Below are 55004 nucleotides of genomic sequence, written 5' to 3'. Positions count from 1 at the left end.
CACCCTGGAGTCGACCACCTACGCCGACCGGTATCCGCGGTTCCGGGACCTGGGGGTGCGGGTGTACGGCGTCAGCACCCAACGACCGGACCAGCTCGCCGACTTCACCGCGTACGCCGGGTTGCCGTTTCCGCTGCTGTCCGACGAGGACGGCCGGCTCGCCGCCGGTCTGCTGCTGCCCACCTTCCGGGCCGGCGGCGTGACCCGGTTCAAGCGACTGACGATGCTTGTCGATCCGACGTCGGTGGTGCGGGCGGTGCAGTTCCCGGTCACCGATCCGGCCGGGTCGGTCGACGAGATGCTGGCCCTGGCCCGCGACCACGCGACGATCCCCGGCTGACGCGGGGGCGTCAACCGGGGATCGAGGCGTACGGGTCGGGTCAGGCCGGGAGCGTCCAGCGCTGGTTGGCGCCGGCGAAGCACTCCCAGATCTGCAGGCGGGTGCCGTCGGCCGAGGTGTTGTCGGTGACGTCGAGGCACTTGTTCGACTGCGGGTTGCGCAGCGTGCCGTTGGACTGCGCCTGCCACACCTGCGCGCCGCTGCCGTTGCAGTCGTACATCTGCACCTTCGCGCCGTTGGCGGTGGAGCCGCTGGTGATGTCGGCGCACTTGCCGAGGGCCCGCAGCGTGCCGTCGGTGGCCACGGTCCAGGTCTGCGCGTTGGTGCCGTTGCAGGTGTAGAGCTGAACGGCGGCGCCGTTGGCGGTGCTCGCGGCCGCCACGTCGACGCACTTGCCGCCGAGCCCGGTGATCCGGCCGGTACGACCCGACGGCGGCGGGGTGGTGCCGCCCATGATGGTGTCGTACATGGCGCTCACCAGCGAGGTGGAGCCGGTGGTGTCCTGCGACAGCTCCCAGTTCATCACGCCGCCGGCATTGGCCAGGGCCCACTGCGTCTTGCGCTTGACGGTGGGGATGCCGTTGTAGCACTGCTGCGCGCCGCCGGCCGTGGTGCAGTCCCGGTTGGCGTTGGCCGGGTCCAGGGCGACGAGCGCCGAGTACGTGTAGTAGCCGGGACGGCTGTAGAAGGGGATGCCGAGGACGGCCTTGCTGGCCGGCAGTCCACGGGACTTCCACAGGTTGATGCTGTTGATCGACCAGTCGTAGTTGGAGTGCGGGCTACCGCCGTCGTACGCCATGATGTTCAGCCAGTCGACCTGGCTGAACACGGCGGTCGGCACACCGTCGAGGTAGTAGCCCTCGGAGACGACGGCCGCGGTGAGCAGCTTGCCGCGGCTGTGCATCGCGCTGCCGAGCTGGGTCATGAGCTGGGTGTAGTTGTTGGCCGAGGCGCCCGGGTCGGGGTACTCCCAGTCCATGTCGACGCCGTCGAGGTTGTACTGGTTGACGAAGTTGACCAGGTTGTTGACGAACGCCGTGCGGCTGCCGGAGTTGGCCGCGAGGGCTTCGAAGGCCGAGTCGTTGCCGTCGTTCCAGCCGCCGACGGCGATGGAGACCTTGACGTTGTTGGCGTGCGCCTGGGAGACGAGCGAGGAGAGTTTGCTCGGGTTCTCCACGGCGCGCAGGCTGCCGTCGTTGTTGGGCAGCACGAAGGCGTAGTTGATGTGGGTCAGCTTGTTGTACTGGATCGTGTTGACGTTGCCCGCCCACGAGGGCATGTAGCCCACGCTCTTGAAACCGTTCGGCAGCACCACGGCCTGCGCGGCGGTGGGCACGAGGGTGACAGTGGCGGCGGCGGTGGCCAGGGCGAGCAGACCGGCGCTGAGGGCGCGGCGCAGTGGTGAGGACATGGGGGCCTTCCCGTGGGCGGGGGACGACACCCGCCCACGCAGGGTTTCGCGGGCGGGACGTGTGGGGGACGCAGGAACGGGTGGCCTCGAGGTGGCCAAATCTTAAAGAGTGTTAACTGTCAGAGTCAATCAACGCCGGTGGATTTCCGTTCGCGGGGCGTACGCGACTTCTGGCGGTCCCCAAACGACCGTTAAGCTGACGGGGTGGGAATCGACGAGCTGTACCCGCCGGACCGGCTGGTCGCCGCGCAGCGCGCCACCGCCGCCGCCGGCCTGGACGCGCTGCTGCTCACCCCCGGCTCCGACCTGCGCTACCTGACCGGCTACGACGCCCACGCGGGGGAGCGGCTGACCTGCCTGGTGCTGCCCGCCGAGGGCGAACCCACGCTCGTGGTGCCCCGACTGGAACGTCCGGCCGCCGAGGCGGCGGTCACCACCGGTCTGCGCGTCGTCGACCACCCCGACGGCTCCGATCCGTACCCCCTGGTCGTCGCCGCCCTCGACGGCCCGGCGGCGGCGGTCGGGCTCGCCGACCGGATGTGGGCCGAGCAGGTCCTCGCCCTGCGTGCGGCGCTGCCCGGCGCCGCGCAGCGGCTCGCCGGCGAGGTGCTGCGCGAGCTGCGGATCCGCAAGTCTCCGGCGGAGGTCGCGGCGCTCGCCGAGGCCGGCGCGGCGATCGACGAGGTGCACCTGCGCATGGGCGAGTGGCTGCGACCCGGGCGCACCGAGGCGGAGGTGGCCACCGACATCGCCGCGGCGATCCGCGCCGCCGGGCACGTCAGCGTCGACTTCGTCATCGTGGCCGCCGGCCCCAACGGGGCGAGCCCGCACCACGGCACCTCGGACCGGCCGATCGGCGTCGGCGAGCCGGTGGTGGTCGACATCGGCGGCACCATGCCGACGGGGTACCGCTCGGACTGCACCCGCACGTACGTGGCGGGCGGGCCCGCGCCGGCCGAGTTCGTGGACTACTACGCGGTGCTGGACGCCGCCCAGCGCGCGGCGGTGGCGGCGGTCCGGCCCGGCCTCACCGCGGCGGCGGCCGACGCGGCGGCCCGGGCGCCCATCACGGCCGCCGGATACGGTGACGCGTTCCTGCACCGCACCGGGCACGGGATCGGCCTGGACGGTCACGAGGAGCCCTACCTGGTGGCCGGGAACGACCGGCCGCTGGAGGCGGGCATGGCGTTCTCCATCGAACCGGGCATCTACCTGGCGGGCCGGCACGGCGCCCGCATCGAGGACATCGTCGTCTGCACGACGGACGGCGTGCAACGGCTCAACATCACCCCCACGGAGCTCATCGCGCTATGACTGTCGACCGGATCCTCCCCACCGACGAGGCCCACGACCTGCTGGACCTCGCCACCGAGCTGGCCGACCGCGAGCTGGCGCCCAAGGCCGCCGGCTTCGAGGAACGCGCCGAGTTCCCCCGCGAGGTACTGCGCACGATCGGCCGCGCCGGCCTGCTCGGCCTGCCCTACGCCGAGGAGGACGGCGGCGCGGCACAGCCGTACGAGGTGTACCTCCAGGTGCTGGAGATCCTGGCCAGCCGGTGGCTCGCGGTCGCCGAGGCGGTCAGCGTGCACACCCTGAGCTGCTACCCGGTGGCCGCGTTCGGCACCGACGAGCAGCGCAAGTTGCTGCCGGACATGCTCGGCGGCGAACTGCTCGGCGCGTACTGCCTCTCCGAGCCGCAGGGTGGCTCGGACGCGGCGTCGCTGAGCACCCGGGCCGTCCGCGACGGCGACGCGTACGTCGTCTCCGGCACCAAGGCGTGGATCACGCACGCCCACAGCGCCGACTTCTACAACGTGTTCTGCCGCACCGGTGGGCCCGGTCCGAAGGGCATCTCCTGCCTGGTGGCTGACGCGGGTAACCCCGGCATCGCGCCGCAGGCGGCGGAGCGGACCATGGGGCTGCGCTCCTCGCCGGTGGCGCAGATCGTCTTCGACGAGGCACGGGTGCCGGCGGACCGGCTGGTCGGTGGCGAGGGCGCCGGATTCGCCATCGCGATGTCCGCGCTGGACTCGGGGCGGCTCGGTATCGCGGCCTGCGCGGTCGGGCTCGCCCAGGGGGCGCTGGACTACGCGGTCGGCTACGCGCGGGAGCGGCAGCAGTTCGGCCGGTCCATCATCGACTTCCAGGGCCTGGGCTTCCTGCTCGCCGACGCGGCGACCCAGATCTCCGCCGCCCGCGCGTTGACCCTGGCGGCGGCGCGGCTGCGCGACGCCGGGCGACCGTACTCGATCGAGGCGGCGAAGGCGAAGCTGTTCGCCACCGACATGGCCATGCGGGTGACCACCGACGCCGTGCAGGTGCTCGGCGGGGCCGGCTACGTGGCCGACCACCCGGTGGAGCGGTACCTGCGCGAGGCGAAGGTGCTGCAGATCGTGGAGGGCACCAACCAGATCCAGCGACTGGTGATCTCCCGGGCGCTGGCCCGGAGCTGACCGGGCCCGGGGCGGCGCGGCGGGTTCCGCGTCGCCGTCGCGCCGATTTCCCGGTAGGTTGCTCGCCGTGGAGGAGATCGACCGCGCCATCGTCGCCGCACTGACCAGTGACGGCCGCCTGTCGTACACCGACCTGGCCGAGCGGGTGGGACTGTCGGTGTCCGCCGTGCACCAGCGGGTGCGGCGGCTGGAGCAACGCGGCGTCGTCAAGGGGTACGCGGCCCGGGTCTCCTTCGAGGCGCTGGACCTGCCGTTGACCGCGTTCGTGGCGATCCGGCCGTTCGACCCGTCGCAGCCGGACGACGCGCCGGAGCGGCTGGCCCACCTGCCCGAGATCGACTCGTGCTACTCGGTGGCGGGGGAGGACTTCTACCTGCTGCTGGTCCGGGTGGCAAGTCCGACCGACCTGGAGCGGGTCCTGCAGGAGATCCGCACCTCGGCGAACGTGACGACCCGGACGACGGTGGTGCTGTCCACGCCGTACGAGAACCGTCCGCCGAAGATCAGTGCCGGGGCGCCTGGTCGGTCGCGGTCCCGGGCGCCGGAGGAGCCGGCTGGTTCCACCGCAGGATGACCTGCCGGCCGTGCTCGTGACCGAGCGCGCTGACCGTGGCGGTGTCCAGGCGCAGTCGTCCTCCGGCGGACGGTGGCAGCCCGATCCAGCGGGCGCCCAGCACCCGCAGGCTGTGCGCGTGTCCGACGAGGGCCACGGTGCCGCGGTCGAGCAGCGGGGTGACGCGGGCCAGCACGCGGTCCAGGCGCTCGCCCACCTCGGCGGGTGACTCCCCGCCGGGGCAGCCGTCGGTCCAGATGTTCCAGTGCGGGTCGTCGTCGTGGATGTCGACGGTGGTGCGGCCCTCGTACTCGCCGTAGTTCCACTCGCTGAGGTCCTCGTCGACGGCGTCGACGGTGAGCCCGGCGAGCTGTGCGGTGCGCAGCGCCCGGGAGCGGGGACTGGCCAGGACGGTGGCGAAGCGCCGGCCGGCGAGGAACGCCGCGAGGGTGCGGGCCTGTCGCTCGCCGTCGGGGGTCAGCTCCAGGTCGGTGTACGAGGTGTGCCGCAGGCTGGCGCTCCAGGTGGTCTCGCCGTGCCGGATCAGCAGGAGCTCTCCCATGCGGCCAGTTAACCACCGTGGCGGCAGGGCCCGGGCCAGCCTCCCTCAACCTATCTTCCTAGGATGCCTTAGCGGTTGTGCCGACCGGCACTGCCGGTTTCGGCACCGGGAGACCGGGCATGCAAGCGGAGACAACCGCCAGACCGAGGAGGCGCGATGAGCTTCACCGAGAAGGCAAAGAACAAGGTCGAGCAGATGGCCGGCGCCGCGAAGGAGCGGGTCGGCGACATGACCGACAATGAGTCGATGCGTGGTGACGGCGCGAGCCAGAAGGGCGACGCGCGCGCCAAGCAGGCCGGTCAGAACATGAAGGACGCGGGTCGCAACGTGAAGGACGCCTTCAACAAGTGACCTGAGCGGTGATGGGGTCCCCGAGCAGATGCTGCTCGGGGACCCCATGCGTGCGGACCGTTAGGGTCGGCGGCGTGACTGTGCTTCGTTCGCTGGTGTTGTTCGCGCTGGCTGCCCTGGCCGAGATCGGGGGCGCCTGGCTGGTCTGGCAGGGCTGGCGTGAGCAGCGCGGCCTGTGGTGGATCGCGGCCGGTGTGGTCGCCCTGGGCTGTTACGGCTTCGTGGCCACGTTCCAGCCGGACCCGAACTTCGGCCGCATCCTGGCCGCGTACGGTGGGGTGTTCGTGGCCGGCTCGCTGGGCTGGGCGATGGTGGTGGACGGTTTCCGCCCGGACCGCTGGGACGTGACCGGCGCGGCGCTCTGCCTGCTGGGCGTAGCGATCATCATGTACGCCCCCCGCACCCCCACGCCGTAGCCCGCCTCCCAGTGCGCCGATCTTGCACTTTCGGTTATCGGAACAGGTGGAATACCCCTTATGCCGCAACAGAAAGTGCAAGATCGGCGCATGCTGGGCGGGGCGGTGAGACGTACTCGCTTCTGCGATGATGCGGCGCGTGATCGGACCCCGGCTTCGCCTCTTCTGGTGTGGCGTACTGGTTGTGGCGGCCTCTCTTGGCGTTGGTGGGTGTGCGGCGTCTCGGGTGCCGCCGCCGGAGCGGCCGGTGTTCGTCGGCTCGCCCGCCACGCCCTCGCCCTCGGCGTCGGCGTCGCTGGTGGCCGGAAATGTCGCACCGACGGGTTCCCCGACGGCCGCGGTTGCCCGGCCCACCGTTCCGGCGGCAGCCATAACGGGGACTCCGACACCGGGAGCTCCGAGCGTCCCCGGGGCGTCCACGGTGGGGACCAGGGCGCCGGTGGTCGACCACGGGCCACGGATCGGCAACCGGGTCGCGCTGACGTTCGACGCGGACATGACCGACGGCATGCTGGCCAACCTGCGCAGCGGCAAGGTGCGGTCGTACGCCAACCTGCGGATCCTCGACCTGCTGGAGCGGGAGCAGGTGCCGGCCACGTTCTTCCTGACCGGCAAGTGGGTGCGGCGGTACCCGGAGGTGACGCGGCGGATCGCCGGCAATCCGCGCTTCGAGTTGGCCAACCACACCTATGGGCACGCGGCCTTCACGGCGGACTGTTACGACCTGCCCCGGCTGCCGGTCGACGAGCTGGCCGCCGATGTGGCGAAGACGTTCGAGGTGATCGCGCCGTACGGGGGTCGGCAGACGCGGTACTTCCGTTTTCCGGGGTTGTGTCACGATGCGGCGGCGTTGGACGCGTTGGCGCCGTTGGGTGTGACGGTGGTGGACGGGGACGTGGTGAGCGGTGATCCGTTCGCGAAGGCGTGGAAGCCGTTGGTGCGGGCCGTGCTGGACCAGGTCCGTCCCGGTTCGGTGGTGATCATGCATGTGACCGAGGCGAACGCGGCGATGACCGATGAGGCGTTGCCGCACATTCTCGCCGGGTTACGCGAGCGGGGGTTGACGCCGGCGCCGTTGTCGGAGGTCCTGGCCGGCTGAGGCCGGCACGGCTCTGGTCCTCCGGCCGTGGGTACGGGTCGAACGGCAGGTGGTCGCCGCCGTCCGGCCGTGTGCCGATGAGGGTGGGTGTGCAGCGCCTGGCGGTGGCCGATGCGTCTCTCCAAGTGGAAGCACTGACGGGAGCGGGCGTGTCGTTCGAGGATTTCGTGGCGGGGTATGGGCGGTCGCTGGTGCGTCTGGCGTTCGTTCTGAGCGGCGACCGGCAGCTGGCGGAGGATCTTGCCCAGACGGTGCTGGCGGATGCGTACCGGCACTGGAGGCGGGTGCGCGCGGCGGCGGACCCGGAGGCGTATGTGCGCCGCATGCTGGTGAACGCTCATCTGAGCTGGCGTCGTCGGCGTTGGACGACGGAGCGGCCCGCCGATCTGCGCCAGGAGGTTGGCGCGACGGTGGCGGACCCGGCGGACGCGGTCGCCGTACGGGACGAGATGCGGGTGCTGTTGAGCCGGCTCGCTCCGCGTGCTCGCACGGTGCTTGTGCTGCGGTACTACGCCGATCTGGACGATGCGGCGATCGCGGTGGCGATGGGGGTCAGCGAGAGCTCGGTGCGGGCGACCGCCTCGCGTGCCCTGGCGAGCCTGCGCGGACCCGCGGCCGTGAACGCACAGAGGGAGGCCCGATGAACCAGTCGACCGAGCGCGAGTTGCGCGAGTTGTTCGCCGCCGAGGCCGCCGGGGCGCCCGACGAGGTGGCCGTGGCCGCTGCGGCGGTGCGCAGGGTCCACCGTCGGCGTCGGAGTCGGAGCCTGCTGGTGGTGGCGGCCACGGCGGCGGTGGTCGCTGCGGCGGGCGTGTACGGCGTCTACCGGCCGGACGCGACGCCGCAGGTACAGCCGCTGATCATCTCCTCGTCGGCGTCGGCGGCGGGTCTGCCGGCCGGTGTCGAGCCGGGCGATCCGCTCGCGTTCGGTGCGGCGCAGTGCGTGAAGGGGTATTCACCGGAGACGCTCGCCGAGCAGGCGTTCGCCTTCGACGGCACGGTGATCGGTATCGGGCCGGCGCGTACCGGGCGTGGCACGCATCCGCCCGAGGATCTGCGATCGGTGACCTTCCAGGTGCATGCCTGGTTCAGGGGTGGCTCCGCCGGCACGACCGTGGTGGACATGTCACCGCCGACCGCAGCGGCCGGGACGGGCGATGTCACGTTCGAGCATGCCCCCGCCTATCAGGTCGGCACCCGGTTGCTCGTGTCCGGTACGCCGCGCTGGGGTGGCGCGCCGCTCGCCGACGCGATCGCGTGGGGCTGCGGTTTCACCCGCTACTACAGCCTTCCGGTGGCGGCCGAATGGGCCACCGCGACGAGATGAACGGCCGACGGCGACACCCCCCGGGAGGGTGTCGCCGTCGGTGGGGTCAGTCGTCGCGGTGGTCGGTCCACCACTGCTGGCCGTCGGCGGGCAGGGTGTCGATCGGGTCGTAGTAGGCGTAGCGCTTGTTGAGCGCCTCCAGGTCGGCGGACTCGATGGAGGTGCGGTAGTTCTTGGTCCAGTAGGAGATGCCGCGCTCGCGGTCGTAGTCGGTGAGCATGTGCACCCAGCGCTTGCCGACGAAGGGGACGTCGCAGACGATCCGCGGGGTGGCGTAGCCGGGCAGGTAGCCCATGATGTCGTGCTGGAGTTGCTGGGCGTGCCAGACGGGGACGCGCCAGTGCTCGGCGTTGGGGATCATGTCGCACATGTAGAAGTAGTACGGCAGGATGCCCGCTTCGCCCTGGAGGGCGAAGCAGAGGTCGAGCAGGTCGGCGTTCGTGGCGTTGACGCCGCGCATGAGGACGCCCTGGTTGCGGACGTCGCGTACGCCGACGTCGAGGGCGGTCTGGGCGGCCTTGGCGACCAGTGGGGTGAGCGACTGGGCGTGGTTGACGTGGGTGTGGATGGCGAGGTTGACGCCGCGGCGGGCGGCGGTGCGGGCGACCCGTTCGAGGCCTTCGACGACGTCGGGTTGGAGCCAGTGTTGGGGGAGGCCCATGAGGGCCTTGGTGGCGAGTCGGATGTCGCGGACGGTTTCGATGTCGAGCAGCCGCATGAGGTACGACTCGAGGTTGCGCCAGGGGACGTTGGCGACGTCGCCGCCGGAGACGACGACGTCGCGTACGCCGGGGTGGGCCTTGAGGTAGGCGATGTGGGCGTCGTACCGGTCGACGGGCTTGAGGGTGAGCTTGAGTTTGTCGACGGCGGGGGTGGAGTTGCCGACGAGGTCCATGCGGGTGCAGTGCCCGCAGTACTGCGGGCAGGTGGAGAGCAGTTCGGCGAGGACCTTGGTGGGGTAGCGGTGGGTGAGGCCTTCGGCGACCCACATGTCGTGTTCGTGGAGGCTGTCGCGGCTGGCGTAGGGGTGTGAGGGCCAGTCGGTGCGCCGGTCGGAGGCCACCGGGATCATGTAGCGGCGGATCGGGTCGGCGAGGAACGCCTCGGTGGTCATCGGCTCGTGCGGCACCATCGTGTTGATCATTTGTGGCGGCACCAGCATGGACATGGTGGCCAGGGCCTTCTGGTCGGCCTCGAGGTCGGCGTAGAAGGTTTCGTCGACGGTGTCGCCGAGGACGGCGCGGAGCTGCTTGATGTTCTTGACGCAGTTGACCCGCTGCCACTGGGCGCTCTCCCACTGGTCGCGGGTGACGTGTCGCCAGCCGGGGAAGCGGGTCCAGTCGGGTTCGACCAGGGGGCGGCGGTGGTATTCGTACGGCTGCCCGGCGGTCGGGGTGGCGACCGGGGCGTGACGGGGTTGGGGGATGGTCTGGGTCACGGCCCCTCCTCGGTGGTGCGGCTGATCATCGAAGCTCGAAGGCTACTGGAAAATATTCGGCAAAGAAATTAGTCTGCCGTAAGTTTTCCCGTCACGCGAGCCCTGGCCGGGGCTTCGGGCGGCTGGGCAGGGGAGGTCGGCGTGACGTCACCGGTGGGACTGCACCGCGTCGTGCAACCGGCGGGGGTGCTGCCGCAGGCGGCGTGGCGCCTGGACGCGTCGAGGGAGATCGCGCCGAACGAGGTGCGGATCCGGGTGCAGCGCCTGAACCTGGACGCGGCGAGCTTCCGGCAGTTGTCGGAGAAGCACGGCGGGAACGGTGACGCGGTACGCGCCGAGGTGCTGGAGATCATCTCCGCGCGGGGCAAGATGCAGAACCCGGTGACCGGGTCGGGTGGGATGTTGATCGGCGTCGTCGAGGAGGCCGGTCGGCGTTCCCCGCTGGGGCTCAAGGCGGGTGAGCGGGTGGCCACACTGGTGTCGTTGACGCTGACGCCGCTGGTGATCACGGACGGTCTGGCCCGTTGGGACGGGCGCAGCGAGCAGGTGCCCTGTGACGGGTGGGCGATCCTGTTCGCGCGGTCGATCGCGGCGGCGCTGCCGGAGGACGAGGATCCGCAGCTGTCCCTCGCCGTGCTCGACGTGTGCGGGGCGCCGGCGCTGACCGCCCGGGTGGTGTCGCGCTACGTCGAGGACCGTCAACGGGCCGGTGATCCGACGCCGGTGAGCGTGGCCGTGATCGGTGGCGCGGGCAAGAGCGGGTCGCTGTCCCTGGCCGCGGCGCGACGTGCGGGCGCCGCCCGTACCGTCGGGGTGGTTCCGGTGGCGGCGGAGCGCGACGCGCTGACGGCGGCCGGGCTGGCGTCGGTGGTGGCGGTGGCCGACGCCCGGGACCCGGTGGGGCTGTCCACGGCGGTGACCACGGCGTTGGGTACGCCGGCGGACGTGACGGTGGTCTGCGTGGACGTGCCGGGTTGTGAGCACGGGGCGGTCCTGGCGACCGCGGACGGCGGCACGGTGATCTTTTTCTCGATGGCGACGAGCTTCTCGGCGGCGGCGTTAGGCGCCGAGGGGTTGGCGGCGGACGTGACGATGCTGGTGGGCAACGGGTACGTGCCGGGGCACGCGGAGTTGGCGTTGGGGTTGCTGCGTGCCGAGCCGGGGGTGCGTCGGCTTTTCGCGGCGCGGATCGCGGCAGACTGAGGTCATGACGAACCCCTCGACGTTGTACCGCGGCGGCGTGTTGCACTGTCCGGCCGATCCGAGCGCGACCGCGCTGCTGGTGTCCGGTGGGCGGATCACCTGGTTGGGCACCGACGGTGACGCGCCGTCGGCGGACCGGGTGGTGGACCTGGACGGGGCGCTGGTGACGCCGGCGTTCGTGGACGCGCACGTGCACGCCACGGACACCGGGTTGGCGTTGTCCGGGCTGGAGTTGTCCGGGGTGCGTTCGGCCGGGCAGTTGCTGGACGCGGTGGCGGGTTTCGCGGCGGGTCTGCCGGCGGACGCGGTGGTGCTGGGGCACGGTTGGGACGAGTCGGGTTGGTCGGACGCGACGCTGCCGGACGCGGCGGCGTTGGACCGGGCCGCCGGTGGTCGGCGGGTGTACCTGTCGCAGGCGTCGATCCACTCGGCGTTGGTGTCGTCGGCGCTGCTGGCGGCGTGCCCGGAGGCGGTGGACGCGGCCGGCTACGACGTGTCGGGGTGGTTGCGGCGCGACGCGCACCACGTGGTGCGGGCGGCGGCGCAGGGGTCGGTGACGCGTTCGCAGCGGGTGGCGGCGCAGCGGGTGGCGCTCGCGCACGCGGCGTCGCTGGGTGTCGCGGCGGTGCACGAGTGCGGCGGTCCGGAGATCTCCGACGAGGAGGACTTCACGGGCCTGCTGGGCATCTCGGGCGCGGGGGTGCCGGAGGTGTACGGGTACTGGGGTGAGCTGGGCGGCGCGGCGCGGGCCCGGGAGTTGGGCGCGGTGGGCGCTGGTGGGGACCTGTTCGCCGACGGGGCGTTGGGGTCGCGCACGGCGCACGTGTCGCAGCCGTACGGCGACGGCGACGGGTGTGGTCACGGCTATCTGACGGTCGAGCAGGTGCGTGATCACCTGGTGGACTGCGCGGCGCACGGCCTGCAGGGCGGGTTCCACGCGATCGGCGACGCGGCGATCGGCACGGTCCTGGACGGGTTCGCGGCGGCGGCGACGACGCTGGGCGTGGAGCGGCTGCGGGCGGCGCGGCACCGCGTCGAGCACGCCGAGATCATGAGCCGGCGGATGATCGCGCGGTTCGTGGAGTACGGGATCGTGGCGAGCATGCAGCCGGCGTTCGACCGGCTGTGGGGTGGTGCGGGGCGGATGTACGAGGCGCGCCTGGGCCTGGCCCGGTCGTTGGAGTCGAACCCGATGGGCGCGATGCACTCGGTGGGTGTGGCGTTGGCGTTCGGGTCGGATTCGCCGGTGACGCCGCTGGACCCGTGGGGGTCGGTGCGGGCAGCGGCGGCGCATCACAACCCGGCGCAGCGGATGAGTGTGCGGGCCGCGTTCGCGGCGCACACCCGCGGCGGGTGGCGGGCGGTGCACCTGGACACCGAGGGGGTGCTGGCGTTGGGCGCGCCGGCGACGTTCGCGGTGTGGTCGACGCCGGCCGGCGTGGAGCGGGGCCTGCCGGTGCTGCTGGCCGAGGATCCGGACCTGCGCGGCCCGGACGACCCGACGCCGCTGCCGGTGTGCCGGCGGCTGGTGCTGCGCGGCGAGGTCATCTACGAGGAAGGGTCGTCGTGAGCGAACAGATGAGCGGTGTGGCGTGACCGGAAAGCTTGATCTTGATCCGGTGTTGGTGGCGCGGGCGCGGGAGTTGGCGCGACGGGCCGGGCAGCCGGTGGTCGACCTGGCGCGCAGCCACACGACGGTGTCGGTGGAGCGGGCGGTGCTGCGCCTCGCCGGGGTGGCGGGCGCCGACCCGGACGGCATTCCGTGGGTGAACCGGCTCGTCGACGCGGTCGTCGCGGACGTCGGCCTGGGCCACGGGGTGGCGGCGCCGGTGTTCGACGCCCTCGTGCGCGAGGGCAGCGCCGACGTGACGTTACTGGCCCAGAAGGCCGCCGCCGGGTCGGTGCGGTTCGACGTGCCGTCGGGGCGGGCGGCCACGGCCGCCCGGTCCGCGGCCCGCAGGGCCGTGGGCGCGGGCATCCGGCGGATCGACCGGCGGCGCGCCGAGCGGGACCGGCTCGTCAAGCGGCACGGCGACCCGGCGCAGCGGCCGTGGATCTACCTGATCGTGGCGACCGGGGACATCTACGAGGACATTCCGCAGGCGCAGGCGGCGGCGCGGGCCGGCGCGGACGTCATCGCGGTGATCCGGTCGACGGGCCAGTCGTTGCTGGACTACGTGCCCGAGGGCGCGACGCGCGAGGGGTTCGCCGGCACGTACGCCACGCAGGAGAACTTCCGCCTGATGCGGGCGGCGCTCGACGAGTCGTCGAAGGAGCTGGGCCGCTATGTGCGGCTGACGAACTACGCGTCGGGTCTGTGCATGCCGGAGATGGCGACCCTGGCCGGCCTGGAACGCCTCGACATGATGCTCAACGACTCGATGTACGGGATCCTGTTCCGCGACATCAACCCGGTGCGCACGTTCGTCGACCAGCGGTTCTCCCGGCAGGTCCACGCCCGGGCGGGGATCATCATCAACACCGGTGAGGACAACTACCTGACCACCGCCGACGCCGTCGACGAGGCGCACACGGTGACGGTGTCGCAGCTGCTCAACGAGTTCTTCGCCCACGAGGCGGGCCTGGCGGACTGGCAGTTGGGCCTGGGCCACGCCTTCGAGATCAACCCGGAGGTGCCGGAGTCGTTCCGGCTGGAGCTGGCGCACGCCCTGCTGGCGCGCGAGTTGTTCCCCGACGCGCCGCTGAAGTGGATGCCGCCGACCAAGCACATGACCGGCGACGTGTTCCGGGGCAACCTGCTCGACGGGTTCTTCAACCTGGCCGGGACACTGACCGGTCAGGGCATCCTGCTGGTGGGGATGATGACCGAGGCGGTGGTGACGCCGTGGCTGTCCGACCGGGACATCGCCCTGCAGAACGTGCGGTACGTCCTCGGCGCGGCCGGCGGGCTGCACGAGGACTTCGTACCGGCGGAGGGCGGGTTCATCCGTCGCCGCGCCAACCAGGTGCTCGGTGAGGCCCTGGACCTGCTGGAGCGCATCGGGGAGCAGACGCTGCTCACCGCCATCGCCGAGGGCACGTTCGGGATCATGAAGCGGCCCGCGGACCGGGGCAAGGGCCTCGACGGGGTCGCCGCGCACGAGGCCGACTACTACAACCCGGCCACGCAGATCCTGGAGGCGGCGGCGTGAGCGAGCGTAGCGAGCGAACCGGCCAGCACAGCAGTCCCGCGCGCACGCCGCCGCCGCTTCGCGCCGGCGGCGTGCGCAGGACGATCGTGCGCCCGTACGGGGACACCACCGGCGACGGCATGGTGCAGGTGTCGTTCACCCTGCCGGTGCCGCACGACAAGCGGGCCGAGGGCGCGGCGGTGCAGTTGGCCACCAGGATGGGCATCGACCCGGCGATGGTGGTGCACGCCAAACCCATGGGCGACGGGTTCACGTTCTTCGTCGTGTACGGGCGGGTCAACCACCTGGTCGACCTGGACGCCGTGCAGGTGGTGGAGCGGGACTTCCCGCTGCTGTCGGCCAAGGACGTCAACACGGTGGTCAAGCAGCGGCTGCGGCGCAAGCTGTCCGTGGTCGGCGCGTGCATCGGCACCGACGCGCACACCGTGGGCATCGACGCGATCCTCAACGTCAAGGGCATCGCGGGGGAGAAGGGCCTGGAGTACTACCGGGAGCTGAAGGTCACCAACCTGGGCGCGCAGGTCAGCGTCCCGGAGCTGGTCGAGGCGGCCCGGCGCGAGCGCGCCGACGCGGTGCTCGTCTCGCAGGTCGTCACCCAACGCGACGCGCACCTGCACAACACGCGGGAGATGTCGGCGGCGTTCCGGGAGGCCATGCCGGCGGGCAAGCGGCCCCTGCTGATCGTCGGCGGTCCCCGCTTCGACGAGACGATGACCGACGAGCTGGGCGTCGACCGGATCTTCGGCCGGGGCACCACGCCGGGCGAGGTGGCCAGCTACCTGGTGCACGCCCTGATCACACAACGGAAGGCGGACGGATGAGCGACGACGCGCGGCTCGGATTGACGGTGACGCACCGGCGGTACGTGCCGTACGCGCACGCCCACTACGCCGGGAACCTCGTCGACGGGGCGTACGCCCTGGGGCTGTTCGGTGACGTCGCCACCGAGGTGTGCATCCGCACCGACGGCGACGAGGGCCTGTTCGCCGGGTACGCCGACGTGCGGTTCACCGCGCCGATCCGCGCCGGTGACGTGGTCGAGGTGACGGCGCGCGTGACGCGGGTGGGCAGCCGCAGCCGCACCCTGGAGCTGAGCTGCGCCGTGGTGTGCCGGGGCCGCCCGGACCGTTCCGAGTCCGCCGCCGACGTCCTCGACCCGCCGATCGTCGCGGTCACCGCGACCGGCACCGTGGTCGTACCCGCGGTCTCGTGACCCTCGCGGTCTGCGCGGACGTCGGCTCCACGTACACCAAGGCGGCCGTGGTGGACCTGGCCGCCGGTGTCCTCGTCGGCGCGGCGGCCGCGCCCACCACGGTGGGCAGCGACGTGCTGCGCGGCCTGGACGCCGCGGTCACGGCGGCCACCGCCGGGCTCGGGCTGCGCGACGTGCCGTGGTACGTCTGCTCGTCCGCCGGCGGAGGGCTGCGGCTGGCCGTCATCGGCTACGAGGCCCTCGTCACCGCGCAGGCGGGCCGGCGGGTCGGGTTGTCCGCCGGGGCGCACGTGGTGCACACGGCCGCCGGGCGGCTCGACGCGGCGGCCCTGGCGGCGCTGCGGGCGGCCCGGCCGGACGTGGTGCTGCTGGTGGGGGGCACCGACGGCGGCGACGCCGACACGATCCGCCACAACGCGACCCGGCTGGCCCGCGCCCGCTGGCGCACACCGCTCGTCGTGGCCGGCAACGCCGACGTGCGCGCCGAGCTGATCGCGCTGTTGGAGGGCGCCGGGGTACCGGTGAGCGGCGCGGACAACGTGCTGCCGCGCATCGGGGTCCTCGCGCCGGCGTCGGCGCGGGCGGCGATCCGGGCGGTGTTCCTGCGGCACGTCATCGGTGGTAAACGACTGTCCCGGGGCACCCGTTTCGCGCGGCTGGTACGGGCGGCCACGCCCGACGCGGTGCTGACCGGGGTGGAGGTGCTGGCCGACACCATCGGCGGTGACCTGGCCGTCGTCGACGTGGGCGGGGCCACGACCGACGTGTACTCGGTGCTCACGCCCGACGAGCGGGCCACCGGGCCGGGCCGGGAGGTCGCCGGCAGCCTGTGGCGTGCCCGCACCGTGGAGGGTGACCTCGGCATGCGGTGGAGCGCGCCGGGCGTGGTCCGCGCCGCCGTCGAGGAGCGGCTGCTCGCCGACGCCGGCGACCTCGCCGACGCCGCCGCCCGGCGTGCGGCCGACCCGGCGTTCCTGGCCGTCGACGACGCCGAGCGGGCCGTGGACGCGCGGATCGCCACCCTGGCCGCGACGGTGGCGCTGCGCCGGCACGCCCGTGGCGCCGCCACCGGGGAGCGGGCCGGGCGGGATCTGCGGGACGTACGGCTGCTGGTGGGCTCCGGTGGGGTGCTGCGGCACGCGCCCGCGGACGCGTCCGGGCAGGTGCTGGCGGCCGTCCTGGCCGACCACGCGGGCGGGTGGGCCGTGCCGCGCGCCGCCCGCGCGGTCGTGGACGTCGACTACGTGCTGGCCGCCGCGGGGCTGCTCGCCGAGGAGCACCGAGCGGCGGCGCAGGCGCTGGTGCGCCACCATCTGTGCCCGCACTGAGACACACCGATCCGACACGCCGTGGCGCAACACACGACAGGCCGGGGTGGGTTGACAGGGGGCGGGGTGCAGCACGTACCGTCTTTGAGTCCTACCACGGGAAGCGGCTGTTGTTCGCTTCGTCCCTTCGTCCGCTGGCCGAGCGACATGTTTTCAGCGTCATCGTCGCGGCGGCCAGGTCCAGCGGGCGGGGGTCGGCGGGGCGGCGCGAACCGGCCGCGGTTACCGGTGTACGGGCAGGGTGAGGTGCACGGCCAGTAGACAACGGCCCGGCGGGGGCAGCCAGTCAACCGCCTGGTCGGTCCGAAGGTCGGCGTGCCCCATCCTCGCCCCACCGGCCGGGAAGGGCCTGGGAGCATCGGGGCGCGGCGCAAGCCGCGCCCCGATTTCATGAGCGCCCTCACCGTGACCACCCCCCATCACCGCGTCGATCTTGCGGTTTCTGTTGTCGAAACGGGCAGGAATGCCCCGTTCGTCGGCACAGAAAGTGCAAGATCGCGGAGCAGGGGTCGGGCGCGGGCGGAGCACGGGTCAGGCGCGGAGGGCGGCCGGGTAGCCTTCGGCGGGTGATCGAGGTGAAGCAGCGGTGACGACGCTGGACCGGGACGAGAGCCACGTCCCCACCGTGACCGGTGCGCCGGTCACCGCGGGTCGGCCGCTGCCGCTGCGCGTCGCCGCGCCGATGGCCGTGGTCGCCGGGTTGGCCCTGCTGCTGTCGTTCCCGCCGTACGGGGTGTGGCCGCTCGCGCCCGTCGGCGTGGCCCTGCTGGCCGCCGCCGCACACCGGCGACGGTTACGCGCCGGCGCCGGCCTGGGCTTCCTCACCGGGGTGGCGCTGTTCGCGCCGATGCTGGCCTGGACGAACCTGCACACCGGTTACCTGCCGTGGGTGCTGCTGTCGCTGTTGCAGGCCGGCTACCTGGCGCTGCTCGGCGCCGCCACCGCCTGGGTGTCGCCGCTGGCCGACCGGGGCCCGTGGCAGTGGCCGGCGCTGACCGGGCTGCTGTGGGTGGGGCAGGAGGCGCTGCGCGACCGTACCCCGTTCGGCGGTTTCCCGTGGGGTCGCCTCGCGTTCAGCCAGGACGACTCGCCCCTGCTGCGCCTGGCCGCACTCGGCGGCGCGCCGCTGGTCACCTTCGCCGTGGCCCTCGTAGGTGGCCTGCTCGTCGCCGCCGTCTGGCGGGGCTGGGCGGCCCGCCACGACGCCCGGCCCGAGTGGTGGCTGGCGGCGGTCGTGCCGGCCGCCGTCGTCGTGGCGGTGGGCGTGGTGAGCGTGCTGGTGCCCGTGGCCGCCGCGGGCGGCGGCGGGACCGTGACCGTCGCCATCGTGCAGGGCAACGTGCCGCGTCTCGGGCTGGACTTCAACGCCCAGCGCCAGGCCGTGCTCAACAACCACGTCGACGCCACCCTGGAGTTGGCCGCGCGGGTCGCCTCCGGCGCGCAGCGGCAGCCCGACCTGGTGGTGTGGCCGGAGAACTCCAGCGACATCGACCCGCTGCGCAACCCGGCCGCCGGGGCCCGCATCGCGCAGGCCGCCGACACCGTCCGCGCGCCCATCCTGGTCGGCGCGGTGCTGCTCGGACCCGGCCCCGGGCAGGTCCGCAACGCGGGCATCCTCTGGCGACCCGACACCGGCGCGGACATGACGCAGCTCTACACCAAACGGCATCCGGTGCCGTTCGCCGAGTACGTGCCGTTGCGGGACATCGCGCGCCAGGTCAGCGACAAGGTCGACCTGATCCGCAACGACTTCGTACCCGGCAGCACCCCGGGCGTGGTACGCGCCGGCCCGGTGACGCTCGGCGACGTGATCTGCTTCGAGGTCGCCTACGACGAGGTGGTCCGCGACACCGTCACCGGCGGCGCGCAACTGCTGGTGGTGCAGACCAACAACGCCACCTTCAACGAGGCGGAGGCGCGCCAACAGTTGGCCATGGTGCGGCTGCGGGCCGTCGAGCACGGCCGCCCGGCGCTGATGGCCTCCACGGTCGGCGTGTCCGGGTTCGTCGCCCCCGACGGGCGGGTAAGCGATGCCACCGGGTTCAACACCCGGGAGGTCGTGGTGCGGCAGCTACGGCTCGACAGCGGGCGCACCCTCGCCACCCGCCTCGGTTGGTGGCCGGAACTGGCCCTGGCCGGGCTGGCGGTGGCCGCCCTGGTCGGCGCGGGTGTGCTGCGCCGCCGCCAGCGCGTCGTGCCCGGATAGCAGCAGCCGGTACGCCGGCGGGAGCGGAGGAACCGTGGTCCAGGCGACCGATACGATCCGACGTCCGGACGAGGTGCCCGGCGTGGGTCGGGTCCTCGTGGTGATCCCCACCTACAACGAGGCCGACAACGTCGCGGCGATCGTCGGGCGGGTCCGCCGGGCCGCCCCCACGGTGAGCATCCTCATCGCCGACGACAACAGCCCCGACGGCACCGGCGCGATCGCCGACGCCCTCGCCGACGGCGACCCGCACGTGCAGGTGCTGCACCGCAGGGGCAAGGAAGGGCTCGGCGCCGCGTACCTGGCCGGGTTCGGGTGGGCGCGCGAGCACGGCTACCACGCCGTCGTGGAGATGGACGCCGACGGCTCCCACGCCCCGGAGGACCTGCCGGCGCTGCTGGAGGCCGCCCGCGACGCCGACGTGGTGATCGGGTCGCGGTGGACCAGCGGGGCACGGGTGGTGAACTGGCCGCTGCGGCGGCTGCTGCTGTCGCGCGGCGGCAACCTGTACGCGCGTCTCGCGCTGGGCATGCCCGTCTCGGACGCCACCGGCGGCTACCGGGTGTACCGCACCAGCGCCCTGGACGCCATCGACCTGGAGTCGGTGACCTCACAGGGGTACTCGTTCCAGGTGGAGCTGTCGCGGCTGGCGCACCGCGCCGGGGTGCGCATCGTGGAGGTGCCGATCACGTTCGCCGAGCGGGAACGCGGCGACAGCAAGATGAGCCCGCGCATCGTCGCCGAGGCGTTGTGGCGAATCACCGCGTGGGGCGTGCAGGACCGGCGGCAGGCCGTACGCCGCAGCCTGAACGGCACCCCCACCGGTCAGGTGCGGTGGCCGTGAGCGCGGCCGTGTCATGCTGGATGGGCGGTTCGTGTCGTGCCGCGGGATGGCGATGAGGTGAGATGCGCCGAGGACTGAGGTTCGTGCCGCTGGCCCTGCTGCTGGCGGTGGTGGTGGAGCTTGCGGTGTTCGTCGTCGTGGGCCGGGCGGTGGGGTTCGGCGCGGCGGTGTTGCTGGTGTTCGCCGCGTCCCTGCTGGGGCTGGTGCTGCTGCGCCGCGAGGGAATGCGCGCCTGGCGGGGGTTCCGCACGGCCGCTCAGGCCGGGCAGCCGCCGGGACGCCAGGTGACCGACGGGCTCGTCGGTCTGGCTGGCGCGCTGCTGCTGGCGATACCCGGACTGGTGAGCGGCCTGACCGGGCTGTTGCTGATGGTGCCGCCGGTGCGCCGGTTGGCCCGCGCCGGGGTGCAACGCGCCGCCGAGCGGCGGGTGTCGTCGATGGTCGCCGGTGACCTGTTCGGGCCGCGTACGGTCCGGGTGCGTCAGGGCGCGCCGCAGCCGCCACCACGTCCGCAGCCGGAGCAGCCGGTGGTCGTCGACGGTGGCCGGGCCATCGAGGGCGAGATCATCGAGCCGGGCCGCCACTGAACCCACGCACACGACGGCGCCCCCGGGGTAACCCCGGGGCGCCGTGTCGTACGGGTGCGGCTCAGGCGCGGCCGCGGCGGGTACGGACCTCCTGGAGCCGCTCGGCGAGGATGTCCTCGAGCTCGGCGATCGAACGCCGCTCCAGCAGCATGTCCCAGTGGGTACGCGGCGGCTTGGCCTTCTTCTGCTCCGGCTCGCTGCCGTCGACGAGTCGGGCGACGCTGCCGTCGAACTTGCACTCCCAGGTCGTCGGGACCTCGGCGTCGACGGCGAACGGCACCTCGAACTGGTGGCCCTTGGCGCAGAGGTACTCGCGGGTCTGACGCGGCGCGAGCTCCGTGTTGCGGTCGGATTCGTAGCTGACCGCGCCCAGCCGGCTTCCGCGCAGCATACGCTCGCCCATGATCGACTTCCCCTCGTTCGTGGTGCTGGTCTTCTGGGTGTAACGGCGCGTTCCCGTCGCCCCATTCCCGCCCGAGGGCGTGAGGCGTCCACGGGCGGGCCGGAACCAAGGGTAACCGGCCACGACCGGGACGCCACGGCGGTGGCGTGTCGTGACTGCCACCAGGGATGTTAGGGCGTACGAGGACTTCGACACACGCCCTAACCGCCCGAACGCGGTCAAGGTTGCGGTGACGTCGCCCCCGGGTCGGAAACGCCGGCGGCGGGGGCGGCCGCGCCGAGGCGGGCCAGCGCCAGCGCCAGGTCGCTGACCTGGTCACCGAGCTGCGCCACGCGCCGCTGGGCCACGTCCCGGTCGGCCTCGGCGGCGTCGAGCCGTACCGTCAGAGCGGTGAGCCGGCCCTCGGCGGTGGCCGCGGCCTGCCGGGCGGCGCTCAGCTCGGCGGCGAGGGTGTCCCGCTGCCCGGTCGCGGCGGTCAGCTCCGCGCGGAGCCGGGCGGCCAGCTCGGCGGCCTCCTGCCGGGCGCCGTCGGCCTCGGCGGCCACGGCCTGGGCGCGGTCACGGGCCCGTTCGGCCTGCTCCCGGGCCCGGGCGGCGTCCGCGGCCTCGGCGCGGGTCCGCGCGGCGTCGGCGCGGGCCTGGTCGATCTGCCGGCGTACGTCCTGCGCCTCGGCCTGCCACCGCGCGGCCCGCTCGCCCGCGTCGGCCGCGTCCCGGGTGGCCCGTTCGGCGTCGGCGCGCGCCGCGTCCCGCTCGACGGTCAGATCGGCCGCGCGCTGCCGCTCGGTGTCCCGCTCGGCCCGCAGATCACGGACCTCGACGCGGGCCTGGTCACGGTCGCGTTCGGCCTGCGTACGCAGCGCCTCGGCGGCGCTGACGTCGTGGCGGGCCTGGTCGCGGGCGGCCTCGGCCCGCTGGGCGCGCTCGTCGGCCGCGTCGGCGCGGTGCGCGGCGGCCTCGGCACGCCGTACCGCGTCGTCGGCCTCGGCGCGGGCCGTGCGGGCCTGCTCGCGGGCGCGCGCCGCGTCGGCCGACGCGGTCTCGGCGTCGTCGCGGGCCTCGTCGCGTTCGGTCTGGGCGGCCGCGACCTCGGTGGCGGCCTCCGCGCGGGCCTGCGCGAGCTGGCGCTGCACACCCACCGGGGACAGCTCGGCGTGCAGCGCCTCGGTCAACGTCTCGACGATCTGGTCGAGGCGGTCCACCGCCTCCCACGTGCGGGCCACCTGCCCGGGCAGGCCGGGGGCGTTGCGGTGGCGCATCCGACTGTTGCGCGAGGCGCGTTGGCAGGCGCCGTCGTTGTCGCGGCAGTAGCGGAACGGCCGGCCCGCGCCGACACGCTGCGGAACCGGCGCTCCACAGTGGGCGCACGGGCGGGTTTCGGCGGGGGTGAGCGGGGCGTCCATCGAGGGCGAAGTCTAGTGCCGACGGCTCAGGTCGCCGCCCGGGCCGTCGCGTCCAGGGTGTAGCGGCGTTGCAGCAGCAGGGCGGCGAGCATCGCCGCCGCCGGCAACAGGCCGAAGCCGTAGCGGACGGCCGCGAGCGCCGCGTCCGGCTGCGCCGGTGACTCACCGGCCGTCGACGCCACGAAACCGCCTGCCGCCAGGCAGAGGGCGTACGCGTAGGGGCCCAGGGCCGCGCCGGTGGCCTCGGTGGCCGTCCACACCCCGGTGTACGTACCGGCCCCGGTGGTACCGGCGGCCCGGATCACGTCCGGCAGCATCGAGAAGGGCAGCAGTTGCATGCCGGCGAACGCCACTCCGAGCACCGCCACCGCGCCGACCAGCACGGGCAGGCCGGCGGGGCGGCCCACCGCCAGCACCAGCGACCCGGCCGCGAACGCGCCCTGCGCGCCGAGCAGCGCCCGCTGCTTGCCGATCCGGCGGGCCAGCATCAGCCAGGCGGGGGTGACCAGCAGCGCCGGTGCGACGAACGCGGCCACCAGGACCGTGGTCATACCGGGGGCGCGCAGCTCGTACTCCGCGTAGTAGGGCACCCCGGCCAGGACCAGGTGGGTGGTGGTGGACATGGCCAGGTAGGCGGCGCCCAGCGGGCGGAACTGCTTGTCGCGCAGGGCGGTGCGCAGCGCCCGCCACCCGCCGTGGCTCGGCGCCGGGCTGCCCGACGCGACACCGCGCAGCCGGGCGATGCCGGCCACGCCGACGAGCATGGCGGCCAGCATCGCGACGGCCAGGACCACGCCCATGCGCTGGTAGCCGCCCCGGGTCGCGGCGTCGCCGCCGGTCAGCAGCGGGGCCAGCAGGCCGGAGGCGAGGATGCCGAGGGTCAGCACGACCATCCGGAACGCCATCAGCCGGGTGCGTTCGTCGTAGCCGATGCGCAGGTCGGCGGGAGTGGCCAGGTAGGGGACCTGGTAGGCGGCGAAGAGCAGATTGCCGGCGACGAAGGCCACCGCCACCCAGGCGGCGGCCGGCGCGCCGGTCAGGCCGCCGGGCACCGCGAACAGCGCGGCGAACGCGACCGGCAGGGCGCAGCCGATCAGCAGCAGCCGTCGCCGGTCGCCCCGGCGGGCCTGTTCGACGTCGGCGCGGTGCCCGACCCAGGGGTGCAGCAGCACGTCGGCGATCTTCGGCAGCAGCAGCGCCAGGCCGGCCAGCCACGGCCCGACGGCCAGCACGTCGGTGAGGAAGTAGAGCAGCAGCAGGCCGGGAACGGTCACCCAGATGCCCATGCCGAGGGAGCCGGTGGCGAACCCGGCCAGGGGGCCGCGGGGCAGCGTCGCGTCGGTGGCGGCCGCGGGCCGCCGGTCGAGCCCGGTCATCGCCGCATCCTCTCCGCAATCCAACAGTTGCTGGATTCTAGGGGGAGAATGGCGGCCATGACCATGCCCCGACGCCGTCCGGGTCGACCCCGGCGCGACGAGACCCGACCCACCCGCGAGGCGGTGCTCACCGCCGCGACCGCGCTGTTCGCCGAACGGGGCTTCGACGCCGTCGGGCTGCGGGAGGTCGCCGCCGCCGCCGGGGTCGACGTCGCCACGGTCGCCCACCACACGGGTACGAAGGCGGCGCTCTACGAGGCGTGCTTCGCGCGGGTGTTCGCCGTCGAGCGGCAGGTCCTCACCGAGGCCGCCGAGCGGGCCCGCACGGCCCTCGACGCGGGCCCGGACGCGGCGCGGCGGGCGTTGCACGACCTGGTCGACGTGTTCGTGGACTTCCTCCAGGACCACCCGGAGACCACCGCGCTGTGGCTGCGACGCTGGTTGGAGCCGCAGCGGCACGCCGAGCTGGACCAGCGCTACGCCGAGCCGCTCTACCGGCTGGTGGCGGAGCTGCTGACCGCCGCGTCGGCCGCCGGCGCGCTGGCCGAGCCGACCCCGCACATCACCGTCCGCAGCCTGGTCTGGGCTACTCACGGACACGTCGTGGCGTTGGCCGCGGGCGTGCCGGCGGCCCGGGAACGCCGCGAGTTCCGGGCGTTCGTGCACCGCTTCCTCACCGCGCTGTACGGGCCGACGGGTTGACGGGTCGCCGTCGCCCGACGATTATCCATCGGACGTTGGATTACGCGGGGAGCGGCGATGCGGGCAGAACCCAGGGTTGCGGTGGTCGGCGCGGGCGCGGCCGGACTCGCCGCCGTGAAGGCGCTGCGTGACGCCGCCGTCCCCGTGGTCTGCTTCGAGGCCACCGACCAGGTCGGTGGCCTCTGGGTGTACGGGGCGCCCGACTCGCCCGCGTACCGCACGCTGCACCTGAACACCAGCCGTGGCCGCACCGAGTTCGCCGACCACCCGATGCCGGCCGACTGGCCCGACTACCCCGACCACACGCGGGTCGCCGGCTACCTCGCCGACTACGCCGACCGGTTCGGGCTGCACGACGCCATCCGCCTGCGGCACACCGTCGAGCGGGTCACCCGCCGACCGGACGGCACCTGGACGGTCCTGGCCAGCGGGCCGGACGGGCCGGTCGAGGTCACCGTCGAGGCCGTGGTCGTCGCCAACGGCCACAACCGGGTGCCACGGCTGCCCGAGCCGCCGTACCCCGGCGTCAGCACCGCCGAGCAGATACACAGCCACGACTACCGCGGCCCCGAGCAGTTGGCCGGCCGGCGCGTCCTGGTCGTCGGCGGCGGCAACTCGGCGATGGACATCGCGGTGGACGCCTCGTACGCCGCCGAGCGGACCCTGTTGTCGCTGCGCCGGGGTGTCTGGGTGGTGCCCAAGCACCTGCTGGGTCGCCCCTCGGACACCCTCAACGGCGCGCTGGCCCGCCGGCTCCCGTGGCGGCTGCGTCAGCGCATCAGCCAGACCATGATCGCCACCGCCGTCGGCAACCCCGCCCGCTACGGGCTGCCCGCGCCGACGCACGGCTTCCTGCAGGACCACCCGACCCTCTCGGACGGCCTGCTGTCCCGGCTCGCCCACGGCGACGTCGAGGCCCGCCCCGGTGTGGCCGCCCTCGACGGCGACCGGGTCGAGTTCACCGACGGCCGCGCCGACCAGGTCGACCTGATCGTGTGGTGCACCGGCTACCGGGTGGACATCGGGTTCCTGCCGGCCGAGCTGCTGGGCGGCGGGGCCGACACCCTGGCGTTGTACCGGCACGTGTTCCACCCCGAGGCCCCCGGCCTGACGTTCGTCGGGCTGATGCAGTCCACCGGCTCCGCGTTTCCGCTGGTCGAGGCGCAGGCCAAGCTGATCGCCGCGCAGCTCGCCGGCCGGTACGCCCTGCCCGACGCCGCACGGCAGCGGGCCGCCTGCCGGGCCGAGCTGCGGGCGGCGACGGCCCGCTGGGGTCACCGCCGACCGGCGATGCGGGTGGACTTCGACGTGTACCTGGCCGAGCTGACCCGGGAGCTGAAGACCGGAGCGCGCCGGTGACGGCGCTGACCGGGCGGCGGGTCCTCGTCACCGGCGCGAGCGGCACCTTCGGCCGGCACCTCGGCGTCGCGCTGCGCGCCGGCGGCGCCCACGTGGTGGGGCTCGACCTGCGTGCCCGCGAGGACGACGACCTGGCCGTGCTCGGCTGCGACCTGACCGACCCGGCCGCCGTCCCCGCCGCGGTGGGGGAGGCGGTCGCCCGGCTCGGAGGGCTCGACCTGTTGATCAACAACGCCGGGGTGGGTGGTCCCGCGCCGGCGGAGCTGCCACCCGACGAGGTGGTCCGCCGGCAGCTGGAGGTCAACCTGCTGGCCGCCTGGCGCACCACCGCCGCCGCGCTGCCGGCCCTGCTCGACACCCGCGGGCGGGTGATCTTCGTGGCCAGCCGGATGGCGGTGCTGCCGCTGCCCCTCGCCGCCGCGTACGGGGTCAGCAAACGGGCCCTCGTCGCGTACGCCGACGCGCTGCGCCACGAGGTGGGCACCCACGTCGGGGTGAGCGTCGTCTACCCCAGCATGGTCGCCTCACCGATCCACGACAGCACCGCCGAGGCGGGCCTGTCGCTGCGCGGAGTGTCCCGCCCCGAGCCCGTCGAGGGTGTCGTCGCGGCGATCCTGCGCGCCGCCACCGCCCGCCGGGCGCCCCGGGACGTGGCGACCACCCGACGCGGCCGGCTGGAGATGGCCGTCGGCCGGCACGCGCCCGCGCTGGCCGACCGGCTGGTACGCCGTACCCTCGCGGCGCGGCTCGCCGCCGGCGACCTGGACGCCGCGCCGCTGGCCGCCGGCATGATCCGCCGGCACCGTGAGCGGTGAGACCTACCGGATCAGGGTACGGCGACGGCCGCGCGGGAACGGTCGGCGGCGATACGGACGGCCAACGCGGCCAGGGCGGTACCGGTCACCCAGCGCTGGACACGCAGCCAGAGCGGCCGACGAGCGAAGAACCCGGCCAGCGCCCCGGCGCTGAGCACGATCATCGCGTTGACGCTCAGCGCGACGGCGATCTGGGTCAGGCCGAGCAGCAGGCTCTGCGCCGCCACCTGTCCCCGCGCCGGCTCGACGAACTGCGGTAGCAGCGACACGTACAGGATGGCGATCTTCGGGTTGAGCAGGTTGGTGACCAGGCCCATGGTGAACAGCCGCCCCGGCCGGTCCGGTGGCAGCGGCGCGGGCGTGAACGGTGACCCGCCGCCCGGGCGCACCGTGCGCCACGCCAACCACAGCAGGTAGCCGGCGCCGGCCAGCTTCACCACCGTGTACAACGCCGGGACCAGGACGAACACGGCGGCCAGGCCGGCGACGGCCGTGGCCAGGTAGACGCCGAAGCCGGCGGCCACCCCGAGCAGCGAGATCAGGCCGGCCCGGCGGCCCTGCGCCACCGACCGGGAGACCAGGTAGACCATGTTCGGGCCGGGCGTGAGCACGAGACCCAACGCCACCAGCGCGATACCCAGCAGCGCACCCGCGTCGACCATGACGTTGCCCCCCGTTCGCCGTCAGCCGGATCGACCGTAGGCCGGGCGGCGGCCGGTGCCCCAGAGCCACCTGCGAGGCGGTGGCCTGCCGAGGTGCACCCGACGGGCGGGAATGGCCGGCGGCCTGGCGGCGCTGATCGGTTGCAGCGCGCGCCGTCGCCGGAGGCGGCGCGTTATACGGTGGGCCAGGGGAGGTGCCGCAGGTGACCGACGCGTGGGACGCGACCGTGGAGGCGCAGATCCGGGGCGCCGCGCAACGCGGTGAGTTCGACAACCTGCCCGGCATGGGCAAGCCCATCCCCGGTCGGGGCATGCCGTACGACGAGTCGTGGTGGATCAAGAGTTTCCTGGAGCGCGAGAAGCTGCCCAGTGACCTGCTGCTGCCCACCCCACTGCAACTTCGTCGACGGATCGAGCAGGTCCCCGACGAGGTCCGCGACCTGCCCACCGAACAGGCCGTACGGGCCTTCGTGGGGCAGCTCAACGCGCAGGTCGTGGCGTGGCTTCGCAACCCGGACGGCCCCCGGGTGGCGGTCCGCCCGGTGAACGTCGACGAGGTCGTCGCCCGCTGGCGCGCCGAACGCGCCCGTCGGAACGTCACCGCCGCCACCGCCACCGAGCCGACCACCGCCACCGAGCCGGCCACCATCGTCGCCCCGACCCGCCGAGCCCGCCGAGCCCGCCGGGGCTGGTGGCGGCCCTGGCGCCGCCACCGCTGACGCCCCGAACAGGTCCGTACGGTCCCGAACACCCGCTTTCGCCCTCGTTCCCGGCCGCGCCGCTACGGTCGGCACCGGACGACCCGACGGGTGGCACGGGACACGGGGGGCGACGTGAGCGAGCGCGCCGCGACGTACGCCGAGGTGTTCGCGGTGCGCGAGTACCGCCACCTGTTCGTCGCGTACCTGCTGTCCCTGCTTGGCGACCAGCTCACGGCCGTCACCGTGGCGTACCTCGTCTACCGAGGGACCGGCTCGGCGGCGCTGGCGGCCGCCGCGTACGCCAGTTCCTACCTGGCGTGGCTCGTCGGCGGCCCGCTGTTGTCCGGCCTGGCCGACCGGTATCCCCGGCGGCGCGTCCTGATCGTGTGCGACCTCGCCCGCGCGGCCCTCGTACCGCTGGCGGCGTTACCGGCCGTCCCCGCGCCGGCCCTGGTGGCGATGCTCTTCGCGGTCAACCTGATGCGGCCGCCGTTCGTGGCCGCCCGTGCGGCGTTGCTGCCCGACGTGCTCGACGGCGACCGTTACGCGGTGGCCAACGGCGTAGACAACATCTGCGCCCAGGTCGTGCAGGTGCTCGGATTCGCCGTCGGCGGGAGCCTGGTGGCGCTGCTGTCGCTGCGCGGGGCGCTGCTGGTGGACGCCGGCACGTTCCTCGTCTCCGCCCTGCTGATCGCGCGCGGCGTCCGGGCACGTCCCGCGCCCCGAAGGCCCACCGGCCCGACCCGCCGTGGTCGCGCGGACGGCCTGCGGGTGCTCGTCGCCGACCCCCGGTTGCGCGCCTACGTGCTCGTCCTCTGGACGGCCAGCGCGTTCACCTACGCCGCCGAAGGGCTGATGGCGCCGCTGGCCCGGCAGTACGACGGGAACGCCGCCACGATGGGTGTGTTGCTGGCCGCCGCGCCGACGGGCATGGCGCTCGGTGGGGTCGCCCTCACCCGGTTCTGCCCACCGGCGGCCCGCCAGCGGCTGATCCTGCCCCTGGCCGCACTGTCCGCCGGTGTGCTGACGGCGGCGTGGCTCGTTCCGCCGCTGTGGGTGCTGCTCCTGCTGTTGGGGCTGGCCGGGGCCGCCAGCGCCTTCGCTGTGCCGTTGAACGCGCTGTTCGGCCGGGCGGTGCCGCCGGTGTACCGGGGACGCGCGTTCGGGGTCGCCGTCACCGGCCTCAGTGGCCTGCAGGGTACGGCGATGGTGCTGGCGGGTCTGGCCGCCGACCGGTGGTCGGCCACCACCGTGGTCGGGTTCAGTGGACTGTCCGGCGCGGTGGCCGTCCTCGCCCTCGGCCCACTGTGGCGGCGTGCCGCCGGGTCGGCGTCGTTCGCGGGGTTGCGGAAGAGCGGTACGGCGGTCGGCGCCGGGGATGAACCGGTGGTGAGGCGAACGGACGTCCCGGCGGGTTGACTCTGTGGACCCGCTGTCGCTTTCATCCAAGACAGCCGCTGCGGCCGCGCCTAGCGTGGACCCGGCAACCCGCCCGAGCAGGAGGAGACAGCACACATGCGTGACCTGGTCTACACCGGTTTCATGTCGCTCGACGGCGTCGTCGATTCGCCCGGCGGCGGGCCGGGGGAGGGGCACCGCAGCGGCGGGTGGGTGGTCAAGGACCTCGAGTTCGTCCCAGAAGCCTGGTCGCTGAAGGGCGAGGAACTGGCCGACACGACGGCGCTCATGTTCGGCCGCCGCAGCTACGAGGCGTTCGCGCCGGTCTGGCCCGGCTCGGAGGACCACGCCGACTACAAGCTGCTGCCCAAGTACGTGGTGTCGAGCACGCTGCCTGACGATGCCCTCGTCGACGGGTGGGGACCGACGACGATCCTGCGCTCGACCGAAGACGTCGCCGCACTCAAGCAGGGCGAGGGCGGTGCGATCTTCATTCACGGGAGCGCCGAGCTGGCCCGGCGGCTTTCGGACGCGGGCCTGATCGATCAGTACAACCTGCTCGTATTTCCCGTGCTGCTCGGTGCCGGCAAGAGCCTGTTCGGCCGGGCCGATCGGGACAAGCACATCCTGACGCTGCGGGAGTCGGAGAGCTACTCGAACGGGATCCTGAAGCTGATCTACGACGTCAAGCGTTGATCCCGATCCAGGTCGAGGGCGATCGCGCCGCCGGCGCCTTGGCGTAGCTGCCTGACGGTGCGTCCGACGTAGAAGCGCAGTGCCCGGGCCAGGTGCGGCTCGTCGAAGTAGTCGAGTTTGGCAACGACGTCGGCGGCCGGGTCGCCCACGGCCAGCAGCTGCGCCGCTGTGCGGGCCCGCTCGATCTGCCGCACCGCACCCCGTGTCAGTCCCGTCGCGGCGCGGAACCGGCGTTCGACCGTGCGGCCCGAAACGACCGGGCGGTGCCCCCGCAACACCTCGGCGACAAGCCGGTCACGGACCACGGTCCCGGCTCGGACGAGCCTTTCGACCAGCGCCTCGGCATCGTCCGGGCCGGGTGTCTCCCAACGTGCGCCGTCCAGCCGGAACGTCCGGCGCGTGGTGTCGGGGAGTCCGATGCCGCCGTCGACCAGCGCCGACATCGGCACGGCCCGCAACGACGTGCCCACCGCGAACTCGATGCCGGTAAAGGTCGCGCCCGCCGGCACCGGCGCCGTGCCGGTCCGGGTCTCGGGACCGGTGATGCCCGCGTACGCCTGACCGGCCTGCTCCCAGAAGACCAGGCCGAAACGCACTCCTGCGACGGAGGTCATCGTGGTGACCTGCTCGCTGGCGCATGTCCAGACGGTGTCGACCCACGGCGAGTCGGACCGGCGCGTCTCGAACCGCAGTGCCACGGGCGAAGGATACGCCGCTCGACCAGCAGCGCGGGCTCACCGAGCTTGCTCAACCCCGGTTCGGGGACCGGGTCGTACAAGCTCGAACGAGTCCGAACGCCGAAAGCCCTACCGCCGAGGTGGGCGGCGGTCGACGCTGAGGCCATCGGGCGGGCACGGGGTCGCCCTGAAGGGGAGGGAGAAGCGCATGCGTGGCGTTCGCGAGCGCGGCATCAGCTGGACGTGACGGTTTCGAGCAGGCGGGTGCCGCGGTGGTCGTTGGTCCCTCGACCGTCGCGGCACCTGCCCGACCGGGTCAGTCCACCGCGGCCCGCCACGTCCAGGAGGTACGCCGCGCCCGACCCGGCAGCTCACCCCGGCCGGTCATCCACAGCAGCACATCGGGCGCGTCGCCGGGCGGGGCGTCCGGGAAGAGTCGCCGTAACACCAGCGCGCTCAGGCGGTGCGGCGGCTGCCACGGCACGCCGAGGCCGAGGGTGATGTCGTGGGTGTGCAGCACCGTCTCGGCCACCCCCATCGCGGCGAACCCGGCCGGATCGCAGGGGCCCCAGTGCCAGGCCCGCTCGGTCGGTTCGGCGGCCTCGACGGCGACCGCGAGCAGCCGGGCGCAGGCGAGCACCACGTCGAGCACCCGGGCCGGGCTCGCCGTGGGGGAGACCCGCAGGTCGTACGGCAGATAGCTGTCCTGAGCCAGGCCGGTGACCTGGCCGGCGTAGGCGAGCAGGTCGTGCGCAACGTGCGCGGCGGTCGTCCAGCAGCTCCACGTCAACCTGCCGGCTGGCACCGACCAGTCGCGGTCGAGGTGCGGGCGCAGCACACCCGTCATCTCGTCGGCCGCCGCCCGTACGTCGGCGCCGGTCACCGGGGACATCGGTACGTCGATGCGTGCAAGAATCCATCCTCGCGATCGGGGGGAGGCGAACCACATGTTGCCCAACCTGGTGGTCGACACGACGGTACTGCCGCCGGCTGACCGGTTCGAGTTCTGGTACTCCCTGGTCGCGCAGGAGACGGGACCTGTGCACATAACCAGCGCACGGCTGGACGACTTCGTCGCGTACGCCCGGGCCGTCGACCTCGGCCGAATCCGCGTGACCTCGCTGCGGTACCCCTCGCTGCACGCCACCCGACCCGCGGGCCTGGTCCGCCGGACGGCAACGGACATCTACCAGCTCACGCTGCCACTGACGGGTCGCAGCACCCTGGTCCAGGATCGCACCGAGACCGCACTCGTCGCCGCCAGCCACTTCACCCTGCTGGACACGGCCCATCCGTACATCGCCCGGCACCGGGCGGACGGCCCCGGTCTCGCCAGGACGATCACCGTGCAGATCCCCTACGCGGCGCTGCCGCTGCCGCCGGATCGCCTGCGCCGCCTGCTGGCCACGCCGATGTCGTCCCGTCTCGGCGTCGCCGGGCTCCTGGGCCATCACCTGCGGAGCATCGCGATGCACCCGGAGCAGTACGAGTCGAACCAGGCCGACATGCTGGCCGGGATGGCGTTGGACCTGCTCGCCGCCACGCTTGCCCAGCACCTCGACATCGAGGGCGTTCTGTCGCCGGAGACACGGCACGCCGCCCTACGCGCTCGCGTGGTCGACTTCATCGACCGCCACCTCGGCAGCGCCGAGCTCAACCCGCGAAGCGTGGCCGCCGCCCACCACATCTCCCTGCGTACCCTGCACCGCCTGTTCGAGGGCGAGGCGACGACACCTGCCGGGCTCATCCGAGTCAAGCGTCTGGAGCGGTGCCGGCGGGACCTGGCCAACCCACTGCACGCGCGACAGCCGGTCCACCTCATCGCCGCCCGTTGGGGTTTCCCGGACAAGGCCCACTTCAGCCGTCTCTTTCGCGCCAGCTTCGGATGTTCACCGCAGGCGTACCGGGCGGCCCACACACCGCCGGACCGGTGACCCGGCAGCCGCTAACGGTGGTCGGTCGGGTCGTCCGCGTCGAAGTCGCGTACGGCGGTGCGGATCATCTCGCCGTACGGGTCGTCCGGCAGTTGGTCCAGGTGCTCTCGGGCCCGGGCGAGGTGCTCCCGGGCCGGGCCGGCGTTGCCCAGTCGCCGGTGACAGTCGGCGAGGTTGAGGTGCAGCGACGGCAGGAACGCCCGTACCTCGAGCGACGGCAGGTGCCGCCGGGTGCGTTCGTCGGTCAGTTCGGACACGGCCGCCAGGGCACGTTCGTCCCAGCTCAGCTCCGCGTCGAGAGTGTCCTGGAGGTCGGCGAGATGGTGGGCGACGGTGCAGCGGTGCAGGGCGTCGCCAGCCGGGCCGATCTCGTCCCACAGCACGGTGAGCAGCTCACGGGCCTCGGCGGCGTTGCTGGTCCGGCCGAGCTGCACCGCCTCGACGATGCGGGTCATGGTGGGGTCGGGGGTCATCTGGTCGGTCATGTCGCCGATGCTCGGGCCTCGATCAGGTCGAGGGTCAAACGACGAGCAGCCGACGGACCGTCGAGAATTTTCAGTGATCGGTATTAATCTTGCACGTATCAGTCTGGTTTTCGTAGGCTGCCCCGGTGATCGAGCAACCCCTCGTCGAGGCGAGGAATCTGGCCAAGATCTATCCGCGACGTGGGTCCACAGCGGAGTTCCGGGCGGTCGACGGCATCGACTTCACGCTCCAACGGGGTGAGTCGTTCGGGCTTCTCGGGCCCAACGGCGCCGGCAAGTCCACCACCATGCGGATGATCGCCGCGACGTCGCCGATCAGTGGCGGCAGCCTGCGTGTCCTCGGCATGGACCCGATGACGCAGGGGCCGCAGATTCGCGCCCGGCTGGGTGTCGTCACCCAGGACGACCACCTGGACAACGAACTCACCGTCCGGGAGAACCTGCACATCTACGGGCGGTACTTCGGCCTGCCCCGGGCCGTCATCCGGGACCGGGCGACCCGGCTGCTGGACTTCGCCCACCTGCGCGAGAAGGCCGGCGACCAGGTGGAGACGCTCTCGGGCGGCATGCGGCGGCGGCTGACGATCGCCCGCGCCCTGATCAACGAACCCGACATCCTGCTGCTCGACGAGCCGACCACCGGCCTCGACCCGCAGGCCCGACACATCCTGTGGGACCGGCTCTTCCAGCTCAAACAGGAGGGCGTCACGCTCATCCTCACGACGCACTACATGGACGAGGCCGAGCAGCTCTGCGACCGGCTCGTCGTCGTCGACCACGGTCGGATCGTCGCGCAGGGCTCTCCCCGAGACCTGATCACCCGGTACGCCACCCGGGAGGTCCTCGAACTTCGCTTCCGCCCCGACGAACGGGACACCGCGGCGGAGAAACTCCGAACATCGGCGTTGGCCACCGGCGGCACCGCCGCCGACGGTCGCGTCGAACTGCTCGCGGACCGGGCACTCGTCTACTGCGCCGAGGGTGAGTCCGCCCTCGCCACGGTGCACGCCCTCTCACTCACCCCGCTCACCGCCCTGGTCCGTCGCGCGACGTTGGAGGACGTGTTCCTCACGCTGACCGGCCGATCGCTCATCGAGTAGCGGGGGGATCACTCGTGCTGCACGCATTCCGATACTGGCTCACCCGCTACCGGCGCACCTGGCGCGGCACGATCGTCATCAACGTCCTGAACCCGTTGCTCTTCCTCGTCGGTATCGGGGCCGGCCTGGGTGCCCTCGTCGACGACAACGCGCCCGCCCAGATCAGCGGCGTGTCCTACGCGGCGTTCTTCGCACCGGGCATACTGGCCGCGGCGGCGATGCAGAACGCGTTCCTGGAGGCGTCCTGGGGAGTCGCCCGCGCCGCCGGCTACGGCGCCTACCGGGGGGCGACGCCGACGCCGATCGAACCCGCGCAACTCGCCGCCGGGCACCTGCTCTTCATCACCGTACGGCTGCTCGTCACCAGCGGCGCGTTCATCGCGGTGATGGCCGCGTTCGGGCTGATCGAGGGCCGGTGGGCGCTCGGGGCCCTGCTCGGCGCGACGCTGACCGGGCTCGCGTTCGCGGCGCCGGCCGCGGCGTGGGCGGTCGGGGTGCGCACGTTGCGCCACATCGACACGGTGTTCCGCTTCGTCATCATGCCGCTCTACATGTTCTCCGGCACCTTCTTCGCCGTGTCCCAGCTACCGGAGTGGATCCGGCCGGTGTCCTATCTGCTGCCACTGTGGCACGGGGTGGAACTGTGCCGCACGGTGAGCCTCGGCACGGCCACGATCGCCACGAGCTGCGTCCACATCGCCTACCTGCTGGCGCTCGCGATCGGCGGTTTCCTCGTCGCCCGCGTCACCTACCGCCGCCGGCTGCACCCGTGACGCCCCACGTCCCAAGCCATGTGGAGACACCATGACCAGCGTCGTCGTACCCGCCTGGACCCGCCGCCGCGTGCTCGCGCTCGTCGAACGCAACTTCATGATCTACCGGCGCTCGATCACGCCGCTGCTCAACGCGCTCGTCGAACCGATCCTCTACCTGCTGTCGATCGGCGTCGGCGTCGGGTTGCTCGTCGGCACCGTCCCCGGGGTCGACGTCCCGTACGCCGCCTACGTGGCCCCGGCGATCCTGGCCACCACCGCGATGAACACGGCGTTCAACCAGACCAGCTTCGGCGTCTTCAACCGGATGCGGATCGAGAAGACGTACGAGGCGATCCTGCCGACACCGCTCTCGGTCACCGACATCGCCGTCGGTGAGGTCACCAGCGCGATGATCAACGCCCTGTTGACGTCGGTCGGCTTCCTGGCTCTCATGGCGATCGGTGGGCTGGTCAGCTCGCCCTGGGCGTTGCTGGCACTGCCCGCCTCGCTGCTGATCTCGTACGCCTTCGCGGCGGCCGGGCTGGCCGTCACGACGTACCTGCGCGATTTTCCCGACTTCCAGTACATCCAACTGTTCATGCTGCCGATGTACCTGTTCGCCACGACGTTCTACCCCCTCTCGGTCTATCCGGAGGCGGTACGGCCCCTCATCCAGGCCCTGCCGCTCTACCACAGCATCGAACTCGTCCGGGAGCCGGCGCTGGGTCACCTGGGCTGGGACCTGCTGATCGCGGCGGCGTACCTCGTCGCGTTCGGCTCGATCGCCATGTGGGTGGCCACGCGCCGGATGACCCGGGCGATGCTGCGGTGAGCGGCGCGGAATGAGCTGGACGCGACGCCGCACGGGCGGTAGCTTGCAGTCGACCGCGACACCGTCCGAGGAGGTGAGACCCATGACCGCTGGTTCGAAGTGGGTGCTCCCCTCGCCGTCCCGGTTGGGCGACTGACGTAGGTGTCGCCGGGAGCGCCTTTCACCCAAGGCACTCCCGAAAGGCCGCTCCTGTGTCCTCCATCAATCCCGATCCCTTCCTGACGTCGCCCCCGAGCACCGACGCGGGTCGCCTGTTCGACGTGATCATCGTCGGCTGCGGGCCGACCGGCGCGATGCTGGCCGCCGAACTCCGCCTGCACGACGTCCGGGTCCTCGTTCTCGAGAAGGAGACCGAACCTCCGTCGGCCGTGCGCATCGTGGGTCTGCACATCCGCACCCTCGAGGTGCTGGCGATGCGCGGACTCCTGGACCGCATGCTCGCGCACGGTAGGCGACGTCCGGCCGCCGGCTTCTTCGCCGCCATCGACAAACCCGCGCCCACCGGGCTGGACTCCCCGTACGCCTACCTGCTGGGCATACGGCAGCCGGTCATCGAGCGTCTGCTCGCGGAGCATGCGACCAATCTGGGCGCGCAGATCCGGCGCGGACGAACGGTCACCGGTCTCGCACAGGACGACGAGGGCGTGACCGTCGAGCTGTCCGACGGCGAGCAGGTGCGCACGCGCTACCTCGTCGGCTGCGACGGGGCACGCAGCACCGTGCGCAAACTCCTCGGCGTCGGCTTTGCCGGCGAGCCCACGCGGACCGAGACGTTGATGGGCGAGATGGAAGCGGACCTGTCACCGGAGGAGATCGCCTCCGCGACGGCAGCCGTCGGCGGGCCCCGGCACCGATTCTGGGTACGACCCGCCGGCGTCGGCATCTACAGCGTCGTCGTCCCGGCGGCAGGCGTCAGCGACCGCGCGGTACCACCCACCATCGAGGATTTCCGACGACAGCTGCGAACCGTCGCCGGTACCGACTTCGGCGTGCACTCCCCGCGCTGGATGTCCCGCTTCGGCGACGCCACCCGGCTCGCCGAGCGGTACCGGGTGGGCCGGGTCCTGCTGGCCGGCGACGCCGCCCACATCCATCCGCCCATCGGCGGTCAGGGCCTCAACCTGGGCGTCCAGGACGCGGTCAACCTCGGCTGGAAGCTTGCCGCACAGGTGCGAGGCTGGGCGCCGGAGACCCTGCTGGACACCTACCACGCCGAACGCCGTCCGGTCGCCGCCGACGTGCTGGACAACACCCGCGCCCAGACGCACCTGCTGTCCGACGAACCCGGCGCGCAGGCCGTACGCCGGCTGCTCACCGAGCTGATGGACGTCGACGAGGTGAACCGCCATCTCCTCGAGAAGATCACCGGAACCGGCATCCGCTACGACGTGGGCGAGGGCCCCGACCTGCTCGGTCGCCGCCTGCCCGACGTCCACGTGCGACAGAGCAACCTCTACGGTCTGCTGCATCGCGGCCGTGGCCTGCTGCTGGACCGCACCGGACGACTGACCGTCGGCGCCTGGTCGGACCGGGTCGACCACCTCGCGGACGCCGGAGCGGCGGTGGACGTCCCGTGCCTCCTGCTGCGTCCCGACGGTCACGTCGCCTGGATCGGCGACGATCAGCGGGCCCTGGACGACCATCTGGCGCGGTGGTTCGGCAGGCCCACCGAGTGAGGCCGTCGGTGTCAGTCGAGGACCGCCACCGAACGCCCCTCGTCCACCGTGTACGCGCCCGTCGAGAGGTCGCCGAGGGCCGTGGGCGTCAGGGTCAGCGAGACGACGCCGCCGGGCAGCACCCGGACGCCGTCCTCGGACGCCGCGAACGTGGCAGGCGTCGACCCATCCGGGAACAGACGCTTCCCGCCGCCGACGACGACGGGGTACTGCAACAGCCGGTAGAGGTCGACGAGTCCGCCCTCGTGCAGCGTCTGTACGAGCCGCCAACTGCCGTGCACCTGGAGTTCCCCACCCGGGCTTTCCTTGAGCCGGCGCACCGCGTCGACGACGCCGCCGCGCAGGACCGTCGTCGGGCTCCAGCCGGCCTCCTCGTCGGTCAGCGTCTCGCTGACGACGTACTTCGGCAGGGTGTTCAGCTTGGTGGCGATCAGGTCCTCGGGCGCCGTGACCTTCGGCCAGTACCCGCCGAGCAGGCCGTAGCTCGTGCGACCGAAGAGGAAGGCGTCGGCCGCACGGAACCAGCCCTCGACGACCTCGTTGGTGTGCGCGGACATGTGCGGGACGAGCCATCCGCCCCGGTCGAAGCCGTCCGAGCGGTCCTCGTCCGGGGCCCCCGGCCCCTGCATGACGCCATCGAGGCTGACGAAGACGTTGACGCTGAGCAGCACGGCTCTCCTCCGTTCGCGTGAAATCGGCCGGCCGCCTCCGGGCGGCCGGCCGACGGAGGTTAGCTACCGGGCCGCGGGTCGGTCTTGTACAGGAACGACATCGTCGGTTCGTCGGCCGTCCCCAGCCCTCCAGCGGTGTGTCCGACGAAGCGCCGCAGCGCGTGTGCCAGGTGAGCCTGGTCGAAGTAGCCCAGCGTGTCGACGACGGTGCGCCAGTCGAGGCCGTCGCGCAGCATCGTGGCCGCGGCGTTCGCGCGGTCGATCTGGGCCACGGCGGTCTGCGACAGTCCGGTCACGGCCCGGTGGTGCCGCTGGTGGGTGCGCGTGGACCGGTGACGGTCAAGCTCCGCACCGGCCAGGCGGGACGGCACCAGCAGCCCCGCGTCGCGCAGGCGACGCACGAACTGCTCGACGTTCTCATACGTCGGCGTCTCCCACTCGGTGCCGCCGATGACCACCTGGCCCGAGTGTGTCACCGGGAAGGACACGTGGCTGTCGACGATCGAGGTCGCGGGGTGCGGTCGGAAGACGGCGCCGAGCGTGAGCCGGATCCCGAGGAACTCGGCGTCCGGAGGGACGGGTGCCGTGGTCGCCCTGGTCTCGGGCCCGCGCAGCGAGACCAGGAGCCGACCGGGCGTTCGCGTGACGATCAGGTGGCAGCACGTACGCGCCACGGAGGTCATCGTCGCCTCGGCGTCGCTGGTGGTGCGCCAGACACGGTCGACGAGGCGGGCGTCCGTCTCGGTCGGACGATGCTCGAACCGTAAAGCCATGAACCCTCCACCGAGCTGCCGCAACGTCGCTCCTGAGCGTAGGCGACCGCCTCCGGCATGGATTAACGGATTACCAGTAACGATAATCCTTTAATCCATGCCCACAAATGGTGCATAACACGCACGCACCATAATGACAGTTAAGGGGCGTAAGGCTTTACGTTGGTGTGAATCGGCCCGGTGTTCGGTCGACGTCCCGGTCAGCCTTCGAGGTCGCGGAGCGCGGTGGCCACCGTCTCGGCGTTCGGGTGGTCGAGTTCGCGAAGGATCGTCGTCGCCTGCCGCAGGAACTCGCGCGCCTGCTCCGCCTCGCCGGCGGCGGCGTGGCTCTGCCCCAGATGCGTCAGGATCTCCGCCTCGTTGTACCGGTCCCGGAAGTTGCGGACCAGTTTGAGGGCCCGCTGGTAGCAGGTGGTGGCCTCGGCGTGCCGGTCCAGGTGGTGGTACGCGTAACCCAGGCTGTCCCAGGCGCCCGCCTCGGCGTGCTGGTCGCCGATCTCCTGGTTGAGCTCGACCGCCCGCTCGCCGTACGCCACGGCCGCGGCGTGGTCGCCGAGCTGGGTGTGCAGCCAGCCGACGTTGTTGACGGCCATCGCCTCCCCGGCCCGGTGCCCGGCCTGTTGGTAGAGCTCAAGGGCCAACTCGTTGTGGCGCAGCGCGTCGGCCCAGTGGTCCTGCTGGTTGTAGGCCCAGCCGAGCCCACGATGGGTGTGCGCCTGGCTGACCGGGTCGCCCAGATCCTCGAACAGCGCCAGTGCCGCCTGGTAGTGCCGGTGGGCCTCGTCGAGCTCCCCGAGCTGGGTGTGAACCACCCCGAGGCTGCGGTGGGAGCACGCCTGCCAGCGCCGCTCGCCGAGCCGGCTCGCGGCCCGCAGCGCCGCAAGCTGCGTCGCGGTCCAGTCGCGCCAGTGCCCCTGCTCGTCGAGGTAACTCTCCATCGTCCAGGCCAACTGCCAGGTGTACGCGTCGAGCCCGTCGCGTGCCGACCGCCGCAGAATGCCGAGCAGCACGGCGTGCTCGGTGTGGAACCAGGCCAGCGCCTGCGACTGGTCGGCTACCGGATCGAGGGTGAGCTGGGGCTGTGCGGGCGGTAGCGTGATCGGCTCGCGTGCCGGGTCGAGCAGGCACGTCGCCGCGTGGGCGGTGTGCAGGTAGTGGTCGAGCATGCGCGTCAGGGCGGCCTGCCGGTCGTCCGGGGCGTCGCGTTCGACCTGTTCGGCCGCGTACAGGCGGACCAGGTCGTGCAGCCGGTATCGCGTCGACGTCTGTTGGTGGACCAGGTGCGCCTCGTACAGGTCGTGCAGCAGCGGCCGGGTCTGCTGCGGGGAGAGGCCGTTGAGGCTCGCCGCCGCCCCCAGGCCAACCTCGGGGCCGGGCGTCAGACCGAGCAGCCGGAACATCCGGGCCGCCTGCGGCGCCAGGGCGCGCGTGGACGAGGCGAAGACCGCGCGCAGGTCGGCGCTCAGGTCGCCGGTGGTCAGGGCGTCCAGCCGCGTCGCCTCCTCGGACAGCTCCTCGACGAGCGCCCGGAGCGGGAGATCGGGGTGCATCGCCGCGCGGGCCGCGACGATGCTGAGGGCCAGTGGCAGGCCGTGGCACCGGGCCAGCAGCGCGGCGACGCTGTCGGGTTCCTCCGCGAGGAGCCGCGGCCCGAACCGGCGGGACAGCAGGTGGTGGGCCTCGTCGTCGGTCAGCACGTTCAGGGTGAAGCCCTGCGCGCCCTGCGCCACGAGGCCGCCCAGGCGGCGACGGCTGGTCACCAGGACGGTGCAGGTGGGGCTGCCCGGTAGCAGTGCGGCGACCTGCTCGGTGTCGTGCGCGTTGTCCAGCACGATCAGCATCCGCCGGCCCGCGATCAGGGTGCGGTAGAGGGCCGCCTGCGCGTCCAGACCGGTCGGGATCTCCTTGGGCGGTACGGCGAGGGCGTCGAGGAGGCCGCGCAGGGCCACCGCCGGCGGCACCGGCTCGGCGGCGGAGTCGAAGCCGCGCAGGTTCACGTACAACTGGCCGTCGGGGAAGCGGTCCAGGTGGTCGTACGCCCAGCGCAGGGCCAACCAGGTCTTGCCGACGCCGCCGGTCCCACCGATCACCGCGACGGCGACGGCCGGCGCGTCGTCGGTCTGACTCTCGACGAGGCGGGACAGCTCGGCCAGTTCGCGGACCCGGCCGGTGAACAACGGAGGTGGGGCCGGCAGTTGCCGGGGGATCGGATGAGCCAACGCCGCCCCGGACGTCGGCGCGGCGAGTGTCGGGTCGGCGTTGAGGATGGCCAGGTGCAGCGCTCGCAGATCAGGGCCGGGGTCGACGCCGGTCTCGTCGGCCAGGACACGGCGCAGCCGCTCGTAGTGCTCCAGCGCCTCGGCCTGCCGACCGCAACGGTAGAGGGCGCGCATGAGTTGCCCGGCGAGGCGCTCGTCGAGCGGATGGGCCGACGCATCCCGCAGGAGGTCCGGCAGCAGGGACGCGTGCCGGCCCAGGCGGAGCGCGGTGTCCGTACGGTCCCGTTCCGCGGACAATCTCTCCTGCGTGAGCGCCTCGCGCGTCTCGTTGAGCCACGGGGTGTCCAGCCGGGGGAAGGGCTCGCCGCGCCACAGGCCGAGGGCCTCGTCGAACCGCCCCAGCGCCGCCTCGTCGTCGGGCACCGCGCGCGCCCCGGCGACCAGGTCGCGGAACCGGTGCAGATCCACTGCGGCCGGGTCCACGCTGAGCAGGTAGCCGCCCGAGCGGCGGGAGATCTCCGCGCCGCCGGCCAGGCAGGACCGCAGCCGGGACAGGTAGCTGTACAGCGAATTCACGGCGCGCTGCGGACGGTGGTCGGCCCAGACGCGTTCGAGGAACTGGTCGACGTGCACGACGCGATTCGCCTCGATGAGCAGGATCGCCAGGACGCTGCGCTGCCGGGCGTGGCCCAGGTCGACCCATTCGCCGTCGATCTCCGCCTCGACCTCGCCGAGCAGCCTGAACTTCACCGACACCGTCCCCCGCTGTCGCCGGCCTGACCAGGCGATTCAAGATTCGCTCAAGAAGTCTCTCCATTGTATTCGGAGACATTCTCGAATCCGGATCGCGAGGACCGCCGTCTACGTGCTGGGATGGCACGGCAGCGGGCCCCGGGACTCCTTGAGGGAGTTCCGGGGCCCGCTGCGGCGGTGGTGCGCGCAGGGCGTCAGTCGCCGGCGGGAACCTCGTAGAGCCGGCTGCCGCTGACGAACGTGGACCCTTCGTAGTTCGCGATCGTGAACGTGATGTAGCCGGTCTCGGCGATGTCGAGGTCGATGTCGACGCAGTTGCCATTGCCGGGGTAGTAGTGCCGGTTGCCGCTGTACGAGCCGCCGTTGATGGCGTAGTTCACCACCGGGTGGTGGTTGAGGCCCGTGTCGCAGACCCAGAGGTGCTCCCCGTAGGGCGCGAAGCAGGCGAAGGCGCCGCCGTCGTACGAGTAGCCGCCGTAGCAGGCCGAGGGCGGGCTCGCCGCCGCCTGCGCCGAGGGTGCCGCCGCCGAGGCCGGTGCGGCGAACGCCAGCGCCGCGCCGAAGGGGATGGCGAGAGCTGTCGCGATTCGTCCGAGCTGCATGGGAAACCTCCTGTGCGAGTTACCCCGGACGTCCGGGGTGTCTGCGTCGAAGGCTGCCGGCACGGGTGTGCGGGAACCTTGCGCGGAGGTTGAATCGCCTGGTGAAACAGTGACCCTGGGCGTCAGTTCGGGACGTACGCCGAGCGGGCCTGGCTCACCTCGGCGGCCTGGCGCTCGCGCCACCGGCGTTGACTGTCCCGGTTGCAGGCGCGGCACGTCCGGCGGTATCGACCCGTCGACTCGTCGATCTCGCGGTCGTGCCCGTTGCGGCAGACCGGGCCCTGCGTTCGGGTACGGCAGTTCTCGGCGCGGCTGACCTGCCGGAGGTGGGTGGGCTCGATGCAGTCCTTCGCCGGGCAGAGGTGGCCGACCTCCAGATCGGGCTGGTGCCCGCCGACGAAGACGACGTACGCGGCGATGTGCGCCCACGCGCGGCCCGCGACCTTCTGGTGGACGCCGCGCCGCGTGCCGTACCCGCTGATGATGAGGCAGCCGTCGTCCTGTCGGACCGAACGCCGCAGGAGGTGTTCGCGCAGAGTGGCCTCGGTGAAGTGTCGGGACAGTCCCTTGACCTCGCTGAGCACGGCGTCACCCTATCGGAGGCGCGCGGCCTCGTCGGGCCTGTCGACGTCGGTGTCGTCGGCGACGTCGGCGCAGTCCACCAGTCGTACGGCGGTGTCGTGGGCGCGGAGATAGTCGCGCGCGCCCCGGTCGCCGGTTGCCGCCTCGGCGACTCCGGGCCAGTGGTCACGCCCGAGCAGCACCGGATGTCCACGTCGCCCGTCGCGGTAGGTGGCCATGGCGAGGGATGCGGCGGTGGCGTCGCGGGCGACGCGGCGTACCGCCTCCGGGGTCAGGTCGGGCTGGTCGACGAGGGTGACCACGACGGCGGCGGCCGGGCTGGACGTGAGGAAGTCCAGCCCGGCCCGCAGCGAGGAGCCCATGCCCGACGCCCAGTCGCCGTTGACCACCACCTCGGGCAGCCGGGCGCGGGTGCGGATCTCGTCGGCCTGTGCGCCGAGCACCACCAGCACCGGTCCGCAGCCGGCGGCGGTGAGGAGGTCGGCGGCGTGTTCCACGAGCAGGCGGCCACGGTAGGGCAGGAGGGCCTTGGGCTGGCCGAGCCGTCGACCGGCGCCGGCCGCCAGGAGCAGACCCGCCGTGACCATGCGCCGAGCGTAGCCCGCCCGTCACGGTGGAACGTCAGCGCGCCAGCCACTCCCGGTACGAGGTGGGGGCGAGAACGGCGTCCTGCTTGCCGATGAGCACGTCGCCGGGGGCGGCCGCGAACATGCCGGCGGTGTCGTCGGTGGTGACGGTCCGCTGGTCGCCCCGCGCGGCGAGGGTGATCCGGCCCAGCTCGTCGAGGCCGAACACGTCGGGGCCGGCGATGTTGCGGACGCCCTGAAGGGGCGCGCCCACGCTCACGTCGGCGACGGCCTGGGCGACGTCGGCGGCGGCCATCGGCTGCACGGGGGTGCTGGGCAGGCGGACGCCGGACTCGTCGGCGGTCCAGGAGATGACCGCGTCCATGAACTCGAAGAACTGGGTGGCGCGCACGATCGAGTAGGGCACCCCGCTGGCCTTCAGGATGTCCTCCTGGAGCACCTTCGCGCGGTAGTAGGCCAGGTCGGGCACCTGGTCGACGCCGACGATCGACAGGATGACGGCGTGTCCGACGCCGGCCTGCTCGGCGGCGGCCAGGAGGTTGTCCATGGTGGTCTGGAAGAAGGCGGGGGAGGCCTCGTCGAACGTCGGCGAGTTGGTGAGGTTGACGACGACGTCGGCGTCCTTGAGCGCCTCGGGCAGGCCCTGCCCGGTGAGCAGGTCGACTCCGGTCGACTGCGAGTGCCCGAACGCGTCGTGTCCGGCGGTCCGCAGGATCTGGACGACCTGGGACCCGATCAGGCCCGTCCCGCCCATCACAGCGATCTTCATGTCGGTTGCGCCTTTCGTGTCCGGTTCGTCCCGGCACCCCAGCGGCGCCGCCAAACTCGGACCTCTTATGTCCGAGAACTATACTCGGACAGGAAGGGTCCGAGTATCAGGGGTGGCTAGGGTGAGGCGATGAAGATGTCCGGCGGGGTCGAGTGGGCGCTGCACTGCTGCGTCGTGCTCACCACCAGCAGCAGGCCCGTCCCGGCCGCCCGGCTCGCGGAGCTGCACGACGTCTCCGGCAGCTACCTCGCCAAGCAGCTCCAGTCGCTGGCCCGCGCCGGGCTGATCCACTCGGTGCAGGGCAAGTCCGGTGGCTACGCGCTGACCCGCGCGCCCGAGACGATCAGCGTGCTGGACGTGGTCCACGCCGTCGACGGGCCGGGTCCCGCCTTCGTGTGCACCGAGATCCGCCAGCGCGGACCGCTGGCCACCCCACCTGAGAACTGCACCGGCGCGTGCCCGATCGCCCGCGCCATGTGGGCCGCCGAGACGGCGTGGCGCGACGCCCTGGCCGGCATCACGATCGCCGACCTCGCCCGCGACGTGGACGTCGACTCCGGACCCGAGGCGCTGGCCACCGTCCGCGCCTGGCTCACCGGCAACCCCGCCGGCTGACCGCGCTCAGCCGGCATCGCCGACGCCGACCGGCCGTATGCAGCGAGACTCAGCCGGTCCGGCGTACCTCGGTGTCCCAGATCTCGGCCCACGGACGCCGCAGCCCCCGGCACACGTGGATCGGGCCGCCGTTCTCGTCGTTGGCCACGTCGACGCGCTGGTCGACCTGCCCGGCCTGCACACACCGCTCGAACCAGCCGTTGAGGGCGTCGGGGCGCTCCCAGCCCACCGCGATCACCACGTCCGCGTCGGCGGGCGGCCGGCCGAAATCGACCATGCTGTTGTGACCGGAGTACGCCCGGGGAAGCCCTCGGGCCGGTCCGTAGCGCGCGACCGCCCCCGCCTCGCCGTAGTTGGCGGTGAGGATGACCGCCCGGGCGCGATCCGACTCCGGCAGGCCACGGTGGACGGTGGCGAGCGAGTCGGCGAACGCCGGCCAGCCGATGGTCTCGCCGGCGTCGTAGTTGACGTCGACGACGAAGGCGGGCAGCCGGTCGGCCGGCAGCACGGGCAACAGCAGCACGATGCTGGGCAGCAGGAACGGCACCGCGCCGGCCGCGAGCACCCCCCGCCGCAGCCACGCCGAGCCGCGCGACGCCCAGGCCGCGGTCACCACGGCGCCCGCCGCGGCGAGCACCAACAGCAGGGGAGCGTCGTAGTAGCCCTTGCCGCCGGCCACCAGGACCACGCCGAAGACGACCACCCAGGCCCAACCCACCGCACGGTACGACCGCCACGCCGGCCGGCGCAGCAACGCGACGAGGCCGGCGATCCAGATCGGTACGGCGTACGGGCTGATGATGAGGAACTGGAGGGTGAACGCGTCGAGGCGGCCGCTGTAGGAGCTGGCCCCGTCGGAGATGGACGCGGCCACGCCGAGCTGCGGGAAACCGTGCGCGGCCTGCCAGATCAGGTTCGGCGCGGCCAGCACCAGGGCGATGCCGGCGGCGGCGAGCACCCGGCGGTCGCGCAGCAGCCGACGGGGCCCCGCGATCAGCACCCCGGCGAGCAGGCCCACGGCCAGCAGCGCCGGCAACAGCTTGTTGAGCATGCCCACGCCGAGCACCAGACCGAGCGGGAGCGCCCACCGGGTGTCGCCGGTGCGCAGCAGGCGCACCGCGCACCACGCCACGCCGAGCCAGACCAGCAGGTCGACGGTCGTGGTGCTGAGCAGGTGGCCGCTGGCGAGCCCGATGCCGGAGATCGCGGCCAGCACCGCCGCGAAGCTCTGCCCGCCCCGGCCGGCGCCCAACTCCCGCGCGATGGCGGCGACCAGCAGGACCGCGCCCCCGGCGAGCAGCGCCGACGGCGTCCGCAGGACCACCAGGTTGCCCGGCGCGATCTCGTCGAGCAGTCGGGCCAGCGCGGGGACCAGCGGACCCTGGTCGACGTAACCCCAGTCGAGGTGCCGGCCGCAGAGCAGGAAGTAGAGCTCGTCGCGGTGGTAGCCGTACCGACCGGCGAGCAGCAGCAGCATCACCGTGGTCGCGGCGGCCACCAGCCACGGACCGCGCGAGCGCGCGCCGGGCTCGGGTGGCGTCGCCGACGGCGGCTGGGTGGGCCGGTGCGGTCGGTCGATATCGATCGCGGGCTCGCTCACCCGCTCATGATGACCGGCGGCGTGGCCGCGTGGGTGCCCGTGCGGGTGTTCGGGATCGTCCGAATGCGGGTGGTGGGGACGAGTGCGAAGATCAGCTTTGTCACTCGGACCGAAAGGACGATATGCGCTATCGCAATCTGGGCGGCACCGGCACGGTGGTGTCGACCCTCTGTCTGGGCACCATGACCTTCGGCGCGGAGACCGACGAGGAGGGCAGCTTCGCGCAGCTCGACCGTTTCGTCGAGGCCGGCGGCACCTTCCTCGACACCGCCGACGTGTACTCCCGGGGCGTCTCGGAGGAGATCGTCGGTCGCTGGCTGCGGGCCCGACCCGGCGTACGCGATCGGCTCGTCATCGCCACCAAGGGCCGCTTTCCGATGGGCGCCGGGGCGAACGACGCCGGCCTGTCCCGGGTGCATCTCACCCGCGCCCTGGACGCGAGCCTGCGGCGGCTCGGCGTCGAGGCCGTCGACCTCTACCAGGCGCACGCGTGGGACCCACTGACGCCGCTGCCCGAGACGCTGCGCTTCTTCGACGACGCGGTCCGCGCCGGCAAGATCCGCTACGCGGGGGTCAGCAACTTCACCGGCTGGCAGTTGCAGAAGGCGGCGCTGCTCACCCAGCACCTCAACCTCACCCCGATCGTGACGCTGCAACCGCAGTACAACCTGCTGGCCCGGGAGATCGAGTTCGAACTGGTGCCGGTCTGCGAGAACGAGGGCATCGGCATCCTGCCGTGGTCACCGCTGGGCGGAGGCTGGCTGACCGGCAAGTACCGGCGCGACACCACGCCCACCGGCGCGACCCGGCTCGGGGAGAACCCGCAGCGCGGCGTCGAGGCGTACGCCGGTCGTAACGGGCAGGAGCGCACCTGGCAGGTGCTCGACGCGGTCGGCCAGGTCGCGCGGGACCTCGGCGCGTCCATGTCGGCGGTGTCGCTGGCCTGGCTCGCGGCCCGGCCCGCGGTCACCTCGGTGATCCTCGGCGCCCGTACCACCGAGCAGCTCGACGACAACCTGACCGCCGCCGACCTCGTCCTGAGCGACGAGCAGATGCGGCTGCTGGACGAGGCGAGCGCGCCCCCGGTGGGCGACTACCCGTACGGGGCGGCCGGGGTCCGGCAGCGCGGGCGTGACCTGCCGTGACGGCGTTCCCCGAGCCGACCGCGCCGGCCGGCAGCCGCACCGAGGTCTTCCTGCGCTACCTGGACTACTTCCGCGAGTCGGTGGTGGCGAAGGTGTCGGCGCTGGACGAGTCGGAGCTGCGCAGCAGCCGGCTGCCGTCCGGCTGGACGCCGCTGGAACTGGTCACCCACCTGCGCCACGTCGAGCTGCGCTGGATCGAGTGGGGTTTCCAGGGTCGGGACGTCGCCGAGCCGTGGGGCGACAATCGGGACGACCGCTGGTACGTCGCTCCCGAGGAGACCCGCGACGACCTGGTGGCGGCGCTACGGGCGCAGGGCGCGCACACGACCGCCGTGGTGCTGGCGCACGACCTGGCCGAGATCGGCGCGCCGGGCCCACGCTGGGACGGCGCGGACCCGGCGTCGTTGGAACGGGTGCTGTTCCACCTGGTGCAGGAGTACGCCCGCCACCTGGGCCACCTCGACGTGGTCACCGAGCTGGCGGGAGGCCCGACCGGAGAGTGAGACCGCCCGCAGTTCCCACGACGCGCGATGATCGCGCTCGAACATGGATTAAGTGGCCTCCTCGCGAAGGGAGGCCACTACATCGTGGATCGAGCACGATCATCAGGAGGCGGGTGAGGCCGCCGGCCCGATAATGGGCCGATGCCGCTGCTCGTCACCCCCGCCCTGGCCGCCGGGAGTCTCGCCGCCCAGGAACAACCCCACCTTGAGGTACGCCCCGGGCTGGCGTTGCGGCCGTGGCGCGACGATGACGCCCCGGCCGTACGGGCCGCGTTCGACTGTCCGGCGATCCAGCGGTGGCACGTGCTCCGGCTCGACGACGACGCCGAGGCCAGGGCGTGGACGGCACAGTGGACCGGCCGCTGGCGGGCCGAGACGGCCGTGAGCTTCGCGATCGTCGAGGATGACGACCGGCCGATCGGTCAGACGGGGTTGCGGGACGTGTCGCTGACCGACGCGTCAGCGCAGATTTCGTACTGGCTGCTGCCCGACGCACGCGGTCGGGGCATCGCCACCGCGGCGCTGGGAGCGCTGACGCGGTGGAGCTTCACGCGGGCGGGGTTGAACCGGTTGGGGCTGGACCACTCGACGGCCAACGCGGCGTCGTGCCGGGTCGCCACGCGGGGCGGCTTCGCCGTGGAGGGGGTGGCGCGTCGGTCGATGCGGCACGCCGACGGCTGGCACGACATGCACCGGCACGCACGACTGCGCACCGACAGGCCGACCTGATCAGCGGGGCAGGGCCCAGCCGACGAAGCGCGGGGTCAGGTCGGGTAGCGCCACGTCGGGGTTGAGCGCGGCGAGGTCGGCCTCGGCCTCCTTCTGGACCGCCGCCAGGTGCGTCAACAGACCCGGACGGTCCTCGCGGTACTGACCGAGCAGACGCAGCTTCGCGGTCGAACACGGCCAGAGGATGCCGCAGACCGGGCAACGCCACGACGGGCGCAACGGGGAGTGTGTGCGTCTCGTGGCCCTTTCCTCGATGTGCGGCACGGCTGTCCTCCTCATCGGTTGGTGGAGGCGGGGGCCGCTTCTGATCGCGGAAGCGACCCCCGCTGCGAACGCGTCCGCCGGGTTCGGGTCCCTGCCGGCCGCGCCGTCGATACCCCACTTTCCCGGGAGTCTCTGGACAAGCACACAGCGTTACGTGTTCTCTTTGGCACAGCCCCTTTGCTCCCCGGAAGGAACGGAATGAACCACGCCTTTGTCGCCGCGCTCGCCGAGGCGGGCCACACGGCCGAGAGCCTCGCCGACCGGATCGGTGTGCACCCCAAGACCGTCGCCCGGTGGGCGAACCCCGGCCACGTTCCCCAGAGTCGACACCGGGCGACCGTCGCCGAACTGTTGGCCCGCGACGCCGAGGCACTGTGGCCGGACGCCCTGCGTCGTCGGGAGCCGGTGTGGTTCCGACCGTGGGTCGACATCGAACGCGAGGCGGTGACCCTGCGGTCGTTCGAGTTGACGTGGGTGCCGGGGCTGCTCCAGACCGAGGCGTACGCCCGGGCGACCCTGGCCGGCGGGGTGCTGACGGCGGACGCGGTCGACGAGTTCACCGAGGCGCGGATGAACCGGCAGTCGATCATCGAGCGGGACACCGAGGGGCCGCTGCTCATCGCCCTGCTCGACGAGGGGGTGCTGCGCCGCCGGGTCGGCGACGACCGGGCGCTGATGGCCGCGCAGCTCACGCGCCTGCTCGGCTACGTCGAGACGGATACCGTTCAACTCCAGGTCGTTCCGGCGGACGCGCCGAGCTACCCGGGGCTCGACGGGCCGTTCACCATCGCCGATCTCCCGGACGGCTCGCGCCTCGCGCACGTCGACAGCGCCGCGCAGGCGCAGATCCTCGATCGGCCTTCGGAGCTTGTTAGCCTGGAGCGGCGGTGGGAGCGGATTCGCGGCGAGGCGCTGCCCCGGGGACGCTCCCTGGACCTTCTCAGAGAAGCGGCGGGATCATGGACATGACCGGGGCGCGGTGGCGCACGAGCACGAGAAGTGGTGGCAACGGCGGCAACTGCGTCGAGGTCGCCGACAACCTTCCGGGCGTGGTGCTGGTCCGCGACTCGAAGGACCGCGACGGCGCGACGCTGGCCTTCCGGCCGGACGCCTGGCGCGGCTTCGTCGCCATGGCCCGCGCCGCCGGCTGACCCTCCACATCGGCCTGGCCTGCTCAGCGCACGCCGGCGGGTTCGGCCGGTTGCGGCTCGCGGGCCGCCGGCCAGGTCAGCCGGCGTACGCCGGGCACGAGCGCGGTGCCGCCGCAGGCGACCAGGACCAGCAGGCCGGCGACCACCAGAGGTAAGGGCGTGCCGAACGAGTCAGCGGCCAGCGGCGCCAGCGCGTAGCCCAGTGGCATGGCGGCCAGCGACACCAGCCAGTCGTACGAGGTGACCCGGGCCAGGACCTCCGGCGGGAAGTGGTGCTGCACGACGGTCTCCCAGACCGGGTTGAAGTAGCCGAGGGCGGTCAGCGCCACGGCGTACGTGACGATCACGGCCGGGGCGGGCGCGGCCACGGCCAGCAGGAACAGCGGCACGGCGTAGGTGGCCAGCCCGACGTTGGCCAGCAGCACCGGTCGGCGTAGCCGGACGCGCCCGGCCAGCAGCGAGCCGACGAGCATGCCGATCGCGCCGCCCTGCAACAGCAGCACCCACGTCGCCTCGCCGCCGAGGCGGTCGATGGCGACGGCCGGCCCGAGGGTCATCAGCACGGCGGCGGCGCCGTTCCACATGCCGTGCCCCAGCAGGCTGGTCCAGAACCAGTCACGGGCGCGTACCTCGCCGAAGCCGTGCCGCAGGTCGGCCAGGACCGAGCGGCGAGGCACCGGCACGTGTGCGACCCGGACCAGCGCGAGCAGGGCGGCGCTGAGCGCGAACGACCCGGCGTCGATGACGAACGCCCAACCCGGCCCGGCGGCCCAGATCAACGCCCCGGCCAGGGCCGGGCCGAGCAGTCGGCTGGCGTTGGCGGTGACCCCCATCAGAGCGTTGGCCCGTTGCCGGTCGGCTCCCGCGACGGTGCCGGCCACCAGGGGCGACGCGGTCGGAATGGCGAACGCCGACGCGGTGCCGCCGAGCGCGGAGGCCACCACGACGGTGGTCAGCGACGGCTCGCCGCCGAGCAGTTCCACGCCGACCGCGAGTTGGGTCCCGCAGCGGACCAGGTCGGCCAGCAGGGCGACCCGGCGAGCGGCGAACCGGTCGGCGACGACACCGCCGAGCGGCAGCAGGAGCAGCCGGGGCACCATCGCGGCAGCCAGGACAACCGCCAACGCCCCGCTGGAGCCGGTGGCCCGCAGCACGGCCAGGGCCAGAGCGGCGGGCACCACCGCATCCCCGACCGCCGAGACGGTACGGCCGAGGAACAGCAAGCGGAAGGGGCGGGCGCGCAGCGGGTGAGCCATGCCGCGAACATACTTTGACGCCGAACTTTTCGGCAATGAATATTTCGGTGTTGAGCTAAGCTGACGTCGTGACCGCCGCCGAAGATGTCGTCGACCAGCACATCAAGCGCTGGCTCCCCGTGGTGCCCGGCCTCGACAGGGACATCGAGGGGGCGGTGACCCGGATGATCCGCCTGACCCGGCACCTGCGCTCGGTCAAGGAACGGGTCCTCGCCGACTTCGACCTGCCCCGGCACGAGTACGAGACCCTGCACGCCCTCGCCGGTCGGCGCGGTCGCGCGGCGCCCTCCGACCTGGCCGCGGATCTGTCGGTGGCCCCGGCCTCGATCACCGCACGCGTCGACACCCTGCTGGGACGGGGCTTCGTCCGGCGCATCCCGTCCACCGTCGACCGTCGTCGGGTGGACGTGGAGCTCACCGACGCGGGCATGGACGCGTGGCGCGCGGCCATGGAGAGCCAGGGCGACGAGGAGCACCGACTCTTCGGCGCGCTGACGCCGGACGAGCGACGGATGCTCTCCGACCTGCTGCGCCGGGTGCTCCTCGTCGCCGAACAGCCGGCCGACACGCCGTAGCCCGGTCGACGGCACGTCGCCGCGCAACCAGCCGACGCGCCGGGCGTGGCCGAGGGCCGGCCGCGAGGCCGTGCGGTAAATCCATTGCCCACCAGCCGCGGCTTGACCATGCTGGCGCCTATGGATCAGTGACCAGTGGCGCACGTGCGCGATGAGGACGGGTTCGAGTGACCTCCCCGCCTCCGTCCGCCGTGCCACTCGGAGCCCGCGCCGCAGAACCGGTGCGGGTTTCCGTCAGCGACGTGATCTGCGACGTCGCGCCAGCCGGATGCACCGGCTATCCGTCACTGGATCCAGGAGGCCCCTCGGCGCCTCCTGCCGACACCTGGAATCGCCGAAGCCATGAATGGTTCCCGCCCTGTCCGTATGCCGGCCTTCGTCCGCGCGCACACGCCTGCCTTCGAGTTCCACGCCTCAGGCGTCTTCGCGCCCCCACCGCTGCCACGCACCCAGCGCAGCGCCTCCCGGGTGGACTTCGCCGCAGCGGACCTCGCACCGCGATCGCTTCCGCCGCTGACCGCTGCCCCGATCCTCCTCGACGTCGCAACGAAGACCAGCAGGCCGGCGGTGGTGCGGCTGGGCGCGTACCCCGGAAATCGCCTGGCGGCGCGCGTACCCCGATGGGAGGGTGACCGGCATGACTGCGCACGCTCTGGCCGGGGCCCTGGCCGACGACGGACGGCGACGGATCTTCGCGGCGGTCGCGCTGGGGTCGACAAGCGTGCCCGAGGTCGTGCGGCGCTCCGGCCTGCCGGCGCGGGTCGTGCTCACTGGGCTCCGTCGGCTCGCCGACGCGGGCCTCGTCACCGGCGCTGACGGCGCGCTCGCGGTCGACGAGGCGTCGCTGCGGGCGGCGGCGCGCGACAGCCGCCCGACCGACGACGCCGAGCCGGCCGAGGATCCGGTGCTGCGCACGTTCCTGCGCGGGGACGTCCTGGTGGGCATGCCGGCGCAGCGCGGACGGCGGCGAACGCTGCTGGCCCACATCGCGCAACGGTCGTTCGCGCCGGGCACCCGCTATCCGGAGCGGGCCGTCGACGACGCGCTCAAGCCGTGGTGCGCGGGAGGCGCGTCGGACCACGCAACCCTGCGCCGGTACCTGGTGGACGAGCGGTTGCTGACCCGTGAGCAGGGCATCTACCAGCGGACCGCCGAGGACAACGCGTGACCACGGCCGTCGGGGCGCGGTGGGTGACCGCCGCCGTCCGTCCCGACCATCCGGACGCGACAGTCCTGTTGCGCGAGTACATGACGGAGATGGTGGTGCGCTACCACTGCCGTCCGGCCCGACCCGGCGAGGTCGACGCCGCGCTGGCCGAGATGCCCAGCGACGACCTGGCGTACCCCGGTGGTGTGCTTCTCGTCGCCCACCGCGGCGCGGGCTTGGCCGGTTGCGCCGGGCTGCGGTGGCAGGCCGAGTTCGCCGAGTTGACCCGGGTGTTCGTCCGGCCCGCGCACCGCGGCACGGGTGGAGGGGCCGCCCTGTTGGCCGCCGTCGAGGCGCGGGCGCTGGCGGCCGGCGCGGCCCGCATCCGCCTGGACACCCGCTCCGACCTGGTCGAGGCCCGCGCGCTGTACGCCCGGCACGGCTATGTCGAGATCCCGGCCTACTCGCAGGGTCCGTACGCCGAGCACTGGTTCGAGAAGAGGTTGACGGCCGGCCCGCAAGGCGCTAAATAAGAAGAGGAAGTTGAGTCGCCAAGGCTCAACTCATTACCTTCGGCCAGGAGAACCGAGGAGGCATGACCATGTTGATGCGTACCGACCCGTTCCGCGAGGTGGACCGGCTCGCCGAGCAGTTCTTCGGTACGGCAGCCCGTCCGGCGACGATGCAGCTCGACGCCTACCGCGACGGAGACTTCTTCTACGCCGCGTTCGACCTGCCCGGCGTCGACCCCGACACCATCGATTGCACCGTCGAGCGCAACGTCCTCACCGTCCGCGCCGAGCGCCGCCGACCGTCCGGGGACGGTGTCGAGCTGGTCGCCGCCGAACGTCCGATGGGCACCTTCACCCGGCGACTGTTCCTCGGCGACACCCTCGACACCGACAAGCTGGAGGCGGGCTACGAGCACGGGGTGCTGACGCTGCGCATCCCCGTCGCCGAGCGGGCCAAGCCCCGCCGGGTCACCATCACCGCCAACAGCAACGGCCGCCGACAAATCAACGCCTGAGACGCAGCCCTCGCCCCCGGGCGCGCCCCGGGCGCGGGCGCGGGCGGCGATCTTGCAGTTTGGGTTGTGGTTATGGGCTTTATGTGCTTTGTGTCGCCGCAGAAAGTGCAAGATCGACGCCTGACGCACCGCAGTGGACGGCCGGCACCCACCAAGGGTGCCGGCCGTCGGCGCGCCTGCGTGGCAATCCCATCCGCTGCTGAGAACCTTTTTCACATGGTGTTCTCCGACGCGCCCGTGCTCGCCCGCCCCACCGCCCGACCGGCCCTGCCGAGCGCGCCGATGGACGTCACCGAGGCGTGGCTGCGCAACCGTCGGCTCTCCGAGCACACCCGCGACGCCTACCGGCGCGACGTCGCCGCGTTCCTCGGCTGGTGCGCCGAGCACGATCTGGACCCGCTGCGGGCCACGTTCCTGCACGTCAACGAGTACGCCCGCGCGTTGGAGTCCACCCTCGTGGCCCGCAGCGGCCGACCGCTGACCCCGGCGACCGTCGCACGTCGGCTGTCCGCCCTGTCGAGCTGGTACGACTTCCTCGTCAAGCTCGGCGGCGTACCGGCCAACCCGGTCTCCGGCGCG

General features: G+C 72.7%; 60 protein-coding genes (2 of these 60 cut by a window edge). 40 read left to right on the top strand and 20 right to left on the bottom strand.

From position 1 onward, the window contains the following. Nucleotides 1-340, top strand: the 3' end of a protein-coding gene (locus tag ACQPZK_RS15780; protein WP_433539011.1) for a winged helix-turn-helix transcriptional regulator. 548 nt of this gene lie to the left of the window's left edge; only the last 340 of its 888 coding nucleotides appear in the window; its start codon lies beyond the left edge, outside the window; its stop codon occupies nucleotides 338-340. A gap of 40 nt (nucleotides 341-380) precedes the next feature. On the opposite strand, the gene ACQPZK_RS15775 is transcribed toward ACQPZK_RS15780, so the two are convergent. Then, nucleotides 381-1751 carry a glycosyl hydrolase family 18 protein gene (locus ACQPZK_RS15775; protein ID WP_433539010.1) on the bottom strand — a complete coding sequence of 457 codons (1371 nt, stop codon included), beginning with the start codon at nucleotides 1749-1751 and terminating at the stop codon, nucleotides 381-383. A gap of 204 nt (nucleotides 1752-1955) precedes the next feature. Between ACQPZK_RS15775 and ACQPZK_RS15770 the strand changes: the two genes are divergently transcribed. From ACQPZK_RS15770 to ACQPZK_RS15760, 3 genes are all read left to right on the top strand, one after another. Continuing rightward, on the top strand, nucleotides 1956-3065 hold the full coding sequence (locus ACQPZK_RS15770; RefSeq protein WP_433539009.1) for a M24 family metallopeptidase: 1110 nt from the start codon (nucleotides 1956-1958) through the stop codon (nucleotides 3063-3065). Then, nucleotides 3062-4204 carry an acyl-CoA dehydrogenase family protein gene (locus ACQPZK_RS15765; protein WP_433539008.1) on the top strand — a complete coding sequence of 381 codons (1143 nt, stop codon included), beginning with the start codon at nucleotides 3062-3064 and terminating at the stop codon, nucleotides 4202-4204. The genes ACQPZK_RS15770 and ACQPZK_RS15765 overlap by 4 nt, the downstream gene beginning before the upstream one ends. Before the next feature lie 67 nt (nucleotides 4205-4271). Continuing rightward, a complete protein-coding gene (locus ACQPZK_RS15760) occupies nucleotides 4272-4778 on the top strand; it encodes an Lrp/AsnC family transcriptional regulator (RefSeq protein ID WP_433539007.1) in 507 nt (168 codons plus the stop codon). On the opposite strand, the gene ACQPZK_RS15755 is transcribed toward ACQPZK_RS15760, so the two are convergent. Beyond that, nucleotides 4708-5319 carry a histidine phosphatase family protein gene (locus ACQPZK_RS15755; protein WP_433539006.1) on the bottom strand — a complete coding sequence of 204 codons (612 nt, stop codon included), beginning with the start codon at nucleotides 5317-5319 and terminating at the stop codon, nucleotides 4708-4710. The genes ACQPZK_RS15760 and ACQPZK_RS15755 overlap by 71 nt on opposite strands. 156 nt (nucleotides 5320-5475) lie before the next feature. On the opposite strand from ACQPZK_RS15755, the gene ACQPZK_RS15750 reads away from it, so the two are divergent. From ACQPZK_RS15750 to ACQPZK_RS15730, 5 genes are all read left to right on the top strand, one after another. Then, nucleotides 5476-5670, top strand: coding sequence for a CsbD family protein (locus tag ACQPZK_RS15750; protein WP_433539005.1), 195 nt, complete (start codon nucleotides 5476-5478; stop codon nucleotides 5668-5670). A gap of 74 nt (nucleotides 5671-5744) precedes the next feature. Then, nucleotides 5745-6086: a YnfA family protein gene (locus tag ACQPZK_RS15745; protein WP_433539004.1), complete on the top strand. Its 342-nt coding sequence runs from the start codon at nucleotides 5745-5747 to the stop codon at nucleotides 6084-6086. Between the two features lie 421 nt (nucleotides 6087-6507). Then, nucleotides 6508-7185: a polysaccharide deacetylase family protein gene (locus tag ACQPZK_RS15740; protein WP_433539003.1), complete on the top strand. Its 678-nt coding sequence runs from the start codon at nucleotides 6508-6510 to the stop codon at nucleotides 7183-7185. An 89-nt stretch (nucleotides 7186-7274) separates the two neighbouring features. Further along, on the top strand, nucleotides 7275-7829 hold the full coding sequence (locus ACQPZK_RS15735; protein ID WP_433539002.1) for a sigma-70 family RNA polymerase sigma factor: 555 nt from the start codon (nucleotides 7275-7277) through the stop codon (nucleotides 7827-7829). After that, entirely contained in the window at nucleotides 7826-8512 is a 687-nt protein-coding gene (locus ACQPZK_RS15730; protein WP_433539001.1) for a hypothetical protein, read from the top strand. The genes ACQPZK_RS15735 and ACQPZK_RS15730 overlap by 4 nt, the downstream gene beginning before the upstream one ends. Nucleotides 8513-8558: 46 nt before the next feature. On the opposite strand, the gene ACQPZK_RS15725 is transcribed toward ACQPZK_RS15730, so the two are convergent. After that, a complete protein-coding gene (locus tag ACQPZK_RS15725) occupies nucleotides 8559-9950 on the bottom strand; it encodes a KamA family radical SAM protein (protein ID WP_433539000.1) in 1392 nt (463 codons plus the stop codon). A 153-nt stretch (nucleotides 9951-10103) separates the two neighbouring features. Here ACQPZK_RS15725 and ACQPZK_RS15720 point away from each other — a divergent pair, with 153 nt between their 5' ends. The 9 genes from ACQPZK_RS15720 (at nucleotide 10104) to ACQPZK_RS15680 (ending at nucleotide 20483) form a co-directional block, all read left to right on the top strand. Beyond that, on the top strand, nucleotides 10104-11153 hold the full coding sequence (locus ACQPZK_RS15720; protein WP_433539229.1) for a zinc-binding alcohol dehydrogenase: 1050 nt from the start codon (nucleotides 10104-10106) through the stop codon (nucleotides 11151-11153). Between the two features lie 4 nt (nucleotides 11154-11157). Further along, nucleotides 11158-12723 carry an amidohydrolase gene (locus ACQPZK_RS15715; protein ID WP_433538999.1) on the top strand — a complete coding sequence of 522 codons (1566 nt, stop codon included), beginning with the start codon at nucleotides 11158-11160 and terminating at the stop codon, nucleotides 12721-12723. A 22-nt stretch (nucleotides 12724-12745) separates the two neighbouring features. Continuing rightward, nucleotides 12746-14305 (top strand): lysine 5,6-aminomutase subunit alpha, encoded by a 1560-nt coding sequence (locus ACQPZK_RS15710; protein WP_433538998.1) that lies wholly within the window; start codon nucleotides 12746-12748, stop codon nucleotides 14303-14305. Between the two features lie 119 nt (nucleotides 14306-14424). After that, the gene (locus tag ACQPZK_RS15705; protein ID WP_433539228.1) at nucleotides 14425-15126 is read left to right on the top strand and encodes an OAM dimerization domain-containing protein; all 702 of its coding nucleotides are present in this window, start codon (nucleotides 14425-14427) and stop codon (nucleotides 15124-15126) included. Further along, entirely contained in the window at nucleotides 15123-15518 is a 396-nt protein-coding gene (locus ACQPZK_RS15700; RefSeq protein WP_433538997.1) for a hotdog domain-containing protein, read from the top strand. Before ACQPZK_RS15705 ends, ACQPZK_RS15700 begins: the two co-directional genes overlap by 4 nt. After that, a complete protein-coding gene (locus ACQPZK_RS15695) occupies nucleotides 15515-16846 on the top strand; it encodes a glutamate mutase L (protein ID WP_433538996.1) in 1332 nt (443 codons plus the stop codon). Before ACQPZK_RS15700 ends, ACQPZK_RS15695 begins: the two co-directional genes overlap by 4 nt. 595 nt (nucleotides 16847-17441) lie before the next feature. Continuing rightward, nucleotides 17442-19052 (top strand): apolipoprotein N-acyltransferase, encoded by a 1611-nt coding sequence (lnt, locus tag ACQPZK_RS15690; RefSeq protein ID WP_433539227.1) that lies wholly within the window; start codon nucleotides 17442-17444, stop codon nucleotides 19050-19052. 55 nt (nucleotides 19053-19107) lie between these two features. After that, on the top strand, nucleotides 19108-19896 hold the full coding sequence (locus tag ACQPZK_RS15685) for a polyprenol monophosphomannose synthase (RefSeq protein WP_433539226.1): 789 nt from the start codon (nucleotides 19108-19110) through the stop codon (nucleotides 19894-19896). 62 nt (nucleotides 19897-19958) lie between these two features. Next, nucleotides 19959-20483 (top strand): FxsA family protein, encoded by a 525-nt coding sequence (locus ACQPZK_RS15680; RefSeq protein ID WP_433538995.1) that lies wholly within the window; start codon nucleotides 19959-19961, stop codon nucleotides 20481-20483. Nucleotides 20484-20544: 61 nt separating this feature from the next. On the opposite strand, the gene ACQPZK_RS15675 is transcribed toward ACQPZK_RS15680, so the two are convergent. The 3 genes from ACQPZK_RS15675 to ACQPZK_RS15665 all read right to left on the bottom strand — a co-directional run bounded on the left by ACQPZK_RS15675 (nucleotide 20545) and on the right by ACQPZK_RS15665 (nucleotide 23665). After that, nucleotides 20545-20886, bottom strand: coding sequence for an RNA polymerase-binding protein RbpA (locus ACQPZK_RS15675; RefSeq protein ID WP_046564157.1), 342 nt, complete (start codon nucleotides 20884-20886; stop codon nucleotides 20545-20547). 218 nt (nucleotides 20887-21104) lie between these two features. After that, a complete protein-coding gene (locus tag ACQPZK_RS15670; protein WP_433538994.1) occupies nucleotides 21105-22289 on the bottom strand; it encodes a hypothetical protein in 1185 nt (394 codons plus the stop codon). A gap of 26 nt (nucleotides 22290-22315) precedes the next feature. Then, nucleotides 22316-23665, bottom strand: coding sequence for an MFS transporter (locus ACQPZK_RS15665; RefSeq protein ID WP_433538993.1), 1350 nt, complete (start codon nucleotides 23663-23665; stop codon nucleotides 22316-22318). A gap of 57 nt (nucleotides 23666-23722) precedes the next feature. On the opposite strand from ACQPZK_RS15665, the gene ACQPZK_RS15660 reads away from it, so the two are divergent. The 3 genes from ACQPZK_RS15660 to ACQPZK_RS15650 are packed head-to-tail and all read left to right on the top strand — an operon-like array spanning nucleotide 23723 to nucleotide 26541. After that, nucleotides 23723-24367, top strand: a complete 645-nt coding sequence (locus ACQPZK_RS15660; protein WP_433538992.1) for a TetR/AcrR family transcriptional regulator — start codon at nucleotides 23723-23725, stop codon at nucleotides 24365-24367. A 57-nt stretch (nucleotides 24368-24424) separates the two neighbouring features. Next, nucleotides 24425-25726, top strand: coding sequence for a flavin-containing monooxygenase (locus ACQPZK_RS15655; protein WP_433538991.1), 1302 nt, complete (start codon nucleotides 24425-24427; stop codon nucleotides 25724-25726). Beyond that, nucleotides 25723-26541 carry an SDR family NAD(P)-dependent oxidoreductase gene (locus ACQPZK_RS15650; RefSeq protein ID WP_433538990.1) on the top strand — a complete coding sequence of 273 codons (819 nt, stop codon included), beginning with the start codon at nucleotides 25723-25725 and terminating at the stop codon, nucleotides 26539-26541. Before ACQPZK_RS15655 ends, ACQPZK_RS15650 begins: the two co-directional genes overlap by 4 nt. 11 nt (nucleotides 26542-26552) lie before the next feature. Here the strand turns inward: ACQPZK_RS15650 and ACQPZK_RS15645 are convergent, their stop codons facing one another. Beyond that, nucleotides 26553-27203 (bottom strand): LysE family translocator, encoded by a 651-nt coding sequence (locus tag ACQPZK_RS15645; RefSeq protein WP_433538989.1) that lies wholly within the window; start codon nucleotides 27201-27203, stop codon nucleotides 26553-26555. A 203-nt stretch (nucleotides 27204-27406) separates the two neighbouring features. On the opposite strand from ACQPZK_RS15645, the gene ACQPZK_RS15640 reads away from it, so the two are divergent. The 3 genes from ACQPZK_RS15640 (at nucleotide 27407) to ACQPZK_RS15630 (ending at nucleotide 29998) form a co-directional block, all read left to right on the top strand. Beyond that, the gene (locus tag ACQPZK_RS15640) at nucleotides 27407-27922 is read left to right on the top strand and encodes a DUF1992 domain-containing protein (RefSeq protein WP_433538988.1); all 516 of its coding nucleotides are present in this window, start codon (nucleotides 27407-27409) and stop codon (nucleotides 27920-27922) included. 114 nt (nucleotides 27923-28036) lie between these two features. Further along, a complete protein-coding gene (locus ACQPZK_RS15635; protein WP_433538987.1) occupies nucleotides 28037-29323 on the top strand; it encodes an MFS transporter in 1287 nt (428 codons plus the stop codon). Nucleotides 29324-29419: 96 nt separating this feature from the next. Then, nucleotides 29420-29998 carry a dihydrofolate reductase family protein gene (locus ACQPZK_RS15630; RefSeq protein WP_433538986.1) on the top strand — a complete coding sequence of 193 codons (579 nt, stop codon included), beginning with the start codon at nucleotides 29420-29422 and terminating at the stop codon, nucleotides 29996-29998. Here the strand turns inward: ACQPZK_RS15630 and ACQPZK_RS15625 are convergent. Continuing rightward, entirely contained in the window at nucleotides 29980-30696 is a 717-nt protein-coding gene (locus tag ACQPZK_RS15625) for a helix-turn-helix domain-containing protein (RefSeq protein WP_433538985.1), read from the bottom strand. The genes ACQPZK_RS15630 and ACQPZK_RS15625 overlap by 19 nt on opposite strands. 295 nt (nucleotides 30697-30991) lie before the next feature. Next, the gene (locus ACQPZK_RS15620) at nucleotides 30992-31567 is read right to left on the bottom strand and encodes a maleylpyruvate isomerase N-terminal domain-containing protein (RefSeq protein WP_433538984.1); all 576 of its coding nucleotides are present in this window, start codon (nucleotides 31565-31567) and stop codon (nucleotides 30992-30994) included. Nucleotides 31568-31622: 55 nt separating this feature from the next. Between ACQPZK_RS15620 and ACQPZK_RS15615 the strand changes: the two genes are divergently transcribed. Further along, complete coding sequence (locus tag ACQPZK_RS15615) at nucleotides 31623-32609, top strand: helix-turn-helix domain-containing protein (RefSeq protein WP_433538983.1); 987 nt, start codon at nucleotides 31623-31625, stop codon at nucleotides 32607-32609. Nucleotides 32610-32620: 11 nt separating this feature from the next. Here ACQPZK_RS15615 and ACQPZK_RS15610 read toward each other — a convergent pair whose 3' ends face one another. Continuing rightward, complete coding sequence (locus ACQPZK_RS15610; RefSeq protein ID WP_433538982.1) at nucleotides 32621-33094, bottom strand: hypothetical protein; 474 nt, start codon at nucleotides 33092-33094, stop codon at nucleotides 32621-32623. Between the two features lie 125 nt (nucleotides 33095-33219). On the opposite strand from ACQPZK_RS15610, the gene ACQPZK_RS15605 reads away from it, so the two are divergent. The 4 genes from ACQPZK_RS15605 to ACQPZK_RS15590 all read left to right on the top strand — a co-directional run bounded on the left by ACQPZK_RS15605 (nucleotide 33220) and on the right by ACQPZK_RS15590 (nucleotide 37457). Continuing rightward, on the top strand, nucleotides 33220-34194 hold the full coding sequence (locus ACQPZK_RS15605; protein ID WP_433538981.1) for an ABC transporter ATP-binding protein: 975 nt from the start codon (nucleotides 33220-33222) through the stop codon (nucleotides 34192-34194). A gap of 14 nt (nucleotides 34195-34208) precedes the next feature. Then, on the top strand, nucleotides 34209-34967 hold the full coding sequence (locus tag ACQPZK_RS15600; RefSeq protein ID WP_433538980.1) for an ABC transporter permease: 759 nt from the start codon (nucleotides 34209-34211) through the stop codon (nucleotides 34965-34967). Between the two features lie 31 nt (nucleotides 34968-34998). After that, the gene (locus ACQPZK_RS15595) at nucleotides 34999-35781 is read left to right on the top strand and encodes an ABC transporter permease (protein ID WP_433538979.1); all 783 of its coding nucleotides are present in this window, start codon (nucleotides 34999-35001) and stop codon (nucleotides 35779-35781) included. Between the two features lie 251 nt (nucleotides 35782-36032). Next, complete coding sequence (locus ACQPZK_RS15590; RefSeq protein ID WP_433539225.1) at nucleotides 36033-37457, top strand: FAD-dependent monooxygenase; 1425 nt, start codon at nucleotides 36033-36035, stop codon at nucleotides 37455-37457. Between the two features lie 11 nt (nucleotides 37458-37468). Here ACQPZK_RS15590 and ACQPZK_RS15585 read toward each other — a convergent pair whose 3' ends face one another. The 7 genes from ACQPZK_RS15585 to ACQPZK_RS15555 all read right to left on the bottom strand — a co-directional run bounded on the left by ACQPZK_RS15585 (nucleotide 37469) and on the right by ACQPZK_RS15555 (nucleotide 44413). Beyond that, nucleotides 37469-38128 carry a dihydrofolate reductase family protein gene (locus ACQPZK_RS15585; RefSeq protein ID WP_433538978.1) on the bottom strand — a complete coding sequence of 220 codons (660 nt, stop codon included), beginning with the start codon at nucleotides 38126-38128 and terminating at the stop codon, nucleotides 37469-37471. A 59-nt stretch (nucleotides 38129-38187) separates the two neighbouring features. Then, nucleotides 38188-38901: an AraC family transcriptional regulator gene (locus ACQPZK_RS15580; protein WP_433538977.1), complete on the bottom strand. Its 714-nt coding sequence runs from the start codon at nucleotides 38899-38901 to the stop codon at nucleotides 38188-38190. Between the two features lie 200 nt (nucleotides 38902-39101). Then, nucleotides 39102-41870 carry a BTAD domain-containing putative transcriptional regulator gene (locus tag ACQPZK_RS15575; protein ID WP_433538976.1) on the bottom strand — a complete coding sequence of 923 codons (2769 nt, stop codon included), beginning with the start codon at nucleotides 41868-41870 and terminating at the stop codon, nucleotides 39102-39104. A 197-nt stretch (nucleotides 41871-42067) separates the two neighbouring features. Further along, nucleotides 42068-42475: a hypothetical protein gene (locus tag ACQPZK_RS15570; RefSeq protein ID WP_433538975.1), complete on the bottom strand. Its 408-nt coding sequence runs from the start codon at nucleotides 42473-42475 to the stop codon at nucleotides 42068-42070. A gap of 122 nt (nucleotides 42476-42597) precedes the next feature. Next, nucleotides 42598-43059 carry an HNH endonuclease gene (locus ACQPZK_RS15565; protein WP_433538974.1) on the bottom strand — a complete coding sequence of 154 codons (462 nt, stop codon included), beginning with the start codon at nucleotides 43057-43059 and terminating at the stop codon, nucleotides 42598-42600. Nucleotides 43060-43068: 9 nt separating this feature from the next. Further along, nucleotides 43069-43644, bottom strand: coding sequence for a nucleotidyltransferase family protein (locus ACQPZK_RS15560; RefSeq protein WP_433538973.1), 576 nt, complete (start codon nucleotides 43642-43644; stop codon nucleotides 43069-43071). A gap of 34 nt (nucleotides 43645-43678) precedes the next feature. Next, the gene (locus ACQPZK_RS15555) at nucleotides 43679-44413 is read right to left on the bottom strand and encodes an SDR family oxidoreductase (RefSeq protein ID WP_433538972.1); all 735 of its coding nucleotides are present in this window, start codon (nucleotides 44411-44413) and stop codon (nucleotides 43679-43681) included. A gap of 129 nt (nucleotides 44414-44542) precedes the next feature. On the opposite strand from ACQPZK_RS15555, the gene ACQPZK_RS15550 reads away from it, so the two are divergent. After that, nucleotides 44543-45028 (top strand): RrF2 family transcriptional regulator, encoded by a 486-nt coding sequence (locus ACQPZK_RS15550; protein WP_433538971.1) that lies wholly within the window; start codon nucleotides 44543-44545, stop codon nucleotides 45026-45028. A 49-nt stretch (nucleotides 45029-45077) separates the two neighbouring features. Here the strand turns inward: ACQPZK_RS15550 and ACQPZK_RS15545 are convergent, their stop codons facing one another. Continuing rightward, complete coding sequence (locus tag ACQPZK_RS15545) at nucleotides 45078-46628, bottom strand: ArnT family glycosyltransferase (protein ID WP_433538970.1); 1551 nt, start codon at nucleotides 46626-46628, stop codon at nucleotides 45078-45080. Nucleotides 46629-46750: 122 nt separating this feature from the next. Between ACQPZK_RS15545 and ACQPZK_RS15540 the strand changes: the two genes are divergently transcribed. From ACQPZK_RS15540 to ACQPZK_RS15530, 3 genes are all read left to right on the top strand, one after another. Next, a complete protein-coding gene (locus ACQPZK_RS15540; protein WP_433538969.1) occupies nucleotides 46751-47773 on the top strand; it encodes an aldo/keto reductase in 1023 nt (340 codons plus the stop codon). Continuing rightward, a complete protein-coding gene (locus ACQPZK_RS15535) occupies nucleotides 47770-48276 on the top strand; it encodes a DinB family protein (protein ID WP_433538968.1) in 507 nt (168 codons plus the stop codon). Before ACQPZK_RS15540 ends, ACQPZK_RS15535 begins: the two co-directional genes overlap by 4 nt. Nucleotides 48277-48417: 141 nt before the next feature. Further along, nucleotides 48418-49005, top strand: coding sequence for a GNAT family N-acetyltransferase (locus ACQPZK_RS15530; protein ID WP_433538967.1), 588 nt, complete (start codon nucleotides 48418-48420; stop codon nucleotides 49003-49005). Here the strand turns inward: ACQPZK_RS15530 and ACQPZK_RS15525 are convergent, their stop codons facing one another. Continuing rightward, on the bottom strand, nucleotides 49006-49269 hold the full coding sequence (locus ACQPZK_RS15525; RefSeq protein WP_433538966.1) for a flavin reductase: 264 nt from the start codon (nucleotides 49267-49269) through the stop codon (nucleotides 49006-49008). Nucleotides 49270-49467: 198 nt separating this feature from the next. On the opposite strand from ACQPZK_RS15525, the gene ACQPZK_RS15520 reads away from it, so the two are divergent. Together ACQPZK_RS15520 and ACQPZK_RS15515 are read left to right on the top strand one after the other, a co-directional pair. After that, complete coding sequence (locus ACQPZK_RS15520; protein WP_433538965.1) at nucleotides 49468-50238, top strand: DUF5753 domain-containing protein; 771 nt, start codon at nucleotides 49468-49470, stop codon at nucleotides 50236-50238. Then, entirely contained in the window at nucleotides 50229-50420 is a 192-nt protein-coding gene (locus ACQPZK_RS15515) for a DUF397 domain-containing protein (RefSeq protein WP_433538964.1), read from the top strand. Before ACQPZK_RS15520 ends, ACQPZK_RS15515 begins: the two co-directional genes overlap by 10 nt. Nucleotides 50421-50443: 23 nt before the next feature. On the opposite strand, the gene ACQPZK_RS15510 is transcribed toward ACQPZK_RS15515, so the two are convergent. Beyond that, on the bottom strand, nucleotides 50444-51676 hold the full coding sequence (locus ACQPZK_RS15510) for an MFS transporter (protein ID WP_433538963.1): 1233 nt from the start codon (nucleotides 51674-51676) through the stop codon (nucleotides 50444-50446). Between the two features lie 68 nt (nucleotides 51677-51744). Between ACQPZK_RS15510 and ACQPZK_RS15505 the strand changes: the two genes are divergently transcribed. From ACQPZK_RS15505 to ACQPZK_RS15485, 5 genes are all read left to right on the top strand, one after another. Next, nucleotides 51745-52251 carry a MarR family winged helix-turn-helix transcriptional regulator gene (locus ACQPZK_RS15505; protein ID WP_433538962.1) on the top strand — a complete coding sequence of 169 codons (507 nt, stop codon included), beginning with the start codon at nucleotides 51745-51747 and terminating at the stop codon, nucleotides 52249-52251. A 637-nt stretch (nucleotides 52252-52888) separates the two neighbouring features. Then, complete coding sequence (locus ACQPZK_RS15500; RefSeq protein WP_433538961.1) at nucleotides 52889-53419, top strand: DUF2087 domain-containing protein; 531 nt, start codon at nucleotides 52889-52891, stop codon at nucleotides 53417-53419. Continuing rightward, entirely contained in the window at nucleotides 53416-53931 is a 516-nt protein-coding gene (locus ACQPZK_RS15495; protein WP_433538960.1) for a GNAT family N-acetyltransferase, read from the top strand. The genes ACQPZK_RS15500 and ACQPZK_RS15495 overlap by 4 nt, the downstream gene beginning before the upstream one ends. Nucleotides 53932-53999: 68 nt before the next feature. Beyond that, nucleotides 54000-54425: an Hsp20/alpha crystallin family protein gene (locus ACQPZK_RS15490; protein WP_433539224.1), complete on the top strand. Its 426-nt coding sequence runs from the start codon at nucleotides 54000-54002 to the stop codon at nucleotides 54423-54425. A 216-nt stretch (nucleotides 54426-54641) separates the two neighbouring features. Further along, nucleotides 54642-55004: the start of a tyrosine-type recombinase/integrase gene (locus ACQPZK_RS15485; RefSeq protein WP_433538959.1), read on the top strand. It continues 636 nt past the right edge of the window; 363 of the gene's 999 nt are visible here — the first part of the coding sequence; its start codon is at nucleotides 54642-54644; its stop codon lies off the right edge, out of view.

Source organism: Micromonospora sp. CA-249363 (genome assembly GCF_050950185.1).
Taxonomy (GTDB): domain Bacteria; phylum Actinomycetota; class Actinomycetes; order Mycobacteriales; family Micromonosporaceae; genus Micromonospora.
This window is presented reverse-complemented; position numbering and strand designations above follow the sequence as displayed.

Bases quoted from the DNA above. Each gene is read 5' to 3' on its own strand.
- ACQPZK_RS15775 (WP_433539010.1), bottom strand. From the start codon at position 1,751: ATGTCCTCACCACTGCGCCGCGCCCTCAGCGCCGGTCTGCTCGCCCTG.
- ACQPZK_RS15765 (WP_433539008.1), top strand. From the start codon at position 3,062: ATGACTGTCGACCGGATCCTCCCCACCGACGAGGCCCACGACCTGCTG.
- ACQPZK_RS15755 (WP_433539006.1), bottom strand. From the start codon at position 5,319: ATGGGAGAGCTCCTGCTGATCCGGCACGGCGAGACCACCTGGAGCGCC.
- ACQPZK_RS15750 (WP_433539005.1), top strand. From the start codon at position 5,476: ATGAGCTTCACCGAGAAGGCAAAGAACAAGGTCGAGCAGATGGCCGGC.
- ACQPZK_RS15730 (WP_433539001.1), top strand. From the start codon at position 7,826: ATGAACCAGTCGACCGAGCGCGAGTTGCGCGAGTTGTTCGCCGCCGAG.
- ACQPZK_RS15715 (WP_433538999.1), top strand. From the start codon at position 11,158: ATGACGAACCCCTCGACGTTGTACCGCGGCGGCGTGTTGCACTGTCCG.
- ACQPZK_RS15705 (WP_433539228.1), top strand. From the start codon at position 14,425: ATGGTGCAGGTGTCGTTCACCCTGCCGGTGCCGCACGACAAGCGGGCC.
- ACQPZK_RS15700 (WP_433538997.1), top strand. From the start codon at position 15,123: ATGAGCGACGACGCGCGGCTCGGATTGACGGTGACGCACCGGCGGTAC.
- ACQPZK_RS15680 (WP_433538995.1), top strand. From the start codon at position 19,959: ATGCGCCGAGGACTGAGGTTCGTGCCGCTGGCCCTGCTGCTGGCGGTG.
- ACQPZK_RS15675 (WP_046564157.1), bottom strand. From the start codon at position 20,886: ATGGGCGAGCGTATGCTGCGCGGAAGCCGGCTGGGCGCGGTCAGCTAC.
- ACQPZK_RS15670 (WP_433538994.1), bottom strand. From the start codon at position 22,289: ATGGACGCCCCGCTCACCCCCGCCGAAACCCGCCCGTGCGCCCACTGT.
- ACQPZK_RS15665 (WP_433538993.1), bottom strand. From the start codon at position 23,665: ATGACCGGGCTCGACCGGCGGCCCGCGGCCGCCACCGACGCGACGCTG.
- ACQPZK_RS15660 (WP_433538992.1), top strand. From the start codon at position 23,723: ATGACCATGCCCCGACGCCGTCCGGGTCGACCCCGGCGCGACGAGACC.
- ACQPZK_RS15655 (WP_433538991.1), top strand. From the start codon at position 24,425: ATGCGGGCAGAACCCAGGGTTGCGGTGGTCGGCGCGGGCGCGGCCGGA.
- ACQPZK_RS15645 (WP_433538989.1), bottom strand. From the start codon at position 27,203: ATGGTCGACGCGGGTGCGCTGCTGGGTATCGCGCTGGTGGCGTTGGGT.
- ACQPZK_RS15630 (WP_433538986.1), top strand. From the start codon at position 29,420: ATGCGTGACCTGGTCTACACCGGTTTCATGTCGCTCGACGGCGTCGTC.
- ACQPZK_RS15620 (WP_433538984.1), bottom strand. From the start codon at position 31,567: ATGTCCCCGGTGACCGGCGCCGACGTACGGGCGGCGGCCGACGAGATG.
- ACQPZK_RS15615 (WP_433538983.1), top strand. From the start codon at position 31,623: ATGTTGCCCAACCTGGTGGTCGACACGACGGTACTGCCGCCGGCTGAC.
- ACQPZK_RS15610 (WP_433538982.1), bottom strand. From the start codon at position 33,094: ATGACCGACCAGATGACCCCCGACCCCACCATGACCCGCATCGTCGAG.
- ACQPZK_RS15595 (WP_433538979.1), top strand. From the start codon at position 34,999: ATGACCAGCGTCGTCGTACCCGCCTGGACCCGCCGCCGCGTGCTCGCG.
- ACQPZK_RS15580 (WP_433538977.1), bottom strand. From the start codon at position 38,901: ATGGCTTTACGGTTCGAGCATCGTCCGACCGAGACGGACGCCCGCCTC.
- ACQPZK_RS15570 (WP_433538975.1), bottom strand. From the start codon at position 42,475: ATGCAGCTCGGACGAATCGCGACAGCTCTCGCCATCCCCTTCGGCGCG.
- ACQPZK_RS15560 (WP_433538973.1), bottom strand. From the start codon at position 43,644: ATGGTCACGGCGGGTCTGCTCCTGGCGGCCGGCGCCGGTCGACGGCTC.
- ACQPZK_RS15555 (WP_433538972.1), bottom strand. From the start codon at position 44,413: ATGAAGATCGCTGTGATGGGCGGGACGGGCCTGATCGGGTCCCAGGTC.
- ACQPZK_RS15550 (WP_433538971.1), top strand. From the start codon at position 44,543: ATGAAGATGTCCGGCGGGGTCGAGTGGGCGCTGCACTGCTGCGTCGTG.
- ACQPZK_RS15540 (WP_433538969.1), top strand. From the start codon at position 46,751: ATGCGCTATCGCAATCTGGGCGGCACCGGCACGGTGGTGTCGACCCTC.
- ACQPZK_RS15530 (WP_433538967.1), top strand. From the start codon at position 48,418: ATGCCGCTGCTCGTCACCCCCGCCCTGGCCGCCGGGAGTCTCGCCGCC.
- ACQPZK_RS15520 (WP_433538965.1), top strand. From the start codon at position 49,468: ATGAACCACGCCTTTGTCGCCGCGCTCGCCGAGGCGGGCCACACGGCC.
- ACQPZK_RS15515 (WP_433538964.1), top strand. From the start codon at position 50,229: ATGGACATGACCGGGGCGCGGTGGCGCACGAGCACGAGAAGTGGTGGC.
- ACQPZK_RS15510 (WP_433538963.1), bottom strand. From the start codon at position 51,676: ATGGCTCACCCGCTGCGCGCCCGCCCCTTCCGCTTGCTGTTCCTCGGC.
- ACQPZK_RS15500 (WP_433538961.1), top strand. From the start codon at position 52,889: ATGACTGCGCACGCTCTGGCCGGGGCCCTGGCCGACGACGGACGGCGA.
- ACQPZK_RS15490 (WP_433539224.1), top strand. From the start codon at position 54,000: ATGTTGATGCGTACCGACCCGTTCCGCGAGGTGGACCGGCTCGCCGAG.